Annotated in this window: 42 protein-coding genes and 1 pseudogene (2 of these 43 cut by a window edge); 38 read left to right on the top strand and 5 right to left on the bottom strand. The window is 46.2% G+C overall.

Translation table 11 applies throughout. The annotated features are described in order from the left end of the window. From ACWA2B_RS04525 to ACWA2B_RS04475, 11 genes are all read left to right on the top strand, one after another. Positions 1-742, top strand: partial view of a flagellin N-terminal helical domain-containing protein gene (locus ACWA2B_RS04525; protein ID WP_069009986.1) — the 3' portion only. 29 nt of this gene lie to the left of the window's left edge; only the last 742 of its 771 coding nucleotides appear in the window; the start codon falls outside the window, past its left edge; the stop codon is at positions 740-742. Positions 743-886: 144 nt separating this feature from the next. Then, positions 887-1,249, top strand: coding sequence for a flagellar protein FlaG (locus tag ACWA2B_RS04520; RefSeq protein ID WP_449291750.1), 363 nt, complete (start codon positions 887-889; stop codon positions 1,247-1,249). Between the two features lie 18 nt (positions 1,250-1,267). Beyond that, positions 1,268-2,746, top strand: a complete 1,479-nt coding sequence (gene fliD, locus ACWA2B_RS04515; RefSeq protein WP_449291749.1) for a flagellar filament capping protein FliD — start codon at positions 1,268-1,270, stop codon at positions 2,744-2,746. A gap of 31 nt (positions 2,747-2,777) precedes the next feature. Continuing rightward, positions 2,778-3,149 carry a flagellar export chaperone FliS gene (gene fliS / locus ACWA2B_RS04510; protein ID WP_449291748.1) on the top strand — a complete coding sequence of 124 codons (372 nt, stop codon included), beginning with the start codon at positions 2,778-2,780 and terminating at the stop codon, positions 3,147-3,149. Positions 3,150-3,164: 15 nt separating this feature from the next. Beyond that, the gene (locus ACWA2B_RS04505) at positions 3,165-3,503 is read left to right on the top strand and encodes a hypothetical protein (protein WP_069009983.1); all 339 of its coding nucleotides are present in this window, start codon (positions 3,165-3,167) and stop codon (positions 3,501-3,503) included. Between the two features lie 30 nt (positions 3,504-3,533). After that, the gene (locus ACWA2B_RS04500) at positions 3,534-5,489 is read left to right on the top strand and encodes a glycosyltransferase (protein ID WP_449291747.1); all 1,956 of its coding nucleotides are present in this window, start codon (positions 3,534-3,536) and stop codon (positions 5,487-5,489) included. Positions 5,490-5,510: 21 nt separating this feature from the next. Further along, on the top strand, positions 5,511-7,238 hold the full coding sequence (locus ACWA2B_RS04495) for a glycosyltransferase (protein ID WP_449291746.1): 1,728 nt from the start codon (positions 5,511-5,513) through the stop codon (positions 7,236-7,238). A 26-nt stretch (positions 7,239-7,264) separates the two neighbouring features. Then, positions 7,265-8,335 (top strand): tetratricopeptide repeat-containing glycosyltransferase family 2 protein, encoded by a 1,071-nt coding sequence (locus ACWA2B_RS04490; RefSeq protein WP_449291745.1) that lies wholly within the window; start codon positions 7,265-7,267, stop codon positions 8,333-8,335. A gap of 60 nt (positions 8,336-8,395) precedes the next feature. Beyond that, on the top strand, positions 8,396-8,938 hold the full coding sequence (locus ACWA2B_RS04485; protein WP_449291854.1) for a CatB-related O-acetyltransferase: 543 nt from the start codon (positions 8,396-8,398) through the stop codon (positions 8,936-8,938). 170 nt (positions 8,939-9,108) lie between these two features. After that, positions 9,109-9,357, top strand: coding sequence for a hypothetical protein (locus ACWA2B_RS04480; protein ID WP_449291744.1), 249 nt, complete (start codon positions 9,109-9,111; stop codon positions 9,355-9,357). A 280-nt stretch (positions 9,358-9,637) separates the two neighbouring features. Beyond that, positions 9,638-9,835, top strand: a complete 198-nt coding sequence (locus tag ACWA2B_RS04475) for a cold shock domain-containing protein (protein ID WP_013312263.1) — start codon at positions 9,638-9,640, stop codon at positions 9,833-9,835. Between the two features lie 158 nt (positions 9,836-9,993). On the opposite strand, the gene ACWA2B_RS04470 is transcribed toward ACWA2B_RS04475, so the two are convergent. Continuing rightward, a complete protein-coding gene (locus ACWA2B_RS04470; protein WP_449291743.1) occupies positions 9,994-21,069 on the bottom strand; it encodes a DUF7507 domain-containing protein in 11,076 nt (3,691 codons plus the stop codon). Positions 21,070-21,502: 433 nt separating this feature from the next. On the opposite strand from ACWA2B_RS04470, the gene hpf reads away from it, so the two are divergent. The 4 genes from hpf to prfB all read left to right on the top strand — a co-directional run bounded on the left by hpf (position 21,503) and on the right by prfB (position 26,546). Further along, positions 21,503-22,057 carry a ribosome hibernation-promoting factor, HPF/YfiA family gene (hpf, locus tag ACWA2B_RS04465; protein WP_029514571.1) on the top strand — a complete coding sequence of 185 codons (555 nt, stop codon included), beginning with the start codon at positions 21,503-21,505 and terminating at the stop codon, positions 22,055-22,057. Between the two features lie 412 nt (positions 22,058-22,469). Next, positions 22,470-24,920 (top strand): preprotein translocase subunit SecA, encoded by a 2,451-nt coding sequence (secA, locus tag ACWA2B_RS04460; RefSeq protein ID WP_039271459.1) that lies wholly within the window; start codon positions 22,470-22,472, stop codon positions 24,918-24,920. A 225-nt stretch (positions 24,921-25,145) separates the two neighbouring features. Next, the gene (locus ACWA2B_RS04455; RefSeq protein ID WP_280921432.1) at positions 25,146-25,280 is read left to right on the top strand and encodes a hypothetical protein; all 135 of its coding nucleotides are present in this window, start codon (positions 25,146-25,148) and stop codon (positions 25,278-25,280) included. A gap of 152 nt (positions 25,281-25,432) precedes the next feature. Further along, positions 25,433-26,546 (top strand): peptide chain release factor 2 gene (gene prfB / locus ACWA2B_RS04450; protein ID WP_141695457.1). Its coding sequence is split into 2 segments (ribosomal slippage): positions 25,433-25,504 and positions 25,506-26,546, totalling 1,113 coding nucleotides; the frame shifts between segments, so codons are not numbered across the junction. Positions 26,547-26,648: 102 nt separating this feature from the next. On the opposite strand, the gene ACWA2B_RS04445 is transcribed toward prfB, so the two are convergent. Next, entirely contained in the window at positions 26,649-26,780 is a 132-nt protein-coding gene (locus ACWA2B_RS04445) for a hypothetical protein (RefSeq protein WP_449291859.1), read from the bottom strand. Between ACWA2B_RS04445 and ACWA2B_RS04440 the strand changes: the two are divergent. After that, a pseudogene (locus ACWA2B_RS04440) lies at positions 26,722-27,544 on the top strand (YitT family protein). The gene ACWA2B_RS04445 and the pseudogene ACWA2B_RS04440 sit on opposite strands and share 59 nt — an antisense overlap. A gap of 99 nt (positions 27,545-27,643) precedes the next feature. Here ACWA2B_RS04440 and ACWA2B_RS04435 read toward each other — a convergent pair. Next, positions 27,644-28,558, bottom strand: coding sequence for an SMP-30/gluconolactonase/LRE family protein (locus ACWA2B_RS04435; RefSeq protein ID WP_165146250.1), 915 nt, complete (start codon positions 28,556-28,558; stop codon positions 27,644-27,646). Between the two features lie 417 nt (positions 28,559-28,975). Between ACWA2B_RS04435 and argC the strand changes: the two genes are divergently transcribed. From argC to ACWA2B_RS04370, 13 genes are all read left to right on the top strand, one after another. Then, positions 28,976-30,025: an N-acetyl-gamma-glutamyl-phosphate reductase gene (gene argC, locus ACWA2B_RS04430; RefSeq protein ID WP_449291742.1), complete on the top strand. Its 1,050-nt coding sequence runs from the start codon at positions 28,976-28,978 to the stop codon at positions 30,023-30,025. 105 nt (positions 30,026-30,130) lie between these two features. Beyond that, positions 30,131-31,357, top strand: a complete 1,227-nt coding sequence (gene argJ, locus ACWA2B_RS04425; protein ID WP_449291741.1) for a bifunctional glutamate N-acetyltransferase/amino-acid acetyltransferase ArgJ — start codon at positions 30,131-30,133, stop codon at positions 31,355-31,357. A gap of 118 nt (positions 31,358-31,475) precedes the next feature. Continuing rightward, the gene (argB, locus tag ACWA2B_RS04420) at positions 31,476-32,315 is read left to right on the top strand and encodes an acetylglutamate kinase (protein ID WP_449291740.1); all 840 of its coding nucleotides are present in this window, start codon (positions 31,476-31,478) and stop codon (positions 32,313-32,315) included. Positions 32,316-32,370: 55 nt separating this feature from the next. Beyond that, positions 32,371-33,633, top strand: coding sequence for an acetylornithine transaminase (locus ACWA2B_RS04415; protein WP_449291739.1), 1,263 nt, complete (start codon positions 32,371-32,373; stop codon positions 33,631-33,633). 48 nt (positions 33,634-33,681) lie between these two features. Next, complete coding sequence (gene argF / locus ACWA2B_RS04410) at positions 33,682-34,638, top strand: ornithine carbamoyltransferase (protein ID WP_039271452.1); 957 nt, start codon at positions 33,682-33,684, stop codon at positions 34,636-34,638. A gap of 63 nt (positions 34,639-34,701) precedes the next feature. Next, positions 34,702-35,937, top strand: coding sequence for an argininosuccinate synthase (locus ACWA2B_RS04405; RefSeq protein ID WP_069010680.1), 1,236 nt, complete (start codon positions 34,702-34,704; stop codon positions 35,935-35,937). Between the two features lie 86 nt (positions 35,938-36,023). Next, positions 36,024-37,436, top strand: coding sequence for an argininosuccinate lyase (gene argH / locus ACWA2B_RS04400; protein WP_069010681.1), 1,413 nt, complete (start codon positions 36,024-36,026; stop codon positions 37,434-37,436). Between the two features lie 447 nt (positions 37,437-37,883). Further along, on the top strand, positions 37,884-38,135 hold the full coding sequence (locus ACWA2B_RS04395; protein WP_029514559.1) for a hypothetical protein: 252 nt from the start codon (positions 37,884-37,886) through the stop codon (positions 38,133-38,135). Then, positions 38,128-40,587 (top strand): glycosyltransferase family 2 protein, encoded by a 2,460-nt coding sequence (locus ACWA2B_RS04390; RefSeq protein ID WP_069010682.1) that lies wholly within the window; start codon positions 38,128-38,130, stop codon positions 40,585-40,587. The genes ACWA2B_RS04395 and ACWA2B_RS04390 overlap by 8 nt, the downstream gene beginning before the upstream one ends. A 23-nt stretch (positions 40,588-40,610) precedes the next feature. Next, a complete protein-coding gene (locus ACWA2B_RS04385; RefSeq protein WP_029514557.1) occupies positions 40,611-41,618 on the top strand; it encodes a glycosyltransferase family 2 protein in 1,008 nt (335 codons plus the stop codon). Beyond that, positions 41,581-42,000 carry a GtrA family protein gene (locus tag ACWA2B_RS04380; RefSeq protein ID WP_342434549.1) on the top strand — a complete coding sequence of 140 codons (420 nt, stop codon included), beginning with the start codon at positions 41,581-41,583 and terminating at the stop codon, positions 41,998-42,000. Before ACWA2B_RS04385 ends, ACWA2B_RS04380 begins: the two co-directional genes overlap by 38 nt. Next, on the top strand, positions 41,997-43,598 hold the full coding sequence (locus tag ACWA2B_RS04375) for an ArnT family glycosyltransferase (protein WP_069010683.1): 1,602 nt from the start codon (positions 41,997-41,999) through the stop codon (positions 43,596-43,598). The genes ACWA2B_RS04380 and ACWA2B_RS04375 overlap by 4 nt, the downstream gene beginning before the upstream one ends. Before the next feature lie 103 nt (positions 43,599-43,701). Beyond that, entirely contained in the window at positions 43,702-45,336 is a 1,635-nt protein-coding gene (locus tag ACWA2B_RS04370; RefSeq protein ID WP_449291738.1) for a glycosyltransferase family 39 protein, read from the top strand. Positions 45,337-45,413: 77 nt separating this feature from the next. Here ACWA2B_RS04370 and ACWA2B_RS04365 read toward each other — a convergent pair whose 3' ends face one another. After that, a complete protein-coding gene (locus tag ACWA2B_RS04365; protein WP_449291737.1) occupies positions 45,414-46,202 on the bottom strand; it encodes an alpha/beta hydrolase in 789 nt (262 codons plus the stop codon). Between the two features lie 265 nt (positions 46,203-46,467). On the opposite strand from ACWA2B_RS04365, the gene ACWA2B_RS04360 reads away from it, so the two are divergent. Next, positions 46,468-47,619: an S-layer homology domain-containing protein gene (locus tag ACWA2B_RS04360; protein ID WP_069010686.1), complete on the top strand. Its 1,152-nt coding sequence runs from the start codon at positions 46,468-46,470 to the stop codon at positions 47,617-47,619. A 71-nt stretch (positions 47,620-47,690) separates the two neighbouring features. Here ACWA2B_RS04360 and ACWA2B_RS04355 read toward each other — a convergent pair whose 3' ends face one another. Beyond that, a complete protein-coding gene (locus ACWA2B_RS04355) occupies positions 47,691-49,109 on the bottom strand; it encodes a VanW family protein (protein ID WP_029514551.1) in 1,419 nt (472 codons plus the stop codon). Positions 49,110-49,333: 224 nt separating this feature from the next. Here ACWA2B_RS04355 and ftsE point away from each other — a divergent pair, with 224 nt between their 5' ends. The 8 genes from ftsE to ACWA2B_RS04315 form a co-directional block, all read left to right on the top strand. Then, on the top strand, positions 49,334-50,020 hold the full coding sequence (gene ftsE / locus ACWA2B_RS04350) for a cell division ATP-binding protein FtsE (protein WP_023990620.1): 687 nt from the start codon (positions 49,334-49,336) through the stop codon (positions 50,018-50,020). Continuing rightward, positions 50,010-50,927, top strand: coding sequence for a permease-like cell division protein FtsX (gene ftsX / locus ACWA2B_RS04345; protein WP_013312238.1), 918 nt, complete (start codon positions 50,010-50,012; stop codon positions 50,925-50,927). Before ftsE ends, ftsX begins: the two co-directional genes overlap by 11 nt. An 83-nt stretch (positions 50,928-51,010) precedes the next feature. After that, entirely contained in the window at positions 51,011-52,294 is a 1,284-nt protein-coding gene (locus ACWA2B_RS04340; RefSeq protein WP_029514550.1) for a M23 family metallopeptidase, read from the top strand. A 206-nt stretch (positions 52,295-52,500) separates the two neighbouring features. Then, positions 52,501-53,967 carry a S41 family peptidase gene (locus ACWA2B_RS04335; protein WP_029514549.1) on the top strand — a complete coding sequence of 489 codons (1,467 nt, stop codon included), beginning with the start codon at positions 52,501-52,503 and terminating at the stop codon, positions 53,965-53,967. Positions 53,968-54,132: 165 nt separating this feature from the next. Then, on the top strand, positions 54,133-55,449 hold the full coding sequence (locus tag ACWA2B_RS04330; protein WP_069010688.1) for a PDZ domain-containing protein: 1,317 nt from the start codon (positions 54,133-54,135) through the stop codon (positions 55,447-55,449). A gap of 177 nt (positions 55,450-55,626) precedes the next feature. After that, positions 55,627-56,184, top strand: coding sequence for a class I SAM-dependent methyltransferase (locus ACWA2B_RS04325; protein WP_029514547.1), 558 nt, complete (start codon positions 55,627-55,629; stop codon positions 56,182-56,184). 273 nt (positions 56,185-56,457) lie between these two features. Further along, positions 56,458-56,841, top strand: a complete 384-nt coding sequence (locus ACWA2B_RS04320; protein ID WP_029514546.1) for a hypothetical protein — start codon at positions 56,458-56,460, stop codon at positions 56,839-56,841. A 297-nt stretch (positions 56,842-57,138) separates the two neighbouring features. Next, positions 57,139-57,671 carry the 5' portion of a glycosyl hydrolase gene (locus ACWA2B_RS04315; protein WP_449291736.1) on the top strand. 3,532 nt of this gene lie beyond the right edge of the window, so only the first 533 of its 4,065 coding nucleotides appear in the window; the start codon lies at positions 57,139-57,141; its stop codon lies off the right edge, out of view.

Here is a 57,671-nt window from a genome sequence, read left to right as displayed (position 1 = left end):
GAATACACACCGCAACATGGGTCTTAACACAAATGCAGCAAGCAAAAACATGGAGAAACTGTCTTCCGGTCTGCGCATCAATCGTGCTGCAGATGACGCTGCTGGTTTGTCCATCTCCGAATCCATGCGCGGTCAAATCCGTGGTCTGGAACAATCCCAACGTAATGCTCAAGACGGTATTTCCTTCGTACAAACAGCTGAGGGAGCAATGAATGAAGTATCCTCCATGCTGACTCGTATGAAAGAACTGAACGTTCAGAAAGCGAGCGGAACTTACAGCACTAACGATAAAGATAATATTGGTCAAGAGTTGGATCAACTGGGTGCCCAAATTGATGAAATTATGACTAAAACCACCTTCAACGGTATCACTATTACTGCTGGAGCAAGTATTACAGTTAATGATAAAGCTTCCAGTACTATCGTTATTGCTTCTATTACAACTACATCTTTCTCTGGTTTGAACTCCACAACAGTACTCGCTAGTGTGGAAGATTCGATCAAAGCTGTTTCGACAGAACGCGCTAAACTGGGTGCTGTACAAAATAGATTGGAGTATACCTCCAACAACATTGGTACTACAGTAGAAAACCTGACTGCTGCTGAATCCCGTATTCGTGATACGGATATGGCAAAAGAAATGGTTTCCTTGTCCAAAAACAACATCTTGCTGCAAGCTTCCCAATCGATGCTGGCACAAGCAAACTCCGCTCCACAAGGTATTTTGTCTGTACTTCGTTAATCTATACTTTTCCTTAGAAGAGACCTTGATTTTCAAGGTCTCTTTTTTGTTATTCACTTCATAAACAACTCTTATTTTCCGATATAAAGAGTATAAAACTAAAAACGTTCTTGATGATGCTTCAACACGATAAGGGGGTAAGTTGTGGATAATAGTATTTCTGGTCTTGGCCCAATACCAGGGCAGGCGAAATCTATCTCGCCCAAGGGTGTCGCAGATGAACCATCGATTATAGCTATAAATCAGCAATATGTTAACCAATCAGTCGAAAAGTTGTCTGGTGAAGAAGAAAATGCACTTCAGCAATTAGAAAAGGCGATTAGGGCTGTACAGGGACCTGAAAAAAAAATTGAAATTTCCGTTCACAAGGAGACCCACGCAATTATGATTAAGGTCTTTGATAAACAGACGGGTGACTTAATTCGGGAAGTGCCTCGCGAAAAACTTCTTGATGTAGCGGCGAATTTTATGGAGATGAGTGGGCTTATTATTGATAAGAAGGCTTAATATTCAGGAGGATTAGTTATGACTATGAGAATTAGCGGTTTGGCATCAGGTATGGATATTGATTCAATGGTCAAAAAGTTAATGACTACAGAAAGTATTCCATTGAACAAACTGAACCAGCAAAAGCAACTGACCGAGTGGAAACGTGATGGATATCGTCAAGTAAGTACAAAATTAGTTACTTTTAATGAAAAATTAACAAATTTTAGTTTGAGTAGCGCTATTGATTCAAAAAAAGCAACCGTTACAGGAACTTCTAATGTGCTCACTGCAACAGCAACAGGAGCATCTGTGAATTCTGTATTAAATATTAAAGTCACTAATTTGGCATCTGCTTCTAATGTTGTATCTTCTGGAGGGACGATAGGAGCCTCTCCTGGTACAACAAAGCTATCAGATATCTATACAGGTACTGAAACCAGTATTAGTGTAGGAGCAGATACTATAAATTTTACTGCAGACGATACAATCGACTCACTGATTTCAAAAATAAACGGAAGTACAAAAGCGGGGGTGACCGCTGTATATGATGCCTCTTCTGGTAAGATTTCGTTGACTAACAAGGAGACGGGGAATAAAGATATTACATTAAGTGGAGAACTCCTTGAACAAAGCTTCGGACTTAAAACAGCTAATGTAGCAAAAGGGGTAAATGCAATTGTTGAAATTAATGGCCTGACAACAGAGCAGACATCCAATCGTTTTACAGTTAATGGTGTGGAAATCAGTTTGAATGGAACCACTCCGACAGGACAGTCAACACAAATTGAAGTTTCACAGGACGTTGATGCATTGGTAAACACAATAAAATCATTTGTTGAGGCGTATAATGATACACTTTCGACATTAAACCAAAAAACAAGTGAAGAACGTTATCGTAAATATTTACCGTTGACCAGTGATCAGAGAAAGGATATGAAGGAAGATGAGATTACACTCTGGGAAAGTAAAGCTAAGAGTGGTATGCTCAAAAATGATTCCATCGTAGATAAAACGCTTAGTGATATGAGGTCAGCGATTATTACTGACGTAGTCCTACCGAATGGTGAGAAAATAAATTTGACTCAGATCGGAATTACAACTGGTAGCTATAGTGAAAAAGGAAAACTTTACGTAGATGAGAAGAAGTTGCGTGCGGCTTTGGAAACCACTCCTGAAAAGGTAACTGCTTTATTCGGGCAGACGGATAATTCCTCTTCAACGAGCTATACAAGTTCCGATGGTATATTCAGCCGACTGAAGAAGACCAACCAAGGAGCTCTACAAAGTCTGGCAGATAAGGCTGGAACGTCGAAAGTCAGTTCTGATCTTACGGCAGCTTTCCAGCCAAAGAGTCAAATAGGAGACCAGTTATCAGATTATGATAAGCGGATTGATGCTCTACAAGATAGGCTTACAATGATAGAAACGCGTTATTACCAACAATTCACTGCTATGGAAACGGCTATGAATAAATACAATAGCACATCCTCCAGTCTTTCAAGTATGTTTAGTTAAAACCAAACTTTTTTTGAGGAGAGATCCAAGATTGATTAATTCACCCTACCAAAAGTATCAACAAGCCCAATTGCAAACAGCCTCACCAGGACAATTGTTGCTAATGCTGTATGATGGAGCGATCCGTTTTATACGGGCGGGAATTAAGGGTATAGAGGAAACAAATCATGAAAAGGCCAATACGAACTTGTGTAAAGCACAGGCTGTTATCAATGAACTTATTGCCGCTCTAAATCATGATTTTCCGATTTCCTCCACTCTTTATCAAGTATATGAATACATGCTTCACCAGCTCATCAATGCAAACTTGAAAAAAAAATGTAGTACCTGCGGAAGAAGTCATTTCTCATTTAACAGAATTAAGGGGTGCTTGGGATACAGCTATAAAATCACTAAATCATAATATAGAGTCGATTGAATGATTGCTGTTCAGGAATATGTAACCCAACTAGAAAGTGTCACGAAAGAGCTTATAGAGCGAATTCATCAAGTTAGTTACACAGAATTAAGCCAGTATGCAGAGCAAAGAGAAAAAATTTCCCGAAAAATCATTTCTAATCAACAAAAACTTACTGAAGCAGACAAAAAACGAATTAAGCAACTTAGTGTTTTCGACGAAGTTATTCTTTCCAAGATGGAGAGTTTTAAAACGGAAGCTAGTGAGTGGCTTACAAAAAAAGGGACTATTCAAGGTCAACAGGCAGCATACAATGCCAAATATACCCCTGATAGTTTATTTTTTGACAGAAGGAATTAATAATGGGGAAAGAATAGGGTTGGTAAAAAGATGAAGCAGCTTAGTGTGTGTATGATTGTAAAGGACGAGGAAGCCTTGCTTCCTCGATGTCTTGACAGTGTGCGAAATATTGCTGATGAGATCATTATTGTGGATACAGGCTCGTCGGATCGGACAAAAGAGATAGCTCAAGAATATACAGATCTCATTTTCGATTATGAATGGTGTGATGATTTTGCAGCCGCGCGTAATGAATCCATTCGTTTTGCTACTGGTAAATGGGTTTTAGTATTAGATGCAGATGAATATCTATCTACTGATGATGAACCCAAATGGTTGAATTTTATAGCCCAACAAACTCCAAAGCCTAGTGTTGGGTATACCCTTACTGTAGTAAATTACTCAGGCTCGTCAGAATGTATGGATGAAGTATCGACTGCTCCCGTAACTCGATTGTTCCCTAACTTTATGGGGATACGGTTTTACCGCCCGATACATGAACAATTGTGTATTGGAGAGGAAAATGCAAAAGTATACACACAAATGACAGATCTTTGTATATACCATACAGGCTATCAGGAGGAGACTGTAGTAAAGAAAAAAAAACATACCCGAAACATGAAAATTTTCGAGGAAATGCAACTCCAAAAGGTCATGAGTGCTTATGACTGGTTTACTCTGGGAAACCAGTACAGGTTCGCAAATGATAGTGTAAACGCAATGGAGGCCTACGAAAAGTCTTTTATAGAGGCAGACGAAACAAGTGCTTGGTACCCATATTGCTTAATGGCGCTTATCTCCCTATACATCGAAAATGACAAACTAAAAAACTCTTGGTCTTTGACGGAGGAAAAACTATCCAAATTCAGATCTTATCCAGAGTACTATACCATAAAAGGAGCACATTACGAGTCCTTTGGTCTATATGAAAAAGCAATTGAGTGTTATAAAAAGGCTATTGAAAAAGCTGATCGTAAGGCTCGGTTTGCGGCAACTGCCTGGCTTGTAAACCCTGCTTACGGGTATGATGTTCCAGTAAATCAATTAATAAAATTAAGTTTTCGGTTATGTCATAATGAAGAGGCTGTATATTGGCTTGGAAAAAAGCTTCTTAGGGATAAGAAGAACGTGAATGTGTTATTTAGCTTGCTTGAATGGTTAAGCTTAAACGACAATGAACATTCCATAAAAAGGTTTCTAGATGCGAATTATGATACTCAGGAAATGTCACATTGTCTTATTCTTTTTAAAGTGTACCTTGCTTTAGGAAATAATCGAATGGTGAACTATTATTTTGACCTACTCAGTGATGAAGTAACACTAACAGATCGAGATCAGCTTAGGTATGCTCTGATAAAAAAGAATAAAGAATTGTGGGCGGAATCTGTTCAGAATTTATCTTCAGATATAAAAAAAGATTCATTTTTACAACGTCAGTTAATAATTGGTTGTATGATTTTTAAACAAAAAGACAGGTTGGAGTTTTTCAAATCATCTGCTGATAGTAGTACTAGTGAGTTATTAAATGCATTGTACAACTTCATCGAAAAAAAAGAAATAGTAAGTGATGATGTTGTTGAAAACTATTCGACTGAGTTGTTTTTATTAGCTAAAGACTTATTCTTGCTTGGCTATTATGAGGAATTTGATAATTTAGTAAATTATACGAATCATCCCAAGCTGATTAATGACGTGGGAAACTATTTCTTTAGCGTAAACCAAATGCAAGACGCAATGAATTACTATTCTTTGTTATTGTCACGTCAACAACTAGATGATAGAAGTTATGAAAATCTTGCTTTTTATCATGAGGCACAAGGTTACAGGGAAGATGCTTTGGAATTTTTTGCTGAAAGTTTAAAGCTATCACCAGAAAAAAAACATCTGTATTATCCAATTATTCGTATATCAGAACCAGAGGAAAAAAAGTCTTACTTTAATAAGTTAGTTGATAACTACCCTTACGTCTCTGATATATCCTTCCTTATGGAGATGTGCAATAACTAAAAAATAGTATTGGAGTAAACTATGAAAACCAGCATAATTATTTTAACATATAACAAGCTAGAGTACACAAAACAATGTATTGAAAGTATACGGAAATACACCCATGAGAATGCTTATGAAATCATTGTAGTTGATAATGCTTCTCAGGATGATACGGCCGAATGGTTAGCACAGCAAACAGATCTTGTAACGATCTTAAATAAGGAAAACCGTGGGTTTCCGGAAGGATGCAATCAAGGAATGGAGGTCGCTACGGGTACTGAAATCCTTCTTCTCAATAACGATACAATAGTAACTCAGAATTGGCTCTCCAATCTTCTAAAGGCATTATATAGCTCGGATGAGATTGGGGCAGTTGGATGTGTCACAAACAATTCTTCCTATTTTCAGGAAATTGATGTTTCATATGAAAATATCGATGACATGCATTTGTTTGCCAAAGATTATAATATCTCCAATCCGTTATCTTGGGAAGAACGCTTGAAATTAGTTGGTTTTTGTATGCTTATCAAAAAAAGTGTCGTTGAGAAAATAGGTTTGCTTGATGAAAGGTTCTCACCGGGGAATTATGAAGATGACGATTATTCCATTCGCATGCGAAAAAATGGGTATAAGTTATTGCTATGCAAGGATACATTTATTCATCATTATGGTAGTACTTCATTTAAAGAGAATGAAGCTTATTTTAATGAGCTTTTGGAAAAAAACGCTAAGGAATTCGAGGAAAAATGGGGATTTGATCCTATTTATTCGCAACATAAGCGAGATATCCTTATTAATCTTATTGATGCCGATGCGTCTTCTCAAATAACTGTACTTGAGGTTGGATGTGCCTGTGGAGGAACTCTGCTCGGAATCAAGAATAAATTTAAAAATAGTGTGCTCTATGGTATAGAGCTTAACGAAAATTCAGCTAGTATAGCTTCTCTAGTTGCTGACGTCATTCCATACAATGTAGAGAACGGAGATCTGCCATACCCACAGAAAAGTTTTGATTACATCATTTTTGGGGATGTGCTGGAACATCTATATGACCCTTGGAAGACACTTGAAAATATGCATCGATTGTTGAAGCCTGGAGGAAAAATATTGGCAAGCATACCAAATATAATGCATTATAGTGTTATAAATGAATTGTTGGATGGGAAATGGAAGTATGCTGATGCTGGGATTTTGGATCGTACACATGTGAGATTTTTTACATTAGCATCTATACAAGAAATGTTTATCGATAGCGGGTTTGTTAATCTGGATTTCTTAGGAGTCACTTTGCCAAGAGATGGTACTGCACTCAAAGGGATCGAAAGACTATCTAAAGTTGCCCCAAATGAAATCTTAAATCAATTTGAAGTTTACCAATATATTATTTCTGCTTGTAACAATCAGCTTCTAGATATTATGACTGATATCAAGAATGGTCATATTAATAAGCAGGAGATATTTGAAGTAACATCTTCCCAGACTAATGATGAAATATTAAGAAATGTTAAATTCCTATCGAGTGTAGAGGATAAAGTAGAGGTTCTGAATACGATCGGAGTCATTCACTTTGAGCAGGGGGAAATTGCAAAAGTCCTTCCTTTATTTGATGAAGCACTGGCGCTTAATGAGACTCATTTAGAGGTTATATATAATATTGCTTATTTCCTTCATCATATAGGAGAAGAAGAATTATCTGAAGAGTACATGCTCAAGCTTAAGAATCTTGATTTTACATGGTATCAGAAACTCATGGAAGTATTAGTTTAAGCTAAATCTGGCATAAGGATAATTTTATGAAACCGACAATCTCTTTGGTTATGATTGTGAAAAATGAGGAAGCAGTGCTCAAACGTTGTTTGGATAGCGCAGTAGAAAATGTTGATGAAATAGTAATTGTAGATACTGGCTCTACGGATCGTACTAAACTAATTGCAGCTGATTATAAAGCGAAAATATTCGATTATCAATGGAATCATAACTTTGCGGATGCTCGTAATTTTGCATTGGAACAGTCTACAACAGACTGGTGTATGGTTTTGGATGCAGATGAGTTCATCATCAATGAATGTAAGGATATTATTAACGCTTTTATAGCGGATGGCCCCCAAATTGGGAGGGTTAAACATACAAGCAAGTTTACTTCTAAAGACGGGCTAAATTATGAACATTGTTATATTTCCAGGATATTTCCATCGTATTGTCGGTATGTTGGGAATGTTCACGAACAAATCCAGTCCGATTTGCCCAGAGTAAAATTAAATGTAGAGATTATGCATGATGGATATATGGAAACTCAGAAGCATGATAGAAATATTCCATTATTACAAAAAGCAATTGAAGAGCATCCTGATATTTCTTATTACTATTATCAAATTGCAAAAGAATATCGTGGGTTGGGAGACGATGAGAAAGAATTCAATAATCTTAAGAAGGCATATAAGTTAATGGATCATAAAGAGACTATTTCGACCAGTATTATAGTCAACTATATGTATTCTATTATATCTTCCGGGAACCTTAAGGAAGGTTTAGCAGTCTTTAATCATGAGGAAAAATTTATGGGCCATTCTTCTGATTTCTATTTTGTCTCTGCCCTATTTTTTTTGGAATTAATGATTAGCGATCCTCGAAAATACCAAACTGTTCTACCTAATATTGAACAATTATATAAAAAAGCATTAGAAATAGGTGATACGGGTGAAGAGGGTAATGTAAGAGGGACTGGAAGCTTCGCAGCCCATCATAATCTGGGGGTTCTTTATGAATCAACAGGTAACATTCAGAGAGCTATTGAGCATTACAAAGCAGCAGTGGTATACAACTATGAACCATCTTTAACTAGATTACACGAACTAAAAGTTTAAAGGGCACTTGAATAAGGATGGGGAGGTAGCTCATTGAATTTGGAACAAATTAAAAGCAATATAGTATTTACAAATCAAAACCCCATATATGCTAATTTTGAAATAGGAGATTGGACCTACGGAAATCCGAGTATCTACTGTCATACAATAAGTGAAGGTCTTAAAATAGGTAAGTTTTGCTCAATTGCCGATAATGTTACTATTATGCTTGGGGGAGAACACAGGGTGGATTGGTTAACTACTTATCCATTTAGTGAGATATTTGCGGAAGCCCAGTATCGTCTAGGGCATCCAGCAACTAAAGGTAATGTCATCATTGGAGATGATGTGTGGATCGGAAATAATGTAATAATTCTGTCCGGTGTTTCTATTGGTGTCGGTGCTGTTATTGGTGCTGGAAGTATAGTTACTAAGGATGTCCCACCATATAGTATTGTAGGAGGCAATCCTGCGCGAGTAATTAGATATAGATTCAAACCAGAGGAAATTGAGCAGTTAGTAAAAATCGCGTGGTGGGATTGGTCTATTTATAAAATTAAAGCTAATTGGGATCTGCTGCTAAATAATGATATTTCGGAATTTATAGAAAGGCATACAATATAGAGGGACGCGAGCGAAATATAATAAAACTAATTCTGAATAGAATGTTTGTTGTTTAGGGCATGTCTCCAAACTCTTTAATTGGTAATACGTGGTTTTTTTATATATTGAATGAGTACACGATTCAAGATTTGTTTCCACCTAAACGAAAACCACAAGGAGGACGTCACGGGGTGGACAGGACAATCGAATCATGTTCAATGCCATGCTATGGGGGGCTCGTTGAGGTGCTCCTTGGCGCGCTTTGCCGGATTCACTTTCCAACTGTAAGTCGGTTTACACTTGCTTTCGACGCTGGCAGAAAAGCGGGGATTTGGGATGAGGGGCTAGAACACGTTTCACTCGATTCGGATGAGGAAAGTGTGATGATTGATGCCACAATCGTGCGTATTCACCAGCAGGATCTGGCGCAAAAGGGGTAAAGCAAGCGATCGGACGTTCCCGTGACGGATCAAGTACCAAAATTTCAATGTTTTTTCCCTAGGGGTTTCAAACATTCAAAAAGAGTTTACTATACTTGTATAGTAAACTCTTTGCTTAATATACCATTTCAATCTATAAAAATAGATTGCTTTGTAAAATTGGAATAACTATGAATGAAAACATTATCAATTCCAATTGACAATGGATAACTTTGGATGGTATAGTCGGAAATGTGGGCGAGAGCTTCACTTCATTTGATGACGAAGGGAATGTTAGTGCATGCAAGGTAAAGTAAAATGGTTTAACGCAGAAAAAGGTTATGGTTTCATTGAAACATCTGACGGCGGCGACGTATTTGTACATTTTTCCGCAATTCAAACAGAAGGCTTCAAAACACTTGAAGAAGGACAAGACGTGGAGTTCGACATTGTCGAAGGCGCACGTGGACCACAAGCCGCTAACGTAACCAAATTATAATCATCCCCGGCATAGCCGACCTACATAATTGGTAAGATGGTTAGCAATGGATAACGCGCTAGCACTGCCCTGGAATTTATTCCAGGGCTTTTTTATGTTTTCTAATTACATAAAAAAGCCCCTTACCCGGTGGTAAGGAGCTCAACGCAACAGAACATTTACTCTAGAGAACCATCAAAGTCAGCCATCTCCACAAAAATGGTATTGGAGGAGGCAGATTGATTCTCTACACTTCCGTCTGGATAGCGGAATTGATAGCGCAGGATGACCTGGGCGATCAGATACGCGCGGAGCGCAGATTCGATGTCGAAAGAAAAGATGATGACGGCTTTGTGGTCTGGGTCAAGCCGACCTAACGGAATACCTTGGAGCAGGTTAGGATGCGGAAGCGGCAAAGAATTCACGGTGACCGTTCGCAGCAAAATGAAATCTTCGGCTGCAAATGGTGCAGTGAGCAAGAGCTCTTCCAGTGGAGTATTGCCGATGTTTTCCACATGGACGGTGAAGGACAGGGTATCTTCTTGGCCGACACGCAGAGCGCTGGAGCTAAGCGTGAGTTTAGGAATGGCTGCCATAACGGTCACGCCAACGGTGTTGGTCTGGGAGGTTTCCTGGATGGTCTCTCCTCCACTACGACGTGAGGTATATTCGATGATGGCCTGGTTGCTGAATGTTCCATCGGCAGGTGCTTCACGAATTTGCGCCTGAAGCGTAAGGGTGAGCTTCTCCCCTGGTGCAATATCCGGGAGCGTGATACCTGCGACGGGATTAGCACCTGGCTGTGCTTTTTCTTGGATAGTTAGGCTGTTGGGTACATAAATGAGTCCATGCGGCAACGGGTCCGTGAACAACGGATATTGTGCAGTGATCCCCCCTTTGTTAGTAATCTGAATGGTGAAGGTGAGTGTGTCGCCTACAGAGGCATCTGTGGTGTTCACCTTTTTAACTAATTCGAGCAGTGGGGATACAATTGGGATCGTAACGGCTTTGGTAGTCAATGTCCCTGATACGACTCTTCCTCCAGGTAGCGTAAACGAGTAGGCAAAGGCAGCTTGATTTACGATGTAGCCGGATGGATGCGTCTCTGATACGGTCACTTGATAAGTCAATGTCAATGACTGACCTGGTTCCACATACCCTAGGCTAACACCGATAGTTGGATCGGCTCCCGACAGTGATTGACCGTTCAACTGTATGCTGTCAGGAATCAACAGAGTCCCGGCAGGAATGAAATTTTGCAGTGTAACTTCGGATGTTACGTTGCCGAAGTTGTTGAGCAGTACCGTATAGGTAAGACCTTCTCCTGCGATGGCCTCCGTATTTTCCGTGGAGATACTTGCGGCAAGCTGTGGATCGAAAACAGCTATAGTCACGGTATTGCTGGTAACCTCGCTAGCCCCGTCACTGCCAGCATATTGAAGCCGCACGCTATTGTTTAGACGTCCTCCGAGAGGCAGAGACTGAACGTTCACGCTGTAGGATACATCAATTGTCTGTCCTGCCTGCAAGCTGCCGATAAATAATGGTTCACCCGGCTTGCTAGAAGCAGGTGGAGAACCGCTAATTCTCAAGCTACTCGGGTTTATGATGGTTCCATTCGGTACGTAATCGGCTAACACTACATCGGTAATGACCGAGCCTCCATCATTAACAAGAGTCAACTGATAAGGCACAGCATCGCCTAATGCGACAGTAGACACTGTTGTGCGTAGCACGGCTGACAAGGCTCCTTTAGCAGTAGGGGCTACTTTAACCGAGACAGAAGGTGAAGCAGTTACCAGATTCGTGCTTCGTCCGTCCGGCAGCTGGTAGGAGTAAGCCAGCGAAGCTTGATTCACCAGTGTGCCAGACTCGGAGGCACGAACGACAAGCGCGGAGAAGACGGTAGTCGTCTTTTCTCCTGGTGCGATAGTGCCTAGGGCAATGCCTTGCCCTGGACTGACGCCATATTGAGGGATTCCATTAACCGAAACAGAGCCAGAAACAAAAGAAAGCTCCGATGGCAGTGAGTCCGTTAACAAGCCAAATGCACCGATATTCCCAGTATTTTCTGCAATGATGGAATAGGTGATGCTTTGACCTGGCTGTACGCTCTCCGTGCTGGCTATTTTCGTCAGTTTCACTACAGGCTGAAGTAAGGCAATGGTGACAGCATTGGACAAAACGGCACTCGCTTCTTCACCATTTGAGAGTAACAAGCGTGCCTGATTCGTACGTGGTCCTGGCTGTTCTGTCGCTGTGATACGGACATCAAAGGATATGACAGTCTTGGAATTCGCTTCTAACGGTGGCAAAGGTATACCGGTGCCGGGATCGCTTTCTGTTACCGTAGATCCATTAATCTGAACTGAACCTGTAATAAACTCGATGTCTTCTGGCAAAGTATCCAGCAAACGGGCATCTTGCACGGTATTTGTATCCTCGTTGAAGATCACGAGTTCATACGTTAAGGTTTCGCCAGTAGTGGCGAAAGGTGAGCTTACGCTTTTACTTAATGTGATGTCTAGCGGTGACACGGCAACCTCAACAATGTTGGATAAACGGAAACCGCCTGCCTCTCGCCCATTTGGTGCATTAAAGCGATAGTCTACCTCGGCCTGATCAACCAGCAGTACGGTTGCAGGGATGGAAGATACCAGCACTTGGAAAGTGACAGTTGCCGATTGTCCTGGTGGTATGGCTGGAGTCGGGATGCCGGAAACCGGGCTTGCACCGGGAGCTGCAATGCCATTAATCGAGACGGTGTTGGGAAGGAATACAGAGCCGTCTGGAATATTGTCGCTTACTGTAGTTGAGGCTGCAATGTTACCCGTGTTGGATACGACAATCGTATAAGTGATGATGTCTCCGACGGTGGCATTATTAGTATTGCTTGTTTTGACTGCTGTCAGAATCGGCTGGAAGACTGGAATAGTTACCACATTAGATGTTGAACTGCCAGTAAATGCCCCGCTGGTAAAGCTAACGGATGCCTGATTGGTTAATTGTGCCGATGTGGGCAAGAAATCAACTCGAGCCTGGAACGTAACGGTAGTAACAGCTCCTGGAGCGAGCGTACCGATGGCAATACCAAATCCAGGATTTCCATCAGGGAAGGAGGTTCCATTTACAGTAACACTGCCATTCACAAAGGAGCTTCCTGCTGCAATGATATCTGAAACCACTATATTATTGGCGGTACTGATTCCATTGTTGGAAACGGCCAAGGTATAGGTGATGATATCGCCGACAATGGCGTCTGTAGCTGCTGTTCCTTTGACAATGCTCACATCTGGCGAAGATACAGAGATACTAACTGTGTTGGATACCGCAGATCCGGATACTGTTCTGCCATCTGGTGGTTGGAAAGTGAATGAGCCTGATGCCTGATCGACCAGTACCTGTGGATTAGGCAGAGTATTGATAACGGTTTGGAACGTTACGGATACCGTTCCGCCTGGCAACACGGATCCAACGGGAACGCCCGTTTCGATGGACAATCCAGGTTGCGGACTGCCAGCAATGCTGACACTGTTGGCAAGGAAAGTCGATCCGATCGGGATGTTATCGCTGATGGTAAGCGCTGCTGCAATATTGCCGCTATTTACGGCCGTAATCGTGTACGTCAGTGTATCGCCGACGGAGGCGTTAAGAGTGCTGGATGCTTTAGTAATTGCAATTAGCGGTTGGAACACAGGTACGATGAGTGGATCGGAAAAGGCAGTGCCAGTGAACGTTCCGCTAGTAAACGTGACGGCTGCAATATCTGTGAGCAGGGGTGGTTGCGGCAAAGACTGGACAGTCGTTTGGAAACTGACGACGAATGTATTTCCAGGTGCGACGTTTCCAATGGCAATTCCAGCAATCGGAGAGGCATTAGGGAAGGCTACTCCGTCAATGAGGACACTGCCCGGAACGAAGGAGGTACCTGCAGGAATTGTATCGGTCACGACAGTATCTGTGACTGAATCCACACCGCTATTCGTGATGCTCAGTGTATATCTGATCGTATCTCCGATTACAGCGGCTGCCAGACTGGATGTTTTCGTCACCTGAATATTAGGTGCAGACACAGCAACATTGACTGTATTGGATGTGACGGAACCACTCAGCACCCTACCATCTGGTGGTGAGTACGTAAAATTCGCTTGCCCTTGGTCGGTTAATATAGGCGGAACTGGCAGAGACGAGACGATGGTTTGGAAGCTCACTGTAATACTGCCTGAAGGGGCCAGTGATCCGAACGTTATGCCTGTAACTGGCGAAGCTCCTGGTACAAGGATGCCATTAACGACTACGCTGTTAGGCAGTAGCTCAGAGCCAGTAGGAATGTTATCCGACAGCACAGGTATAACGGCAATATTTCCGGTATTGGTGAGTGTCAGGGTATAGACCAATGTTGATCCGATCTGTGTATTGACGGTATTGACGGTTTTGGTCAGGCCGATGATTGGCTGATAAACAGGCAAGGTCACCGGATCGGATTGCGAAGACGAGGTCAACGCGCCCGAAGTAAAGCTGACGGTTGCTTGATTAGTTATTTGCGGCGGCTGCGGCAGACTAACGACGGAGACCTGGAATGTAACGGCTGCCGAGCCACCTACTGCAATGGTGCCAACAGGGATACCTGAGCTTGGTGATGCAGTAGGTACAGATGTGCCATTCACGGTTACACTGCCAGAAACAAAGCTGGTGCCGGGCGGCAGCTGATCAGATACAACGGCATTGACGACTTGACTGATTCCGTTATTCGTAGCGACGACAGTATACGTAATGGTATCTCCGACTACAGCATCTGTAGCGGAGGCTGTTTTGATAACGTCCACATCTGGCGAAGAGACCGAGACGGTCACGGACGGAGATACTGCACTTCCAGTCAGGACACGACCATCTGGTGGTTGATAGCTGTAAGCTGCGGTCGCCTGATTGACCAATGTACCTGATGCGGGCAGTGAGGTAATGACTGTCTGAAAGGTCAGAGTGACGGTCGTAGCTGCACCTATGATACCTAATGGGATCCCAACACTTGGATCTGAACCAGGTGCTGCGGTGCCATTGATCACTACACTATTAGGTATAAAAGCTGCCCCTGCTGGAATGGGATCACTAAGTACGGTATCTGCACCGATGTTTCCAGAGTTCGTAACGGAGAATGTATAGGTTACAGTATCTCCAACTGTAGCTCTTCCCGCTCCCGCGCTTTTAGTTACAGTGACGATCGGTTGATACACAGGGATGGTAACGGGATTGGATACCGAAAATCCATTAAATGCACCTGAAGTAAAGCTGACGGTTGCTTCATTAGTGATGGACGCCAGTGTCGGCAGGGATTGTACGTTAAGCAAAAAGCGAATCGTGGCTCCGCCACCAGCTCCAAGCGTTCCGACAGGAATGCCATTTTGTGGGTTGGCTGTAACAACAGGAGTACCATTAATTGTAACGCTGCCCGGGACAAAGGCGGTTCCGAAAGGAATGGTGTCCGTAACGATTACGCTAGTAACCGGATCGAGTCCGTTATTGAACGCAGTTATGACATAGGGAACAGAATCGCCCACGACAGCGACAGCCACCTCGGCTGCCTTCGTGACTGTTACATTCGGTGACGAGATTGGAATGGATACAGGTAGGGCCGCTCCGCTTCCAGTCAACGTTCGTCCATCTGGCAATTGGAACGTGTAGTTCACAGTGGCCTGGTTGGTCAGTATAGAGCCAGGTGGTACTGATATGACCACGGCGCTAAACGAGACGGTTACCGTCTCGCCTGGGGCGATTGAACCGATATTAATGCCTGTAATAGGGTCTGCTCCGGGAATGGGCGCACCGTTGACCAATACGCTATTTTGATTCAGGCTAAGCGAGCTGGATAACAGATCAAGCACGACCGTTTCTGCAGGCGCGTTGCCGGTATTGGTTACAGTGATGAAAAAACCTAGTGTGTTCCCTACGGTAGCACGATCCGCACTGAGGGTATTGGTCACATTCAAGATCGGCTGTAATACAGGCAGGCTGACTTGATTCGAGACGGATTGACCTACAAAAGCCCCGGAATTAAAGGATACCGTTGCCTGATCTGTTGACAAACCTGATGCTGGCAAGGATGTTACTGTGGCCTGGAAGGTAACCGTTGCTGAGCTGCCAGCTGGAACAGTGCCTACGGACACACCTGTAGCAATGTTGGCTCCTGGTATAGTGATACCGTTGACTTGTACGGAGTTAGGTATAAAAGTAGTGCCATCAGCTATCGGGTCGATAAAGACCGTCCCTGTTACAGGTTCAATGCCTCCGTTTGCTGCGGTAATGGTGTACGTAATGGTGTCTCCAAAGGCTACAGAAGTCTGATTGACTGTTTTGGTCACGGTGACATCTGGATTGGATACAGGAATGAACACCGGATTGGATTGGACGCTTCCGTTTAATGTGCGACCGTCAGGTGGCTGGAAAGTGAATGTGGCCGAACCTTGATTTAACAGGCCCAGGCCAGTGGGGACAGCGTTAATGACCACTTGAAAGGTAAGAGAAACAGAAGCCCCCGCTGCAATGTTTCCGACTATTACCCCTGATTGGGGATTGGCTCCAGCAACAGGCAGACCGTTCACGGTGACGCTATTCGGTATAAAGGAGGAACCAGATGGAATGGCATCGGTGAAGGTGGCGGTTGCTGCTAGATTACCTGTATTTTGGGCAGTGAGTGTATAGACTACGGTGTCGCCTACCGTTGCTTGACTCGTATTTGCGGTTTTAACAAGACTGATAATAGGCTGGTAAACAGGGACGACAACGGTGTTGGAGAGTGATGTGAAGTTCAGTGTACCACTGGTAAAAGAAACTGTAGCCTGATCACTCAGCTGAGGTGGGTCAGGCAGGCTGTTGACAGACACGGAAAAGGTAACGGTTGTTGACGCTCCAGCAGCGATGGAGCCAATTGGAATCCCCGTTAAGGGGCTGGCTGACGGCAGCGTTGTTCCATTTACGATAACGGAGCCAGGAACAAAAGAGGAGCCTGTCGGAATGGTATCGGTCACACGAACATCTGTTATGATTTCGATGCCACTATTGGTAGCTGTAATAGTATAGGTTATCGTATCACCAGGAACGGCATCAGTTGCCGAGGTGCTTTTACTGACCTGCACATTGGGTGACGATACAGGAATTGTGACAATATTGGACGAAACATTGCCGTTAACAATTCGGCCATCCGGCGGTTGAAAGGAAAAGCTGATATTCGCCTGGTCGGTGAGTTGGGGAGGTAAAGGCACGGAAGTAATCACCACCTGAAAAGTTGTTTGAGTTACGGCTCCAGGTGCAATGGAGCCAATAGACAGACCTGCTTCGGGACTGGTACCAGGAATAGGAACACCGCTGACGACCACACTGTTCGGTACTAGTGCTGAGCCTGCGGGAATATTGTCTGTCAATGTGGCAGCAGCAGCTATGTTACCATGGTTGGTTACCGCCACGGAATACGTTACGATATCGCCAACCGTTGCCCGTAGGAGGTCAGCAGTTTTACTTACAGTTAGCACTGGAGCATTGACGGCTACTGTCACCGGGTTAGATACTGACACGCCGGAAAAAGCACCGCTCGTGTAGCTGACACGCGATTGATTGGTGAGCTGCGGTGGACTTGGTAATGGAGAGGATACCGTTACCCTGAAGGTGATCGTAGCTCCCCCTCCAGCGGCAATGCTCCCAATTACGATACCTAAAGAAGGATCTCCACTGGCTATTGTGGAGCCATTCAGCGTTACGCTACCCGCAGTGAATTGAGAGCCGGCCGGGATAGGATCGGAAACGACCACATTGTTCACGGTCTGGATTCCGTTGTTAAGTACGGTCAGGGTGTATAATACCGAATCACCTGGAATGGCGGTGAAACGGTTTGCAGTCTTCGAAATGGACACATTCGGCGCAGACACAGGAATGGATAGCACGTTGGACGATGTGCTATCTGTTCGCACCCGCCCATCAGGCAACGTAAAGGAAATGGCGGCGGTGGCCTGGTCTGTCAGTTGAGATGGTGTTGGAAGAGAGGCTACTACGGTTTGAAATGTCAGTGTGATAGGGCTTTGCGGCGACACGGTTCCGATGAAAATGCCTGCTGCTGGACTGGCTCCAGGCTGACTAACACCATTGATTACTACGCTGTTCTCCATAAATGTGGAACCGGCAGGAATAACATCTGTCAGCGTTACAGAAGCATTATAGTTACCGTTGTTCGCGACCAACAATGTATACAGAATTGTGTCGCCTATCGTAGCTACTGTTGTATTTGCAGATTTGACCACACTGATACGAGGCTGATAAACCGGCACAGAGACGGTATTCGTCTGGGATGTTCCGGTAAAAGCACCGCTGGTGAAGCTGACACTGGCTGTGTTTTGCAGCGGCTGTACGGACGGAACGGCGTTGACTAGCACGGCATAGGACACCTGCACGGATGCGCCTGCGCCAATGGTACCGACTGGAATGCCACTTCTTGGATCGACTGTGCTCACAGGTGAACCACCAACGGTTACGCTTCCGGGTACAAATGACACGCTGCCGGGGAGTGGATCGGTAATCACGGTGTTTGTGATGGGGTCAATTCCGTTATTAACGGTGTTCACGCTGTAGGTCAGCGTTTCGCCAACACTAACGGATGTGAATCCCGCAGATTTGGTTACGGCTACGTTGGGAAGCGAAATCGATACGGAAACAATATTGGAGAGAAGCGAGCCTGACAGGGTTCTCCCGTCTTGCAACTGATATGAATATTGGAGCAGGCCCTGATCGTTTAACCCACCCTCGGGTGGTAGGGAATCCACTGTCGTCCGGAATGAGACTGTAATTTGTGCACCAGGGCTTACGGTGCCCACTGAAATTCCCGTATTAGGATTGGCACCCGGCACTGAGGACCCGCCGACAATGACGCTTCCGGGAATAAAGGTGGAGCCTGTCGGTACGGTTTCCGTCAAGGTCGTGTTTAATACGGCTGTTCCGGTATTAGCGATGAGAAATGAATAAGTAATCGTCCCGCCAACGCTGGCGCGGTTGGAGCTTGCACTTTTGGTAATCGTCGGCGCTGCAATAACGACAGGTATGGTTACAAGATTGGACAAAGATGATCCGGTAAAGGCCCCGGAAGTAAAGCTGACAGTTGCACGATTGTTAATCTGTGCAGGAGAAGGCAGAGAATTAATGGTTGCCCGAAATACAACCGTAACCGATGCGCCTGGAGCTAAAGTGCCGATCGGAATACCGTTCACAGGTGTAGCACTCGCAGAAGCAGTTCCGTTCACGGTGACGCTACCAGGTACAAAGGCAACTCCGCTTGGGAGCGGATCGGTAACGACTACATTGGTCACATTGGCGATTCCGTTGTTTGTGGCGGTTATGGTAAATTGGACAGTCTCTCCGACTGCGGCTGCCGCCAGAGAAGATGCCTTTGTCACGGTCACATTTGGTGAGGAGACGGGAATGGTGAGCGTGTTGGACGTCCCGCTTCCGTTCAATACACGTCCGTCAGGCGGTGTGAAAGTATACGTGTAAGCCGCCTGATCGGTCAAATTACCAGAGGCGGGAACCGCGTTGACGAGGGTCTGGAAGGTCACGGGTATAGTAGCACCTGTATTAATCGTTCCTACTGTGAAGCTAGTAGCGGGATTGGCAGCAGGCACGGAAGAACCGCCAATGGTCACACTACCCGGTATGAAGGATGATCCTGCGGGAATGCTCTCCGAAAAGCTGAGATTTGCAGCAATGCTGCCCGTGTTGGATATCTGAAACGTGTACGTAATCGTATCTCCGACTGTAGCAGCCGTTGTATTGGCACTTTTAACAATCCCGATGACGGGCTGGTAGATCGGTGTACTGGCAGTGTTGGACGGAACGTTGCCAGAAATGACAGGCCCTCCAGGTACAGTTTGGAAGGAAAAGGATGCGGATGCCTGATTGCCCAGTTGGGTGTTTGCTGGCAATGAAGTGACGGTTGCACGGAATGTAATGGTCACCGTGGAAGCAGGAGCTACACTGCCCACTGTGATACCTGTTGCGGGATTGGCCGTTGGCTGGGCTGTGCCCGCGACAACAACACTGCCGGGTACGAAGGTAGCCCCGGCTGGTATGGTATCGGTAAGTACTGTGTTGGAAGCACTGACGAGTCCCGTATTCGAAATGTTAACCGTATAGGTCACTGTATCGCCAATAACCAAGCCTGTAGAGCTGGCCGTTTTGGTCAGAGTCACCAGCGGAGCATTGATATCAATTTGTATGGCATTGGCATTTACAGTGTAAATGTCGCCATTGGTTGTCAGCTGGAGGACACCTGTGGTTTGGCTGTTGAGCAGCGTGGAGGAAATATCGACATTGGTAATGTCCCAACCTTGCCTTCCGCCCGTCACCTGTGTGCCAGGTGCTCCATTTACGGCATTAGTTGTACCGAAGGTCCCGGTCGTGACCAATGTACCGTCGTCTCCGTTTATTTGGGAAGCGAAAAAATTAGTCGAAAAATTATTAGGCCCGGACAGTGCAGTCAAACTGGATGTGGTAGGTCCAAACAACGCACGGTCACCAGTGATGTCCACGTCACCCTCTTGCGCGCTAATCAGCGCCCTGCCACGCAGAGTTCCCTGTACAGGAGTGGCAAAGCCACTCACTATAACGTTGACCGAGCCAGTAGCACTGCTGACCCCCTCACCGCCTACACGCAGCGACAGGTTACGGAAGGGCAGAGACGGGTTATTGTACACCACAGCCAGCGTCCAGCCGGCATGGTTGGTGTTGGTGGAATCGGGAACCGTGATGGTGCCCGTCACATTTCCGACCGTGTATGCCCCTGCACCGCCTTGAATGACCAGATTTGTGACATTCGCTGTTCTTACATAGGTACTGAGACTGGTGACGTTGACTGATGTTGCAGATTCAGGGCTGACCGTAGTAGATAAAGCAGGTGTCTGAAATGTGACCGGGTTGCTGGCGCTGGACAATACATTGGTACTGCCGTTGGCATAACTTCCTCCCCAAATAAGCTCAGCATACAGCACCGTACTGCCCGCAGGGAGCACAAGGAATGCTGTCGATGAGTTACTGGTAAAGGTAGAAGTCGTGCCGAATGGATACGTGCCGAAGCGAGAGGCTGTATTGGTTGTGATGAACGCGCCAATGCTGGTCGCTGTTCCCGGCACTCCTATCGAATTAGAGCGTGCCAGCCCAAGTGTATTCCCTATAAAGGTGACAGCCCCCGTCTGGTTCGTTACGTAGCGCTGAATAAAAGCCATGGATTAGCTTCCTACTTTCCATCTCTTCCAAACCCGTTATCTTGGGATCTCCGTATAGGAAGAGCCAGCTAGGCTGGGTGTAATAATCCTTTCGTATAAATTGCCTGCATTGTAACCAGGCGTTACATACCGCACAAGCCCATGTACTGATCCAGCGGGAAAAGGACACCCCCTTTTTCGATAAAATCACTTAGTATGAAGCCCAAAATAGTTGTTTGTCATGACGTCAGCGGAGCAATATGCGTATATGCACTCATTATTCACATATGTATGCAAGTCGGTTTTAAACATACCTGTTTTCAAAGAATGACGTTATGGGAAGCGTTTTAGCGAAAAAAGAGGAATTTTGTAAAATAGCTTCGAAATGTTGCTCTCTTTTTTTACTTGGCGTTAACATATGTGCTATACTGAAGGGGCAAAGGAGGCGTGCCCTATGAACTTAACAGTACGAGGTCAACAGATTGAGGTTACCGACGCTTTGAAGGACTACGTTGATAAGAAATTCAGCAGACTTGAAAAGTATTTCGATGCACCCCCGACGTCTGATGGAAGTGTAACGTTAAGCACAACCAGAGATTTGCACACTGTAGAAGTAACCATTCCTTTGCCGGGGCTTGTACTCCGTGCCGAAGACGAGAGCGATGACATGTATGCATCCATTGATGCCGTGGTTGACAAGCTTGAACGGCAAATTCGCAAGCACAAAACCAAGCTAAACCGAAAATTCCGTCAAGAAGGCAGTTTGAAAACCCTTTTTGTGGAAGATCCGGCAGGTGGCGTGGCTGTTGCTGAAGATGCAGAACTGGATGAGCTGGAAGTTGTCCGCACCAAGCGTTTCTTATTGAAACCTATGGATGTGGAAGAAGCTATTCTTCAAATGAACATGGTTGGACATAATTTCTTTGTGTTTTCCAATATTGACAACGAAGAAGTTAACGTAGTTTACAAGCGCAATGATGGTAAATACGGTCTGATCGAACGGCAATAGCCTGTGAAGTAGGAACTTTTCACATTTTAAAATGAATAGAACGATTTCGATTGAAGCATGCTTCATGGATATTAGGAAAATGAAAACAACACGAGCCTTATCCTTGCGAACCTGGCGGGATAAGGCTCTTTTATATGTTTTTTTGTGAAAGTAAGGAAATTTAAACTTGGATAAGTGTAATCAAGTTGTGTATTTCGTGCGTCAATTGTTTTGGTATCTTTAACCGGATGCAAATCTGGAGGCTGCTTGTGTTGCGGCATGTCCTACAAACTGTTACAATTTATGCAAAGAACATCGCACGATGGGCTGGTACAGCCGGGCCTGTCAAACATATCGGGAATCAATTTCATCATGGACCCTTTCTTATTGTGAAATTGATTCTATTAATTGTTTTGCGCGAAAGGGGTAAACCATGCTAGGAATTGTTAAGAAAATCTTCGGAGATACCAATGAACGTGATGTCAAGCGTTTAATGAAGACGGTTGAACTGATCAATAAGATAGAGCCGGATTTCGAAAAGCTCTCGGATGAGGAGTTGCAAGCGAAGACGGTGGAATTTAAAGCTCGGGTCGAACAAGGGACTACGGCTGAAGAAATTTTGCCAGAAGCTTTTGCTACTGTTCGCGAAGCGTCCAAACGGGTGCTGGGTAAACGTCATTATGACGTACAGATGCTCGGCGGTATTGCGCTGCATGAAGGTAAAATTGCCGAAATGAAAACCGGTGAAGGTAAAACACTGGTAGGAACACTGCCGGTTTATTTGAATGCTCTGTTGGGCAAAGGCGTGCACGTGGTTACGGTCAATGACTATTTGGCGCAACGTGACAGCGGAGAAATGGGACAAATTTATAACTTCCTAGGAATGTCCGTAGGGCTTAATTTGGCCAACATGGATCATGCCGCCAAGCAGGCAGCATATGCTTGTGACATCACATACGGTACAAACAACGAGTTCGGATTCGATTATCTGCGTGATAATATGGTGCTTTACAAAGAGCAGATGGTACAACGTCCGTTGTACTTCTGTATCATTGATGAAGTGGATTCCATTCTCGTCGATGAAGCTCGTACACCATTGATTATTTCAGGACAAGCTCAGAAATCGACCGAGCTGTATTTTGCGGCTGACCGTTTTGTGAAGAGCCTGAATGTTGAAGAAGATTACACGCTGGATATTAAGGTGAAGTCGGTTGCTTTGACCGAAAACGGCGTATCCAAAGCTGAAAATTTCTTTGGTCTTGAAAACTTGTACGATCAGGAAAGTGTTACAATCAATCACCACATTGTACAGGCATTGAAAGCTAATGCTATTATGCGTTTGGATGTGGACTATGTCGTGGCTGACGGTGAAGTCCTAATTGTCGATGAGTTTACAGGTCGTTTGATGGCTGGACGTCGTTACAGTGATGGTTTGCACCAAGCTATTGAAGCAAAGGAAAACATCATTGTACAAAATGAAAGCATGACATTGGCGACAATTACATTCCAAAACTATTTCCGTATGTACCGCAAATTGGCGGGTATGACGGGTACAGCTAAAACAGAAGAAGAAGAATTCAAAAAAATATATGGTCTGGAAGTGCTCCAAATTCCGACGAATAAGCCTAACCAGCGTGTAGATATGCCTGACATAGTGTACAAGAGCGTGAAAGGCAAATTCCATGCTGTGGTAGATGAAATCCTGGAGCGTAACAAAAAGAACCAGCCGATATTAGTAGGTACGGTTTCTATTGAAAACTCGGAGCTTCTTTCTGAAATGCTGAAACGCAAAGGCGTTCGTCACAAAGTGCTTAACGCCAAGTATCATGCTGAGGAAGCTGAGATTATTTCCCGTGCAGGTGAAGCAGGCGCAGTTACCATCGCTACCAACATGGCCGGACGTGGTACTGACATCGTACTGGGTGAAGGCGTATCAGAACTTGGTGGTTTGCACATCATCGGTACAGAACGTCATGAATCCCGTCGTATTGATAATCAGCTTCGCGGACGTGCAGGACGTCAGGGTGATCCGGGCTCCACACAGTTTTACTTATCGCTGGGCGATGAGTTAATGAAGCGTTTTGGTGCGGACAACGTACTGAATATGATGGAGCGTTTGGGCTTCGAGGAAGACCAACCTATCGAGAGCCGTATGATTACACGTGCTATCGAATCAGCTCAAAAACGCGTCGAAGGCAACAACTTTGATCAGCGTAAAGTCGTTCTCCAGTATGATGATGTAATGAACCAGCAGCGTGCTATTATTTACAAACAACGCCGTGAGGTGCTGGAATCAGAGAACATCAAGGAAATTGTGTTTGACATGATCAAGCCTGTCATTGAGCGTGTAGTGGAAGCTCATTGCGGGGATGACATTCCTGAAAACTGGGAACTTGAAGAAGTAGCAGAGTATGTGAATAACAACCTGCTTGAGGAAAATACACTTACACGTGACGACCTGTGGGGCAAGGAAAAAGAGGAGATCGTGGATATGATCTTCGAAAAAGTTACCAACAGATACCACAGCCGTGAAGAAATGATTGGCGAAGATATGGTACGCGAGTTCGAGAAAGTTATCGTACTGCGTGCGGTCGATAGCAAATGGATGGACCATATTGATGCTATGGATCAATTGCGTCAAGGTATTCACTTGCGTGCTTACGGCGGTACCGATCCTCTGCGCGAGTATCAATTTGAAGGCTTCGAAATGTTCCATGCTATGATTGCTAGCATCCAAGAGGAAGTAGCGACATACATCATGAAAGCACAAATTGAATCCAATCAAGAGCGTCAGGCTGTCATCGACGAAGACAAAATCTCGACGAGTGGTGAACCAGCTGCTCCTAAAAAGAAATCCGCTCCTTCGCGTCCGCGTAGAAAATAACGGATTGAAATTAAGGGAGAGTCTTGAGATACACTATTCCCTGCAGTGCATATAATGGCAGGCGGCAGTTCAACCACTGACCGTCGGCCATTTTGTGCCATACAGGGGATGCACTGATGTTTTCAGCTTATAGTGTTTTTGTTGGAGGATCAGTTTGAATATTTTTTTCTTGAGAAGATTGTCCCTATTTCTATAATTATGACAAGCAAGCGGGTCTTAGCTTGCTTGTCAGTTAATTCAGCTCTTGACTCGGCTCACATACCTGAGCCGATTATCTATAAGTCGTTTGACTTTACGGCGGTCGGTAGCGAAGTGAAGGATTTGAATCTGGAGAAGCGTCAGCGTTCGCCTTTGCAGTGAGATGCCCACCTTTGAATGTGTTAATCCAATCAAGGGCATCTCGCTGCAACAGCGATCGTAAGATCAAATCATTCGCGCAGCGTCTCTTCACCCAGCCGTAACTCACAACGCTTTTACTTCCCCTAACCATATATTAAAAGGAGAATGACAGCATGATTGATCCAAGTGTAAAGCATGATTTGCGAGAAATAGGCAAGAAACTAACAAACCTTAGGGGGTCTCTTTGACTTAGATCTCAAACAGGAAATGATCGCAAACTTTGAAGTAAAGATGGCTGCACCTGACTTTTGGGATGATAATGATAAAGCCCAAGGTGTAATTGCAGAAATGAACGCTGTTAAGTCTTCAGTAGACAGCTATGAACAGCTTCGTCAGGAATACGAAGATGCCGGCATGATGGCTGAGCTGGCTGATGAGGAAGGCGATGAAACACTGGCTGGAGAAATCGAGAATAGTGTCAGTTCTCTGCTGAGCAAGCTTCAGGAGTTTGAGTTGCAATTGCTTTTGAATCAGCCGTATGACAAACTTAATGCCATCCTGGAGTTGCATCCGGGAGCAGGCGGAACGGAGTCCCAAGACTGGGGACAAATGTTGCTACGGATGTATACTCGCTGGGCTGAAAAACGGGGCTTTAAGGTAGAGACCCTGGATTATCTAGCGGGTGATGAAGCAGGAATTAAGAGTGTAACACTTTTGATCAAAGGTTATAATGCCTATGGCTATTTGAAAGCGGAGAAAGGCGTGCATCGGCTTGTTCGTATCTCTCCATTTGATTCCTCCGGCCGTCGGCATACATCGTTCGTATCCTGTGATGTGGTGCCTGAAATTGCGGATGATGTGGACGTTGAGATCCGCACGGAAGATCTTAAAATTGATACGTACCGGGCCAGTGGTGCGGGCGGTCAGCATATTAATACGACCGATTCAGCCGTTCGGATTACGCATTTACCTTCCGGTATTGTCGTGACCTGTCAAAATGAACGCTCCCAGATCAAGAACCGAGAGCGTGCCATGACGATGCTCCGTTCCAAGCTCTACGAGCGTAAGATCGAAGAGCAGCGTCAGCATTTGGATGAAATCCGCGGAGAACAGTCCGATATTGCATGGGGCAGCCAAATTCGCTCCTACGTGTTCCATCCATACAGCATGGTTAAGGATCACCGTACTAGCGTGGAAACTGGCAACGTAGGGGCTGTCATGGATGGCGATCTCGATCCCTTCATCGATGGTTACCTGCGCAGCCAAATTAAGCTGGACGCAGAATAATAGCCTGTACGTTTTCCTACAGTCCGCAGACCATGTGCCTGCAGACTGTAGGAATTTTTGTGTAACGGTATTTTTTAATTAAAGGAGAACACGAATGATGCCTCAATTGAATCCTCCCGCTGCTCGCCGAAGACGACGCAAGCCTCTGATTGCCGCCAGCGGACCCGCACGCAACGTGACCGATATTTTGCTGATTATACTCGGCTCTTTCATTACAGCGCTGACCTTTAACATGTTCTTGCTCCCAAACCGGATTGCATCCGGGGGGGGTATCGGGCTTGTCTATCTTGGGCGAGGAGCTGTTTGGCCTGGAACCAGCCTATACGCAGTGGGGAATGAATATTCCGTTATTTATAGCAGGGGTCCTGCTGTTAGGGAAAAAATACGGTTTGCGTTCTTTGCTGGGAAGTATTATGCTGCCGCTATTCGTTTATGTTACGAAGGACTGGGCAGTTCCGACAACCAATCCGTTGCTGGCTTCGCTATATGGTGGAATCGGAGTAGGGTTGGGTTTGGGTACCGTGTTTCGGGGCAGGGGCTCGACGGGTGGACTGGCTATTTTGGCGCAGATTATTCAAAAATATACGGGTTTTAGTCTTTCTCTCTGTGTTATGTTGATGGATGGCACGGTGATTACACTGGCTGGTTTCGCCCTCTCGCCGGAACGGGCGTTGTACGCGTTGATCGGCTTGTTTGTAACGGGTAAGGTCATTGATGCCGTGGAAATGGGATTGGGCTACTCCAAAGTGGCTTACATCATATCCAATCAGAAAGAAACGATCACGCAGGCTATTTTGCAGGATTTGGACCGAGGATTGACAGAGCTGGCAGGACGGGGCGGTTACACGAACGAAGAACGTCCTGTGCTTATGGTTGTAGTCGGACAAAACGAGGTAACTCGCCTTAAAACGCTCGTCCGCTTGGTAGACCCGGAAGCTTTTGTGATAATAAGTAATACTCGTGAGGTATTGGGTGAAGGGTTTAAGAAGGAAAGCTGAAACAAAGAGGGCCTTCTGGAGGTATGCTCTTAACTGAATCCATGCAGGAGAGCCCACTAATATAGTAGGCTCTTCTCTCTTCAGCATGCTTTACTAGATTCATTTTACCAATCGTTCAAGCCAATTTGCCGTTTGTCCTTGATTAAAATACGAGGTAGGCGTTCCTTTTACCCCTGTCTTGACCATAAATAGGCCGCCTGCTAAGGGTTGATCGGCACTATCATCATCTTGAGCAGTCGTAATATATAACTCATCCAGCTGTTCACCGCCAAAAGCGCACGAAGTCACACAATTGACGGGAAGTGATACCTCAGCAATTACTTCTCCATGAGCAGGATGGATACGGGAGACACGTTTACCACCCCATCTCGCGACCCACAACATGCCCTCTGCATCGATTGTCATGCCATCTGGATACCCTTCACTTTCATCCAATCTAGCCACCAGTTGCTTATTCCTAATAGTGCCTTGCACCACATCGTAATCGAAGGAGACCACCTCCAATGTTGGAGTATCAATGTAATACATTGTACGATGATCTGCGCTCCAGGCTAATCCATTAGATATGGAAGCTTTACCAACCAGTAAGGAGACCTTGCCTTTTGTGTTCAGACTATACAATGCTCCTTGCGCATGTTCGCCATTTAGACTCATGGTTCCTGCTAAAAAACGTCCGGCAGGATCGCATTTTCCATCATTAAAACGATTACCTAGTCTACCTTCCTCAGGATCATGAATTAATACTTTGGCCCCTGTCTCAATATCTAAACAATATAGACCGCTAATCAGCGCTACGATCACTTTATTTTTGAGATAAGGTACAACTGCACCAATATGTTCACCAACATTTATTGTACGATCTGTGCATGTAGAAGGATCGTAGATATGCAATTGAAAGCCTTTAATATCGACCCAAAATAAACGTTGAAACCGCTGATCCCAGCTGGGACCCTCGCCTAACTTTGCTTTTGCATCTATAACGATATTCGCTGTATATGTTTCGATGTGTAACACCCCTAACGTATAGGTTTATTTTCGACCCCAATTATCCGCTTCAGCGGTTCCTCTGAGCAGATTCACTAGATGCAGCCCATGTGATTTCCTCTTGTATGTAGTGCTACATGTACTCCCTTCATGTTCAACAAGTCCATAAAGTGCAGCAAATGACCAATCGAGATGAACTCCAATAAGTGAGATCATGTAAAGGGAATATCCCCCTTATTCTTTATGCAAAATGGCAAGCTTTATTCAAAAAGTTCGCTGTCTATTTTTTATTCCCTTTATTATAGCTCGTACAGCTTGTCCGTCAAAAGAATAGACAAGAGCGCATATTTTAAATTAGGGGGAATAACATGACATGAGGTGTTGTATTTATATAAATAGAGTCGTATAATAATACATATTTCATACGAACGGAATGGAGGAAGGTCTGTGAGCAGCAAGTTAAAAGTGGCAATTGTCGGTTCCACCGGGTATGGCGGGGTGGAGCTGATTCGTTTTTTGGTTCATCATCCGCAAGTAGAGATTGTATCTGTTATTTCTTCGTCCAGCGCGGGTGTCCCAATCAGTGACGGATTTCCACATCTGACGGACATTGTGGTGCAGGATTTGGACGGTGTCGAAGTCCACGAAATTGCTGCTAAGGCCGATCTGGTTTTCACTGCTACGCCATCGGGCGTTAGTACCAAGTTAGTGCCGCAGCTTCTTGATGTCGGACTGAAGGTCATTGATCTTTCCGGGGACTTCAGGCTTCGAAGCGGGGAAACGTATGAAGCATGGTATAAAAAGCCTGCAGCTTCACCCGAATATCTCAAGCAAGCGGTATACGGACTCAGTGAGGTGTATGCAGAAAAGCTGGCGGGCGTTTCTTTTATTTCAAATCCAGGCTGTTATCCGACTGCAACATTACTGGGGATTATTCCTGCGCTGAAAGCGGATTGGATCGACCATCGGTCGCTGATTGTGGATGCCAAATCCGGTGTATCCGGCTCGGGTAGGGGAACAAGCCTCGTTTCGCACTATGCGGAAATGAACGAGAATTTTAAGGCTTATAAGGTGAATAAGCACCAGCACATCCCTGAGATCGAACAGGTACTGGGTGATATTGTGGGCGAGGACGTTACGATTACGTTTACAACACAACTTGTTCCTATGACCCGAGGAATTATGAGTACGATTTATGTCACGCTGAAGGGTGACCATACAGATCAAGATCTTATCGGGTTATACCGGGATTATTATAAAGGCCATCCTTTTGTCCGTGTACGTGGCGAAGGTATATGGCCAGCAACGAAGGAAGTAATGGGTTCGAATTACTGTGACATCGGTTTTGCAGCAGATGCCCGAACCGGGCGTCTTACGATTATTTCTGTCATTGATAATGTTGTGAAGGGTGCCGCTGGGCAGGCGATTCAGAATTTAAATTTGATGATGGGATGGGAGGAGAACCTCGGGCTAGGCTTCATACCGGTATATCCGTAAGTAGCAAGTAACTGCAACATGGATACGGATAACGGCAGCAAGCGGGAATTTGGAATACAAACAGCTGTCATTCATCGAATATGTTGCGAACGAGGGCACATAATTATGGGCAAAGTAGAGTTTATAGTAGTAAACGGGGGGAACATCGTAACTCCGCGTGGTTTTACAGCCGGCGGATTACACTGCGGGCTAAAAAATTCGAACCGCAACGATATTGGCGCGATTCGTTGCGAGGTAGAAGCGACAGCTGCTGCGGTGTACACCACCAATGTGTTTCAGGCTGCACCGCTGAAGGTGACCCGCGAGAGCTTGGCAGATGGTCGATTGCAGGCAGTAGTGGTGAACAGCGGAAACGCCAATGCCTGCACGGGACAACAAGGAGAGCAGGATGCTTACGCTATGCGTTCGGCTGCGGCTCATGAACTGGGTGTTGCTGAGAGCAATGTAGCCGTCGCCTCGACAGGCGTGATCGGCGAGCATTTGAAAATGGATTGTGTGCTTGAAGGTATATCATCCTTACCTGACCGTATGAACGGGGCAAACGATGGAGCAGAGCAATTTACCCAAGCCATTCTGACAACGGACTTGGTTAAAAAGGAAGCATGTGTGGCGGTTGAAGTGGACGGTGTGACCGTGCACATCGCCGGGGCGGCCAAGGGATCGGGCATGATACATCCGAATATGGCAACGATGCTCGCTTTTATGACCTGTGATGCAGTAATCGGACAGACGGCGCTTCATCAACTATTAAAGCAGGCAACGGATACCAGCTTTAATATGATTACGGTGGATGGGGATACGAGCACGAACGATATGCTGATTGCTATGGCAAGTGGGCTGGCAGGCAATCGTGAGCTGCACGTAGGGCATCCCGATTGGGACGCTTTTGCCGAGGCGTTTACCTATATCTGCCGAGAACTGGCGAAGGCAATTGCTCGCGATGGAGAGGGTGCTACGAAGCTAGTAGAGGTGTCTGTAAGCGGAGCGGTAAGCGATGCGTCCGCTCAAGCGATAGCTAAGACAGTGGTTGGGTCCAGTCTGGTCAAGTCAGCTGTTTTCGGAGCAGATGCGAATTGGGGACGGATTATTGCGGCCGTAGGTCGTGCCGGAGAGCCGGTTAATCCAGATACGGTAGATATTCGCTTGGGTGATATTGTTGTGCTAAGCCAATCGAGTCCGGTCGTTTTTGACGAAGAAGAGGCGCTAGCCTATTTGCGGGGAGATACGGTGCAAATTATTGTTGATTTGCATCACGGGGACGGAATCGCTACAGCATGGGGCTGTGACCTAACCTATGATTATGTGCGGATTAACGCTGCTTATCGGACATAGATACCCGAATAAAATACGGATTGAATAAGGACAGTAGTTGATAGAAGCAACGAGCGGATGTAAGTCCAGCATCATTTGAAAACTGCACGGATATGCAGAGAAGAAAAGGAGAGATGATATGCAATCGGCAGTGGAACACGCGGATCAAGCGAATCATGCGGGAGTGGCACGTCGTAATTTTGTGATGAAATGCGGAGGAAGTACGCTGGCTGCGTTACCTGATTCCTTTTTTGAAGATTTGGCGCGTTTGCAGTCGGAAGGTCTTCAACCTGTCATTGTACATGGCGGTGGCCCTGCGATCTCCGACAACTTGGCGAAGCTGGGGATTGAAACAGAGTTCATTCATGGATTACGCAAAACGACCGAACCCGTGCTGGATGTCGTGGAAATGGTGCTGGCGGGTAGCATTAACAAGCAGATAGTACGTAGAATAGGGCTGCATGGGGGCCGAGCGTTGGGGTTGTCAGGTAGTGATGGTTATTTAATCGAAGCCAAGCCTGTGTCGAATGCTGCTGAGGTCGGTTGGGTCGGAGAGGTAACATCTGTTCAAGCCTCGATTATTACAGGTGTCCTGGATATGGACTATATGCCTGTTATTGCCCCCATCGGGATTGATCGATCTGGTCAGCGTTACAACATTAATGCGGATACAGCGGCGGGTGCGGTAGCCTCTCATCTGGGGGTCAGTCGGATGATCGTCGTTACAGATGTACCAGGCATATTGAAGAAGTATGGCGGAGAAAAGAAAGTGCTGGACTCTATCACCGTACAGGAAATTGAGGATATGATTAGCACAGGTGAAATATATGGGGGTATGATCCCGAAAGTGAGAGCGGCTATTGCCTGTATCCACGGCAAAGTGAAGGAAGTCGTCATTGTGAACGGTAGCGAACCGCAGGTACTAAGTCGTGTGCTAGGCGGAGAATCGGTTGGAACACGCATCGTGCGTATGCAGTAATTGTAATATATATAGCTCGACCTATATAACCAAACGATAAAGGAGCGTGAACATAATGAGTAAGGAACCGAATACGCTGGTGAGCGAGGAAATGCCAAGTACGGATGGAAGTGGAGTGCAAGCGGAAATGGAGCCGGCAAAAACGCAGACAAATAGCTCTCTTTTTCCAAACTACGCAAGATACCCGCTTACACTGGTGAAAGGGCAAGGAAGCTGGCTGTGGGACGATCAGGGCAAGCGTTATCTGGATTTCATGTCAGGCATCGCCGTTACTAATTTGGGCCATGCGCCTCAAGCAGTAGTTGAACGATTGAAAAAACAGATCGATGAATTGTGGCATGTATCCAATCTGTTTCATATACCGGGACAGGAACGGGCAGCTGCCTTGCTGACAGCCCATAGCAGCGCAGATGCCGTGTTCTTCTGCAACAGCGGGGCCGAAGCGAACGAAGCTGCAATTAAGCTGGCGCGTCGTTACCACCAGAAGGTAAAGCAGACCGGTCGCTACGAAATCATTACGTTCACGCAATCCTTTCACGGACGGACGCTGGCAACCTTGACCGCTACGGGTCAGGACAAAGTGAAAGAAGGCTTTTTACCGCTTCCCGCCGGATTCAAAAGCGTTCCGCTTCATGATCAGACGGCGCTTGAAGCAGCCATCAGTGAGCATACGGCGGCAATTATGCTGGAAATGGTGCAGGCCGAAGGCGGCATGTATCCGGTAGACCCTGCTTTCGTAGACGTGATCACCAAGCTATGCCGCGAGCATGGTTTGCTGCTGATCATTGACGAAGTGCAAACAGGTATGGGACGGACGGGCAAGCTGTTTTCCTTTGAGCATTATGGTATAGAGCCAGATATCTTTACATTGGCGAAAGGACTGGGCAGTGGTTTCTCTGTGGGTGCGATGCTAGGCAAAGGATATTTGCGTGAAGCGTTCACAGCGGGCAGTCATGGTTCTACCTTTGGAGGTACGCCACTTGCTATGGCGGCGGTTCAAGCTACTATTGAAACGATTATTGATGACAAGCTGCCAGAACGTGCAGCAGAGATGGGAGATTACCTCTTCCATAGCCTGCAAAAGCAGCTTGGAGATAGTCCTTTTGTAAAGGATATCCGTGGAAAAGGTTTGATGGTCGGCATTGAGTGTGCAGAGCCGGTAGCGGAGCTTGTTTTGGCAGGACAGAAGAAGGGCATTCTGTTCATTACAGCAGGACCGAATGTGATTCGCCTGTTGCCTAACTTGTATGTAACGAAAAACGAAATAGATCAGGCTGTAACATGGATTGCTGAATTGATTCGGGAGCATGTGGCTTAGTGTAAAGATCAAATCATCCCAGACTAGAGTGTAAAAGGAGACGATAGCATGAGCCAGGGCGGCGCACTGCAGCAGATGAATTTGAAAGGACGGGACTTCCTGGAGCTGGACGATTACTCGCCAGAAGAAATCCAGTATTTAATTGATCTCGCTGTTGAAATTAAGCGTAAGCATAAAAACGGGGAAACCTATCAGCCGCTAAAAGGGAAAACGCTCGGACTGATTTTCGAGAAATCCTCTACACGTACACGGGTATCTTTTGAAGTCGGTATGTATCAATTGGGCGGGCATGCTCTTTTCCTCAGCAAAAATGACATCCAGCTGGGACGCGGCGAACCGATTAGCGACATGGCCCAAGTCATGTCACGGTATCTGGATGGCATTATGATTCGTACCTTTGGGCACGATAATGTGGTAGAGTTGGCACGTTATGCATCCGTTCCTGTGATCAATGGATTGAGTGATTTGGCGCATCCGTGCCAAGTGCTAGCTGATTATCAAACCTTGTATGAGCAAAAGGGCAAGCTAAAAGGGCTCAAATTGGCTTATATCGGAGACGGCAACAATATGGCGCATTCTCTCTTGATTGGTGGAGCGAAGCTCGGAGTGCATGTCTCCATTGCAAGTCCAGCTGGATACGAGCCTAACCCGAGTGTGGTCGCAGCTTCCCGTGAAATTGCCAAACAGACAGGTAGTGAGATCGTTATAACCCAAAGTCCGCAGGAAGCAGTACAAGATGCGGATGCGATCTACACAGATGTGTGGGCGAGCATGGGGTTTGAGGAAGAGCAGAAGGAGCGGGAGCTTGCTTTTGCCGACTTTCAGGTGAATGAAGAGCTGGTCAAGCTGGCAAAGCCGGATTATTTATTCCTGCATTGTCTCCCTGCGCATCGTGGGGAAGAAGTGAGCGCAGGCGTAATTGATGGTCCGAATTCGGTCATCTTTGATGAAGCAGAAAATCGTCTGCATGCGCAAAAAGCGCTGTTAGTTGCTTTAATGGCATAAGATTGATAGGTATTGATAGGTAAAGAAGATAAAGGCTAGAAGCATTCGGGGAGGACTTTAACAATGGCAAAAGAAAAAATCGTACTCGCATATTCCGGCGGTCTGGATACGTCGGTTATTCTGAAATGGCTCAAAGAAACTTATGATGCTGAAATCATCGCTTTCACCGCAGATATTGGTCAAAAAGAAGAACTGGACGGTTTGGAGGAAAAAGCACTCGCTACAGGGGCTTCCAAAGTGTACATTGATGATCTGCGTGATGAATTCGCCAAGGATTTTATCTATCCGATGTTTCAGGCGGGTGCCTTATATGAAGGACAATATTTGCTCGGAACGAGTATTGCACGTCCATTGATCGCTAAGCGGATGGTCGATATTGCGATTGCCGAGGGAGCAACAGCCATTGCTCACGGGGCAACAGGCAAAGGTAACGATCAGGTACGCTTCGAGCTGAACGCGGCGGCGTTGACGCCGGATATCAAGGTGATTGCACCTTGGCGGCTGGAAGAGTTCCGCAATCAGTTCCCGGGCCGTGCAGAAATGATTGCCTATGCGGAAAAACACGACATTCCGGTAACTGCTTCTGCAGCCAAGCCATACTCCATGGACCGTAACCTGCTGCATATCAGCTATGAAAGCGGCGTGCTGGAGGACCCTTGGTTTGATCCAAGTGCTCCTGAAAATAAAGAAATGTTCTTGCTCAGTAACGCGCCTGAGGACGCTCCTGATGAAGCAGAATATTTGGAGTTGGAATTTGAAGCAGGTAACTGCATCGCTTTGAACGGAGAACAGCTTAGTCCATTGCAAGTGATGGAAAAACTGAATGAGCTCGGCGGCAAGCATGGTATCGGACGCGTGGATATGGTGGAAAACCGTTTTGTTGGTATGAAAAGTCGGGGAGTCTATGAGACGCCGGGCGGTACGATCCTGTTCACAGCTCACCGCAAAATGGAATCCATCACGATGGATCGCGAGGTTATGAATCTGCGTGATAGTCTGATTACCCGTTATGCTACCTTGGTTTACAACGGTTTTTGGTTCGCACCGGAACGTGTCGCTTTGCAGGCTCTGGTTCATGAGAGTCAGAAAAATGTCAGTGGTACCGTGCGCGTGAAGCTGTACAAAGGCAACATTATCGGCGCAGGCGTTAAAAGTCCGGTTAGCTTGTACAATCCGGACATTGCGACCATGGAAGCCGATCCGACACAAGCCTACGATCAAGGCGATGCAACAGGCTTTATCCGCTTGAATGCTCTGCGTTTGAAGGTTAACGCGGGTGTAACACAAAATCATAAATAATGATGTAACCTAAAAAATGTACGGGATGCGGGCCGTTCTTGTCCAAACGACGAGGGCGGCTTGTATTGCAGAGAGGGGATCATACAATGAGTAAGCTATGGGGCGGACGGTTTACGAAGCAAACGAACAAGCTGGTAGAGGAATATACGGCTTCTATCGGGTTTGATCAGGCGTTGGCGGAAGAAGATATTCAAGGCAGTTTGGCTCATGTGGCCATGCTAGGAAAATGTGGAATTATTCCGCAGGAGGATGCAGACACGATCAAGGAAGGACTGCACACCGTTCTGGAGCGTATCCGCCGTGGGGAAATTGAATTTTCCGTTTCGGATGAGGATATTCACATGAATATCGAAAAAAATCTAATCGAGGCTATTGGTCCAGTGGGGGGTAAACTACACACTGGGCGTAGCCGTAACGATCAGGTAGCAACGGATATGCACTTGTATTTGCGTGGACGTGTGGTATCGCTGGTGGGTATGCTGCATGATGTACAATCTGCATTAATCGGCCAAGCAAAGGATAATCTGGACACGATTGTACCTGGATACACACACTTGCAGCGTGCGCAGCCTATTTTATTTGCACATCATCTGCTGGCGTATGTGTCTATGCTGGAGCGTGATATTGACCGACTCAAAGACAGCTACAAGCGGATTAACGTGTTGCCGCTTGGCGCGGGTGCTTTGGCCGGGACCACTTTTCCGATCGACCGTCATTTTGTAGCCGAGCAACTGGGATTTGATGGCGTATATGAAAATAGCCTCGATGCCGTCAGCGATCGGGATTTTATCGTAGAGTTCCTGGCTGGCGCCTCGCTGATTATGACGCATTTGTCTCGTCTGAGCGAAGAATTGGTGCTATGGAGCAGCACGGAGTTTGGTTTTGTCGAGCTGGATGATGCTTTTTGTACAGGCAGCAGCATTATGCCGCAGAAGAAAAATCCGGACGTACCGGAGTTGGTACGTGGTAAAACCGGACGTGTCTATGGAAACCTCGTGGGCTTGTTGACTGTATTGAAATCCTTGCCGCTGGCATACAACAAGGACATGCAGGAAGACAAGGAAGGGATGTTCGATACCGTTGCCACGCTGGAAGGAGCCTTGCAACTGTTCGCACCGATGATCGCCACGATGAAGGTGAACAAGGATCGCATGCGTCAAGCGGTCAACCAGGACTTCTCCAATGCAACGGATATTGCGGACTTCTTGGTCGGCAAAGGGCTTCCGTTCCGTCAGGCGCATGAGGTCATTGGCAAAACCGTACTGTATTGCATCCAGCATGGAAAATATTTGCTTGATCTGACACTGGACGAATTTCAGCAGTTTTCGGATCTGTTTGATGAGCGTATCTATGAGGTACTTCAACCGGAAGCGGTAGTGAATGCACGGAATGTATATGGTGGAACCGCTACCGGTCAGGTACAGGCAGCCATTGGGCGCAGTGAACAGCTCCTGGCGAATACATCAACATGGTTTGAAGGGCACAAGCCGAAAAATTAATCAGTAAAGAAAGATATTATTCTCTTGCACAGTAGCCGTATACTGTGTAAAATCAAATTTTAAGGAATTAGCAATCAAAGATTCTAAGGCACCGTTCGCGGTGTCTTTTGTGCTTTTTGGGGCATTAATTCATAGTTCCAAATACCTATTACTACACTAGTGTGAAAGTTTCTAGAATTTACATTTTTGTATACTACGTCTACGGTGATTATGGTAGAATAGCACTAAGTTTTTCATTGAATTACCAATTCAATAGGACAAGAACTATATTCAATAAATAAATGTCAAGTTACTAGGGGCTCTTTTGGTCAAGTGAATTTCATAAATGTGTAAATGAAGGGCTTGAATGAGAATAGAGGTATGTCCTGGTTTTGGGAGAACGGCATGTATATGCTTTAAAGTAGTGACGTAGCAAAAGGCAGAGTCGGGATGATTCAGGGAGGTATTATGAGAACTAAAAGGACGGCGCGTCAGTTAAAGAGCGCTTGGATCGGTTATCGCGCTTCTGAAGCCGATCAACTGATATCTTCATTGCATGAGGAACGGATACAAGCGGAGGAGTTACTGCGCGAGGAGCGGGAACTTTTTCACGCGGCGCTGGAACGGAAAAAGCAGCGGGATGCGGAGTTAAAGCAGCTGCTTGCAGATGCGCTTGCGGAAGAGCGGCGCTGGATTGAAAGGGCGGGAATTCATGGGTGACAAGCTTAGGTGGCAGGTTGGAGGAGTTTCAATTCGCCAAACCAAGAGAAGAATAAAAGAAGAGCGTCAGCGAATCGAACAACTGCAACAACAGCTAGAGGCTCAGCGGGCAGAGCAGGCTCCGGTGCTGTACAAGCTTGATTTTCATATCGAAGAGTTGGAACGGCGACTTCAGGATACAGAACTTCGTATCGAGGCTATACGGAACGCCAATGATACAGCAGCAGCTGTGGAACAATTGCTGGATGAAGGGATACAGGATGGACAGGCGCAGGAGGCTCAAGTCCAATATGCATCTGGCCAGGAACAGACAGCAGCAGGAGCTGCTATGGTCACTGCTTCCAGTATCCCTGGTACGGAAGGCGAAGAGGCAGCAACAGGAACGCGGAGCGGCCGAAACGGCAAGGCCCGTCTGGGGGATCAACTGGTGGAGAACGGGATGATCACCCGCGATCAGCTGACAGATGCCATCCGCAACCAGAAGCGCTACGGTGGTAGGCTGGGCGATATTCTTGTAGAAATGGGCTTCATTACAGCCGAGCAGCTACAGGAACAGGTTGGCGGCGACGAGTCCAAGGAGCGCCTAGGCGATATGCTGGTTCGTTCCGGTTATATATTGCCGGAACAACTGGAACGCGCACTGGAGTTCCAGGCGAAGAGCGGCGGGCTGCTGGGCGACATCTTGCTGTCATTGCAAATGCTGGAACCTGCGGATTTGTACCGCGCGATTGCTACACAGAACCGGATCGGGCGTATTGGTGAGGAACTCGCGCTGGATGCGGCGTACAAACTACCCGAGCAAGTGGCAATGGCTTATGGCGTGGTCGTTATCCATCAATATATGAACCGATATATTGTGGCGGTCAGCGATCCGCTGCCAGAAGAGCGACGCTTGAAGCTGGAGGAAATTCTGGGTATGCCGGTAGAGCAGGTGCTTGCTACGAAGGAAGAGATGGAGCAGCTCTGGGGTAAAATCTACGGTGAAGAAATGATGCAGGAGAGCACGACCGGGCTGTTGGAAAAAGAACCGCACAATTCGGCGCGGACGACTTTTACAAAGGGACAACTTTGGGTGTTCGCAGCCATGGGTATGATTACACTGCTCGGTCTCTTCTGGAACAGTTGGAAAACGGTGTTGATCATCAATATGATGATTCAGCTGTTTTATTTTGCGATGACGCTATTTAAATTTGGCATTATTTATCTTGGTTCCCGGCGTGGGGCGCAGCTTCGTTTTACGAAGGAAGAGGTTGACGCCATGGATGAAAAGAAACTGCCGATCTATACCATTCTTGTACCTATGTATAAGGAAGCGGGCGTGCTTCCGATGTTGTTGCGAAATTTGGAGCAGCTGGATTATCCCAAGTCCAAGCTGGACGTGCGGCTGCTGATTGAAGAGGATGACATTGAGACGATCGAGCTACTTCGGGAAATGAAGCTGCCGGCCTATTACACGACACTGGTCGTTCCAGACGGTTTGCCGAAAACCAAGCCGAAGGCATGTAATTATGGACTTATTCGGGCACGTGGCGAGTTTGTCGTGATTTACGATGCTGAGGATCGTCCCGACGCTGATCAGCTTAAAAAGGTCATTGCAGCGTTCGATTCACTCCCTGAGCATTATGCGTGTATTCAGGCGAAGCTCAACTACTTTAATAGTACACAAAATTTGCTGACCCGCTGGTTCACTCAAGAATACAGTATGTGGTTCGAGCTACTGCTGCCGGGTATTATGCAGTTAGATACCCCAATTCCTTTAGGTGGCACATCCAATCATTTTCGGGTATCTGTATTGAAAGATATTAATGCGTGGGACCCCTATAATGTAACCGAGGATGCCGATCTGGGCATACGTCTGTATAAAGGCGGCTACAAAACTGCTATTGTCGATTCCCGTACATGGGAGGAAGCTAACAGCCGCGTGGGCAACTGGATTCGTCAGCGGTCACGCTGGATCAAGGGGTATATGCAGACGTGGCTGGTTCATATGCGCAATCCGGTGAAGCTGGTGCGCGAAGTGGGCTGGAAAGGTTTTTTCGGCTTTCAGGTGATGATTTTGGCAACTCCAATGTTGCCGTTGCTGAATCCGATTTTTTGGGGCTTGCTTATTTTATGGTTTGGCTGGGAATTGTCCTTTATTCCCAAGCTGTTCCCGGGATATGTGTATTACCTGGCCAGCGCGGAATTTTATATCGGTAACTTTCTGTTCGTATTCAGTAACGTGGCCGGAATGTATTGGGTCATCGGGGAACTGGAAGAGCGCGGTGAACGAACATTTTCATACGCGATGGTCAAATATGGGCTACTCTCGCCGTTATATTGGGTACTAATGAGTATAGCTGCGGTGAAAGCAGCTTGGCAGCTCATTACCAAGCCGTTCTATTGGGAAAAGACGACACATGGTCTGACCGATATGCACGACTTGGATGATACCCCGGCACAGTCCTCCTGAATATGAAGAAAGAAGGAGCAAGAATGGAGACAAAAACACCTTTTTTATCCGTCGTCATTCCCATGTACAATGAAAGCTCGCATCTTGAGCGTTCGCTTAAGGTGATTGATGGGGTACTGTCTGTTGTCACCTCACGCTATGAACTCATCATTGTAGATGATGGTTCCAAGGACGATACGTGGCTTAAATTGTCTGAATTATCCCATCGAATGCCCTCTTTGCTCGCGCTCCGGTTGAGTCGGAACTTCGGTAAGGAACTGGCGTTGTGCGCAGGTCTGGAAAATGCCTCTGGCGATGCAATCATTGTCATGGACGGTGATTTGCAGCACCCTCCTGAGATGATTGGAGAAATGGTGCGTTTATGGCAAAATGAAGGTTATGATTTGGTCGAATGTGTGAAAGAATTCCGGGGAGAAGAGTCGGTGGGCAAAAAGCTTGGAGCTTCTTTGTTCTACGCGACCTTGAACCGCTTGACGGGCTTTAATCTCAAGGATGCCTCCGATTATAAGCTACTGGATCGACGAGTGGTGGATGCCTGGATGGCGATGCCAGAGCGGATGCCGTTTTTTCGCGGAATGACGGCCTGGCTCGGTTTCCGTAAAACCCAGATTTCTTTCCGAGTGGCTCCACGCGAAGAGGGTCCAAGCCGCTGGAGTCCGTTAGGGCTGACTCGACTGGCAGCAGAAGCGATCGTTTCGTTTTCGACAGTACCATTGCGGGTTGTAAGTCTAATGGGCCTCATTTTTATGCTGATTTCAGTCGTATTGGGGATTCAGACCTTAATGCGTAAATTAATGGGTGACGCTGTGACCGGTTTTACCACTGTCATTTTGCTGCTCTTGATTATCGGCAGTGTACTCATGCTGTCGATCGGAGTAGTAGGAGAATATATTGCCGCCATATATCACGAAGTCAAAGCTAGACCTCGCTATCTGATAGCAGATAAACGGGCGAATGCTGACCGATTGTGGGTGGACAGGGAGTTTAATCAACATGATCAGACGTTCATATCTAAAGTATCCAATCATTAAATACGGTATTGTAGGACTGCTGGGTACAGGTATCCATGTTGGTGTACTTGTGCTGCTGGTGGAGCTGTTTACGGTACCTGCAGTAATGGCTACTACAATAGGATTCGTGGTTACGCTGCTCGTTTCCTATGTGCTGAACCGAAACTGGACGTTCGAGCCTACCGGTGAGGGAAGCCGCACCCAGTTTCTTAAATATTTATTGGTCTGTACCTGTGGCTTACTCTTAAATGCCGCCCTGATGTACGCGACCATTCACTGGATCGGTTGGTCGTATCTGATCGGTGAAGTACTAACTACCATCATCGTGCCTGTTCATAATTATTTCTGGAACCGCTACTGGATCTTCTCCGTTCCGCAACAGCGTCAGAAAGAGGTTTCATGATTTTAAGAAAACACGGAAAATTGCTGTCATTGTTTGCTTTTATTGCTGCTCTTGAACTGGCGGTGGGTGTGTATTTTGCATGGCATCTTGGCTATATGCATACCGATGCGCTCAGTCGAGTGGCTAATGCATTTTATGTGCTATACAGTCGTGATCCACACTTGGGTGCTATCGGGTTTGTATGGAATCCGCTGCCCAGTTTGATGGAACTGATCGTGCTGTTGTTTTATCCTTTATTTCCAGTACTCGCTTCCCACGGGCTGGCGGCAGTGATTGTGAGCAGCCTGTTTGCAGGGGCGAGCGCGGCATTATTGTATGCGACGGGCAAACAGTTGGGGCTTCACGGTGCAACCAGCTTGCTGATTGCGCTATTATTTTCACTGAATCCATTTATGTTTCTGTTTGGCTTCAACGGCTTAAGTGACTCGCCATATATCTTTTTCATCCTGTTGACAGTGAGTCGATTTTGTATGTGGTTGAAGGATCGCAAGGCGGCGAATTTGATCGTATCCGGTTTTGCACTTGCACTCGCTTTTTGGGTGCGCTATGAAGCGGTTCCGCTTGGCGTTGCGATGGCTTTGGGTGTATTGCTGACGATCTTTTTTCTGCATCGGTGGCGTACAAACAGAGAGAGCGTTAGAACGCAATTGTCTTTAAAAGAGCGCCTGTACAAGGTAGAAGCGACATGGCTTCTATTGTTGCTGCCGCTTGTCTTTTCCGGTTTGCTGTGGCTCTTTTTTAACTGGATTATCATGGGCGACCCGCTTTACTTTTTACGCTCGCAATATTCCAATTCCACACAATCAGCGGCTTTGTTAGAGGATCAGCGCTTTGTAGAAATGTTTGCTCACCCTGTGCTGATGCTAAAGTTTGTCGGGCAACGAACCTTATGGTATGCGGCTCCGTTAATTTCCATTTTGCTTATACGCCTATTGGACAAACGTCTGTGGAGTTGGAGCACGCTTACGCTATTAGCAATCTTTTTATCGGTACCCGGGCTTCAGCTTTTACTGATGTTTAAGCATTCTTCGTTTGGCTGGTTCCGATATTTTATGTATGTATTCCCGATTACGGTTGCTTGGCTGCCGTATGAGCTTAGTCTGTTGAAGGGGAAAATGCGGGGGATCGGAATCTCACTGGTAACGGCAGGGATGTTGGTAACAGCAGGCTTGTTATCCTACGCACTGACGAACCCCGCGATTGCAGCAGATGAACACAGCTATTTGACGCATAGTGGTAATGAAAGCTACGAACGTCAAATTATTGAGCGGAAAATAGCGCCGTGGCTGGATGAGTATTATGGTTCATCTCTTATTTTGACAGATTCTTATGCCGCCTATCCGATCATTTTGAGCAGCAAAATTCCGAAGAAGTTTATGATTACGAGTGATTATGATTTTGGGGAATCTTTAATAGATCTGCCTGCTTCCAAGGTGGATTATGTCTTGGTCACGCGCTTGGTGGATGGGGTACCGCTGGATCAGGTAAACCGGAGCTATCCTGATTTATTCGAAAAGGGAGCGCCGTGGGCCTCGTTGGTACATGACTTTGACGGGCAGTGGCGACTGTACAAAATAGAGCATGAAGAATCGAAATAATTATTATATTTTAGTGCATCGTAGCGGAGGGAAGAATACAGCTGTAGGGTGTGAGTGGGCTACAGCTGTATCACCGCAAGAAGTTTGAGGGGGAACGAGAGGAATGTCCTTTCGCAAATGGTCTGCAAGCAGATGGATGGCTATAGGTCTGTTTGTATTTATACTTGCATTGGAACTTTCTGCGGGCATCTATTTCAGCTATGTTCTGGGATATATGCACACAGACGCGCTCAGTCGCGTAGCTAACGCATTTTACGTGCTGTACAGCCGCGACCCGCATCTGGGCGCCATCGGATTTATCTGGAATCCACTACCCAGTCTTCTGGAAATGGTGATTCTACTGCTGTATCCAATCTTTCCGGCATTAGCCACCTATGGATTGGCTGCTGTTATTTTGAGTGCTACCTTTTCTGCTTTGACCGCTATGTTGCTATATCGGGCGGGTGTCAGAACAGGGCTCAGCTCTAGTATGAGCTTGCTGCTGGCTTTGTTGTATGCACTGAATCCGTTTATTTTACTGTTTGGTGCCAATGGGCTGAGTGATTCGCTATACATATATTTCATTATGATGACGGTGATTGAGTTTGCATTGTGGCTCAAGGATCGCATGACGGCAAGTCTGATTGTTTCTGGATTAGCGCTTGCCATGGCGTTCTGGACTCGTTATGAAGCGGTTCCTCTGGGCGTGGCAATGGCAGGTGGCGTGGTCTTGGCGGTTTTGTTTCTCCATCGAAACATGGGCAGACGCGAGCTGGCCTTGCGAGAAAAACTGCACAAGGTCGAGGCAACGTGGTTACTGCTTCTGCTCCCCGTGGTCTTTTCCGGGCTGTTGTGGATTTTCTTTAACTATCTCATTATGGGGAATGCTTTTTACTTCCTGAATTCGGAGTATTCGAACACGGCCCAATCGGCAGAGCTGCTGAATGATGATAAGTTTGTAGAGATTTTCTCCAATCCGCTGGTGGCCTTGAAATTTATTGCTTCCAAAACACTTTGGTATTCGGTACCGTTGTTTGCTATTCTGTTCATTCGTCTGTTGAGTGGACGCTTGTTCCGATGGGGAACACTGATTATTTTGCTGCTGTTCCTATCAGTGCCGGGATTGCAGTTTTTACTTATGATGAAGCAATCCTCGTATGGATGGTTTCGTTATTTTATGTATGTATTCCCAATTACCGTAGCCTGGTTGCCTTATGAGTTGAGCCAGCTTCAGGGACGATGGCGGAGGGCAGCCTTTGGCCTGGTATCCGTCAGTCTGCTGCTTACCGCTGGATTACTTTCCTATGCGTTGACTCGCCCGGATATTGCACCGGATGAGAACAGCTTTCTCACACGGACAGGTAATGTGAACTATGTGAGACAGGAGTCAGATCGTAGGATTGCCGTTTGGTTGGATGAGCATCTGCCGAAGTCTACCATTATGACCGATTCGGCTTCAGCCTACACGATGATTGTTTACAGCCAACATCCTAAACGCTTCCTGATCACCAGCGATTATTCGTTCAATAAGGCATTAAGTTATCCGCAGGATCACCATGTGGATTATATCCTTGTACCTAAGATCATGTCAGGCATGCCACTGAGTAAGATCAATATGGTATATCCGAACTTATATGAACATGGTGCCCCATGGGTTCAGCTTGAACGTGAGTTTAATGGCGAGTGGCGCCTGTATAAAGTACTGCCTAAGTCACTAACTAAAGAATCTCCATCAACGGAGACCACGACAAATCCCTAATGTGCATATAATAAATCCCCGAGCCTATCCCTTCGCCATGGTGCGATGAGGGAAGCTGCGGGGATTTTTTAACCTGTTTAGTGCTCTTTGAGCGGTAGCCATGCCAGAACATCCTGAATTTTCGCGTCCCAGTACCCCCATTCATGCGCTCCAGGACCTTCTTCGTAGGTCAGCGGAACTCCGACGGTACTACATGTTTCACGAAAAGCCTGATTTCCCTTATAGAGGAAATCCTCTGTGCCGCAGCATTGGTAGAGTCGGGGGAGTGAGGTCCCCAAGGCAGCATGACGTTTTAGCAACTCTAGCAAGTCGTGATCTGTTCCGCGTATTTCATCTGGCCCAAAAATGTTAAGCCATTCCGCTGGACTCATCGCATTTTGCATAGGATCGGTGCGTGATGCGTGTAAATCCATGACTCCCGAAAGACTGGCAGCGGCTGCAAACCGCTCTGGATGCTGGAGTGCCAGTTTGAAAGCACCATATCCACCCATAGAAAGTCCGGCTACAAAATTATCCTCACGCTTGTCGGATAGAGGAAAGAATGAACGTGCCAAAGCCGGCAATTCTTCACTGATAAAGGTCCAATAAGCCGCTCCTTGCTCCATATTTGTATAGAAACTCCGATGTACTTGGGGCATAACGACAGCCAGGCCCAATGAGGCCACATAGCGTTCAATGGAGGTTCGACGCAACCAGGTTGAATCATCGTCCGATAGGCCATGCAGCAAATACAGCGTCGGATGTGGCCCGGTTCCTTGCTTGCCCTCTAGTCCAATTTGTGAACGGGTTGCCTGAGGAAGAATAACATTCATGGATGTGCTCAGACCAAGAACTTCCGAATAAAATTGACATTGAATAAGAGCCATAAGAAGACCTCTTTTCCTAGGGGTTTGTGACCTCATTGCGGTGTTCAGCATATGACTGAGTATTCATTCAGTATACCTTAGCCTGTCTAAATATACATATCCAAGCGAGTGACTAGGTATTAAGTCCCGTTTCTTATTTATCCTACATTAGGAGGGGGTATGGTTATATGGGACGATTTTTTTAATTTGGGGGTTATTTGGGTTTGATTTCTGGTAAAGTGTTTAAAAAAGAATGATGAATCCAATCAGAGGAGGAATTTATAGCATGGGAAAAAAGTTAAGAAATACAGTTACAGGTGTATTGAGTACAGGTCTTATTCTTAGCGCATTCAGCGCAGCGGCAGCTGCTCCTCAAACTACAAATGGACATTGGGCAGGAGATCAGGTGCAACGCTGGTCAGCCACAGGACAATTGGACGGCGCGGTAAAACCGGATGCGGCAATCACACGTGCAGAATTTATTGTTCTTCTGAACCGCAGCTTGGGTACGTTCACGCAGGATACTCCAGCTGTGACAGACGTAACGTATGCGGACAGTGTAAAAGTAAACGGTAATGGAGGCAGAACGTTCACAGATGTACCAGCTTCTCACTGGGCATACAACGAGCTGACAAGTGCCGTGAATGCAGGTTACATAAGCGGCTATGCAGGTAACAAGCTCAAACCAAATGGTAAGGTAACACGTCAAGAGGCTGCGGCTATCGTAGGCAAAGCTATTGGACTCACTGCGGGTAACGCAGCAGATGTTACTAAATTTATTGACTCCGACAAAATTGGATCTTGGGCAAAGAAAAGTGTAGCGGCAGCTGCGGAGCAAAAAATCATCAACGGTTATCCGGATGGTAAATTTCAGCCACTGAAGTCGCTGACTCGTGCAGAGGCAATTGCTATTCTGGACGCTGCTTCCGGCTACAACCTGAGCCCTGTTGATAATCTGACGACGACTCCTGGTGGAACGGTAACGGATTCCACATACAGCAACGTGACAGATTCCACTTATGGTAACACGTCGACTACTTCTGGCAGCGAAACAGAAGATAGCAGCACAAATACCAGCACAGATAGCACGACTACGAACAACTCTACAACAATAGATACCAACACAGATGCAGACACAACTACGGATACGACTACAGATAGCACTACAGACACAGTTGCAACTACGGGAGTACTGAAAGTCAACGATGTGTATGACGGAGAAAGTACAATTACGGGGACAGCTAAAGCAGGTTCCACAGTAACCGCCTATTCCAACGAACTGCCTATCGGTAGTGCAGTAGCCAAAGATGATGGCACATTTAGTATCAGTGTGCTTACTCAAAAAGCAACGGTTAGACTGGTAATCAAAGCTAAAGATGCAGACGGTAACGAAAGTGAGCCTGTAGAAATTTCTGTTTTGGGTAAACGCAGCGAGTAATTTATAGCTAAAATCCCCCTTTCATTCTGTCTGGAACAAGTCCAGCCGACAATGGAAGGGGGATTTTTCGTTTATTCGCTTATACCATCCTCGACAATAGACTTCTCGGGTTCACGTGTTTGTGGCTCAGACGATGTGCCACCGCCATAACTAGCTATAATGCGTTGCTGCGCTCGATACGTATCGCGGCTGATTCGGGTGCGATCTACGGCTTTTCCGTCTACCTTTTTTACTCGAAATGTTTCTACCACATACCCTTCTTTGCCCTGCCGAAGTACTTGATAGAAGCCGGGGGAAAGTGAGTCATTACGGAGTCTTTTCTCCGGTATGGGAAGTACGCGAACCGTATGGGATTCCAGTTCATACGAAATATTGGACGGAAATGTACCAAAAAATTTAACAGTAAGTGTTCGGTTTTGGACAGCCGCACGAAGTAACAAATGCTTGCCTGTATTGTTTTTAAAACGGAAATTAATGGACCCCGTAGCGAAAGTCGCATCCTGACCTTTGGGCAGATAGCTGACCGGCAAGGAATGGTTGCGGCGCTCAACAATGTCCAAACCGACTCGCAGCGCTGCATTATACACCGTGCTGGATACCTGACAAATCCCGCCGCCTATACCGGACTCCAACTGACCGTTCACGATCACTGGAGCTTCACGAAAGCCATGAGTGCGCTCAGCCTTGGCAATCAATTGGCCGTAGTCGAATATGTCGCCAGGCTTGAGAATTAAACCATCAACGGTGCTTGCCGCTGAGTTAACGTTGTACACGCGTCCTTCCGAGCTGCTGCCTAGACTGGTGGAGAACTGGACGATTTTGCGCTCAATCCCTTCGTTACGCAGACTGTCTACTGAAATTTTCGGCTCCAGCTGACGGAAAGGTAATTCCACTCGTACGGGCTCTTCCGAAGCGGTAAAATCCTTGGGCAGCGCCTTATCTAGTGCGGCGTCCAATCTGGGCCAATCTAGGCGTCGGGCAGAGCGCCCCGGAATATAACGAACCTGATCATTCCCGTCAATCTGTCGCACAGCATTGATAGGCATGCCATATCGTTGCTCCTCCCAATCGGCTCCGAATTGGGCCCTTAATATCTCCTCCTGTCGGAAAGATGTGATAGACCATTCCTTCTCGAAGCTAAAACGTGTCTGCACACGAGTCCATAGATGCTCCGAGCTGAGTGCCGTCACGGCATTCCGAAATGCCTCCGCTTTATAATGAATTCCTGCTTCCCCGAGTGTAATTTTTATATCCTGTGCACTGCTGTCACTGTCCGTCAGAAGTAGTGGACGTTGCTTCAATGCATCCAATTTTTTATCCACCAGCCGAAGAGCGGCTGTGTGATCCATGCTTCCTACGTTAATTCCTCCGACCCTCACTCCCTCCGGCAGTGTTTGTCTGTCGGCGTACAGATGAAGTCCTCCCCACAACATGGCTAGCGCCAGAACACCAGACCATATCCAAATGACAGATAAATGAATTTTTTTCATAATGCAGATGTCTCCTGTCTGATAAGCTTGATAGCGTACTCGTGTGCCATAATATTCATATATATGTGCCAAAAGCAGAAAACTTTCGGTACTATTTAGGTAACAAATTTGTTACAATGATAAACGGTATGATGAAATAGAGAAGTTTTTAAAGGAAATGCATGGAATATGTCGAATGGATATTAGGTTATGCGTAATATGATTAAGCAACGGGAAGTGATCGAGTGATTGAAATGCAGGATGTGTGGAAGACCTATACTAACGGAACCCACGCACTTCAAGGAGTATCGGTCAGAATTGACCGCAATGAGTTTGTATACGTAGTCGGCCCGTCTGGAGCGGGGAAATCGACTTTTATGAAGCTTATTTATAGAGAAGAAGTACCTACCAAGGGGCAAATTTCAGTCAATGGTTTTAATATCGGGAAGCTCAAGCAGCGTAAAATTCCCTACGTTCGTCGTAACATCGGAGTCATTTTTCAGGATTTCCGGCTTTTGCCGCGTTTGACGGCTTATGAGAATGTGGCTTTTGCTATGGAAGTTATTGAAGCTCCCAAGAAGCTGATTCGCAAACGGGTACCCGAAGTGCTTGAACTGGTTGGCTTGAAAACAAAAATGAATCGTGAGCCTGCCCAGCTTTCCGGTGGGGAGCAACAGCGTGTAGCGATTGCACGGGCCATCGTAAACAATCCTTCCGTGATCATTGCCGATGAACCTACGGGAAATCTGGACCCGGAAACATCGTGGGAGATCATGCAGTTGCTGGACGAAATTAATTTTCGAGGCACGACCATTGTGATGGCGACCCACAATAAGGACATCGTGAACTCTATGCGTAAACGCGTGATTGCCATTGAAAATGGCAACATCGTAAGGGATCAGGTAAGAGGGGAGTACGGATATGACTTTTAACACCTTCTTACGTCATGTGCGGGAAGGTTTCAAAAACATATTCCGCAATGGCTGGATGTCCGTGGCATCCGTCACCTCGATTATTGTGTCACTGCTCATATTGGGCGTATTTATCATGCTGGTGCTCAACGTCAATTCCCTGGCTGATCAGGCAGATAGTCAGGTGGAGGTTAACGTATTTCTGGAGCTGAATGTAGAGCAAAACATGCGTGAAACACTGCAAAAGGAAATCGCGGCGATGCCAGAAATCAGCAAAACGACCTTTGTGACTAAAGCTCAGGGTTTGGAAGAGCTGCGCAAAGATTTGGGTGACAGCGGCAAGGAGCTGCTGGAGGGTTTTGACAAGGACAGCAATCCACTGCCGGACAAAATTGTGGTAGAGGTTATTGAACCAACAACGGTTCCATTTGTGGCCGAAAAGATTGAGAAGCTGAATACGTTGCATCCAGAGAAACCGATTTTAAAGGTTCGTTATGGAAAAGGCACCGTAGAGACGCTCTTTACGATTACGAAGCTCATTCGTAATGTAGGCTTTATATTCGTCGCTGGACTGGCGATCATGTCCATGTTCCTCATCTCGAATACGATTCGCGTGACCATATTGGCACGACGAAGAGAGATTGGCATTATGAAGCTGGTCGGTGCGACCAACTTTTTTATACGCTGGCCGTTTTTTATTGAAGGAGCGCTTATCGGTCTCATTGGTTCCTTGATTACCGTAGGTATTTTATTTACTGGCTATCAGCGTTTGCTCACAGCCGTTCAGGGCGATATAGCTCTGAATATGTTGAAGCTTATGCCACTTGAAGGCATTTGGATTCAGTTGAGTGCATTGCTGATTATTTTGGGGATGCTGGTCGGAATTGTTGGCAGTACCCTGTCCATGCGCAAGTTCTTAAAAGTATAAGAAGCGCTGGTTGGACGTCGTGGTCGATTTAATAGAACGGGGAAGCCCGGTGTTATTTTGCGATAAAGGATGGGGAGTGCAAGTTGAAAAAAACAGGATCTGTGTTGGCCGCTACCTTGGTAGCCGCATTGCTAATCCAGCCTTCTGACGGATATGCCAAAAGCATGAGTGAGATCAATTCGCAGCTGAACAAATTGGAAAAGCAGGCCCAATCTGCCAAGCAACAACAGGAAAAGGCTGCTCAAGATAAACAGTATGCCCAACATTACAAAAATAAAACCGTGCAAAACCTAAAAATTGTGCTTGCTCAGATTAACAGTGTCAGTGATCAGCTGACTCGTGTTGCGGTTCAGATTGATCAAACGGAAGATAATCTGCGTGCGACTAAAAAAGATTTAGCTGAGGCCATTGATCGTATCCAGTCACGGGAAAAAATGCTGGAAACTCGTGTGCGTTTGATGTATACGGATGGAACCGTCTCATATATGGACGTGCTGATGTCTTCGTCCAGTTTTAGTGACTTTCTTAGCCGGGTAGATTCCCTGAAAACGATCGTGGAGCAGGATCAAATCCTGTTGGACGAGCATAAAAAGGACAAGGCTCTGGTCGTAAGTAAGAAGAAGCAGCTGGATACGGAATATAAAAATGCCAAGAAGCTGTATGCGCTCAAGCAGGGCGCCAAAGCAGAACTGAATTCGAAGGAGAAAGAGAAGCAAAGACTGATTTCCAATTATGATCATGATATTGCGGAGTCAGATGAAATCAGCGAAGAGCAAAATGACATGCTGGTAGCCCTCGCGAACAAACGTGTGGGTCTGGTGCAGGAGAAGAACAAGCTCAGAGCGGAGCAGGCTGCCAAAGCAGCACGCGCCAGAGCGGCTGCACGTGCGGCTGAAGCCAAACGATATGCATCTTCTTCCTCAGGCGCTGCCTCGAATTCCAGCCATGCGGCAGCCAGTACGTATACGGGTGGATCAGGTACGTTGGCTTTACCTGTATCTCATTACAGACTCTCATCTACTTTTGGCATGCGGGTACATCCGATTACTGGCAAGCTTAAAGGCCACACAGGTATTGATATGGCGGCTCCGCAGGGAACTGATATTCATGCAGCTGAAGACGGTGTTGTCATTGTTGCCGAGTGGTGGAGTGGTTATGGAAACACAGTTGTAATTGACCATGGAGACGGACTGTGGACCCTATACGGACACATTCGCAATGGCGGTACGGTGGTTCATACGGGGCAGACTGTGAAACGTGGTCAAAAAATTGCAGAAGTTGGTTCGACGGGCAATTCCACGGGACCTCACTGTCATTTTGAGGTGCGCGAAAATAACAAACCTGTAAATCCGATGAACTATTTATAGTAAATAAGGTAAGCCCTATTTATAGCCATTACGGTTGTAGATAGGGCTTTGCTGTAATGGTTAATATCCGATGAAGAACATGTGCATTGAGACACGGAGTAGGATACAATTAACATATTCCGTACAAGCTAGACGTATACTTCGTGGATGGATATGCGTTGTAAGGCAATAGGATACAAGATAACGAGAAGGCGGTGGACGATTAGATGTTGAAAAAAAGTACAGCGATACTCTTGATGGTGATCGGGCTGCTTGGCGGCAGTCTGCTCACTTTTGCCTATACTGGAACGACTACAGTAGGGAACAGCGCTCTGGGCGAAGGACTGCTGGCGAGTGTGACAGGTAGCAGTTCTACCTCCAGAAGTGATATCCGCAAAATCGAGACGGCGATGGACCTGATTCAGGGACAATATTATCAGGATGTGGATCGTACCAAGCTGGTGGATGGCGCCATCAATGGTATGATGGAGTCGCTCGGCGACCCGTATTCCTCTTATATGGGTAAAGAAACTGCACAACAGTTCGAGCAATCTATAGAAGGCTCTTTTACCGGGATCGGAGCTGAAGTAGCGGCTGAAAACGGAAAAGTAGTTGTAGTCACGCCAATTAAAGGCTCGCCGGCTGAAAAGGCAGGGCTACGCTCTAAGGATATTATTTTGTCTGTTAATGGTGAAACACTGGACGGATTGGATCTGAACAAGGCCGTTTCCAAAATCCGTGGACCTAAAGGCAGTCAGGCGAAAGTCAAAATTCAGCGCAGTGGCTCTCCTGATCCGCTCGAATACACGATTACCCGTGACAATATTGATATGGAAACTGTAACAGCTCATATGGAAAGCGACGGTGTAGGCGTCATCACGATCACCCAGTTCTCCTTGAATACAGCAGAACGATTCAAGGAAGAGTTGGCGAAGCTCGAGAAGCAAGGGCTAAAAGGGCTCGTCATTGACGTGCGTAATAACCCGGGCGGCGTGCTTTCCGTTGTCATTGAGATTGCGCAGCAATTTGTACCTTCCGGCAAAACGATTGTACAAGTGGAAGACAAGAATCAGAAGCGTGAAGAAGAGAAATCCAAAGGTTCACGTAAAAATTACCCTGTGACTTTGCTAATGAATAAAGGTAGCGCAAGTGCGTCCGAAATTCTGGCAGGTGCTCTCCAGCAATCAGCAGGTGCTGTGTTGATCGGGGAAAACTCCTTTGGTAAAGGTACTGTACAAACCAGCTATGACAAGCAAATGGGTGACGGTAGCCTGCTCAAAATCACGATTGCCAAATGGTTAACGCCAAATGGAACGTGGATTCATAAAAAAGGGATTAAGCCGAACATCGCGGTGGAACAGCCTGAATACTTCACAGCAGCACCGCTGAACAAGGAAAAGTCCTTGAAATACAATATGAATAGCAGTGATGTGAAAAATGCACAAATCATTCTGCAAGGTTTGGGTTACAAACCAGGTCGCGAGGATGGCTATTTTGACAAAGTAACTGAAAGCTCTGTTATTGCTTTTCAAAAACAAGCGAAGCTGACGGCTAGTGGCATCATTGATGCGAAGACAGCAGCAGCGATGGAAGCCAAGCTGATTGAGAAAATTCGTGATCCGAAAAATGATAATCAACTCAAGCAGGGGATTGAAGAGATTCGGAAGGAAATGAAGACAAGCGTAGCGAAATAATAGTGAGGCTACAACAAGGGGGCTGGAAACAGCCTCCTTTTATATTGGGATTTATTTGCAGTCTGTCGGTTTGTCTTCCCTACGTTGGCAATTTCATATAGAATAAATGGATATGAAGTGTACGTGATCCGCTATACAGCGGGCCAGGGGCATAAGGGAGTGTGAATGGACTTGGAATGGGCATTACAATGGGGATGGAGCGTCTTGAATGCTTGCTTATACCTGCTTATGCAGCCGTTTTATTATATCTCAATACTCATTGTCGCACTTGGTTATCGTCGGCAAATGCTGCTGGAGCGCAAGCTATTTCATACTAAAATGCATAGCTGGGCCTCAGAGACCTGGCGTGTCGTATGGAGTGGTTTGCTTGCTGGAATGGCGCTATCCGCTCTGGGAATGTTCGTCAGCGTGCATCTGAACCCGGCTTCCATCGTGTGCCTGTGGGTAGCAACATTACTGCTCATGCTGGTACGCGTCCGTTACCTGTGTCTCGCTTATTCGGTAGGTCTGCTAGGTGTGGTTCAATTTTTCCTAAATGTGGCCAGTGGCTGGCAACCTGTGGGAGCGCTTGGAACTTCAGTAACGGCTATCCGCGGATTGGATATTCCAGCACTGTTGGTGTTGGTCGCCGTGCTGCATGTGGCTGAGGCGCTGTTGGTTCGCTGGCAAGGGGGGAAAGCTGCCACTCCACTGTTTGTCGAGGGCAAACGGGGGAGATTGGTTGGCGGCTATCGGATGGAAGATCTCTGGCCCATTCCGTTGTTATTGCTGGTACCCACTCAGGGAGGATTCATGCTTCCCTGGACACCGTTATTCGGCGGCGATGCCGGAACCGGGTATATGCTGGCAGCCTTACCAGTCCTGATGGGCTTCAGCAGCGTGACGCTAGGCCAGCTACCACGACAGAAGGCGGTACTCACTTCGAACCGCTTGCTTCTGTACAGTGTGGCTTTACTTCTGCTGAGCTTGCTGGCTGCATGGTGGAGTCCGCTGATATTGTTAGCAGCGTTATTCTCTTTTCTGGCTCATGAGGCACTGATCTGGTATGGTAATATGGAGGAAAGTCGTCTTAGCCCGATGTTTGTCCATCCGGAGCAAGGGATGCGTGTGCTCGCTGTGCTGCCAGACAGTCCGGCGACAGCCATGGGCATACTGCCGGGCGAGGCCATTTACCGCGTGAATGGAGTTATTGTGAATACCCGTGCCGAGTTACACCAGGCCTTGCGGATCAATTCTGCCTTTTGCAAGCTGGAAGTACGCAATCTGCAAGGCGAGAGCAAGTTTGTGCAGCGAGGCATGTACGATGGCGATCATCACCAGCTAGGGGTCGTGCTTGCACCAGATGCAGACGCGAGCTGGGCCGTATCCCTACAGCCGGCCTCCATCTATCGGATTGTTGCCATGCATATAGGCGCACGGCGACGTAAAGCTGGACAGGCATCGCAGGCAGAGGGTACACAGTTGGATACCATGAACAAATAGATGTTACACTAAGAGGGTAGTCATTATTTGATTAGAGTCGAATAAGGCTACGCTCTTTTTATATGCCGACAGTAGCCTGCTTGAAATCAATATTCTGATCGGTATACAATGAATATGTAATAAGAAGCGTCGATGAACCGAATGTCTATCATGTGTGTCAAGCAGGGAGAGGAAAAGATGAACGCGATTCACTTTATTCGAGAGTACATCAGGCATCCACGCAGCGTAGGCGCTGTTATACCCAGCTCAAGACAGTTGGCCAAACAAATTGCCACACCGATTTACTTTGACAAAGCATCGTGCATTATTGAATATGGTGCAGGGACCGGTGTGTTTACGCAAGAGCTGATTTTGAACAAGCGTCCAGAAACGCTACTTTTAGTGATTGAAGCTAATGAATCGTTTTACAAAACGCTACAAAGCAAGTACGGACACTTGGAGAAGGTACACATCATTCATGGATCGGCTGAGCATGTAGCGCAGTATATACGACAGTATGAGGTTCCAAAAGTGGATTATGTCGTATCAGGGCTCCCTTTCACCAGCCTGCCAGGCGCGTTATCTAGCCTTATTTTGGGACAAACGGCTGAGGTTTTGGGCCAGGAAGGCAAATTTATTACGTTCCAGTACAGCAAGGTCAAACACAATTTTTTCCGCACCTTTTTTGCTGACATTCAGATTAAAAAGGTAAACTGCAATGTCCCGCCCGCTTATGTGTTCACGTGCAGCCTGTAACCTTGCAGCTATGTAGAAGATTAGAATAAATACGAATGCGATTATACGGATGATTATGAGAAGACTTGGTCAGCGTCATTAAGATACTGAAACGGTCTTTTTTTGTTGTCCACTTTCATAGATATATAAGAAGGGGATATGTTAAAAAGCAAAATTCATTTAAGGAATCATATTTTAAAATGGGGCTTAACCTATATATTACATAAGATGGAACCCACTAGATTTTTGTAAGATTCATGATAAATCTGAACTTTTGTTAAAGGAGATTTATATATGGTAAAACCACTGATATTCATGCGTTGGTGTGAGTACTATAAGTTAAGTGATCGTGAGACGGACTTTGTATCTTTTTTTATGATGAATTTCTCGGCTGCCCGTTCAGGCAATCAACCGAAGCTTAGGGAGCAATTTGTTGAAATTCAGAAAAAAACCTTTCCTGAGTACCCGTTTGATATTACCCCGGAAGAACTGGATTACTCCAAATTCGAAGGTTTGATGAAGCAGGTGTTGAAAATTCATTTTGACACGGCCGAGCTACTATACTCCTTTTACCTCCAAAAGCTGTGCGCACCTTTGGCAGAATACATTTTATCCACTGGAGAATCAGAGCCTGCGCGCATCTATTATAAGCTTATTCAAAAGGATAAAGTACGGTAGGAAGGACGAGTGTGGATAAGCAAGAGCTATTGGGATACTCAAGCAATATGGTTATTTAAGAAATTAATACTAGCTAATTAAAACAATAGTTAAAAATGTCAATATACCTTTGTGTTAAGGTAATATTATAAATCCAGTTTCAAAGAAAGAGGGTGTTGTCTTCGGCTGGAACATTTCAAGCAGGGATATGACGCTGTACCAGAACGATAAACTCGTTTGGAATCAGGAGCCTTAAAGCCTTGTAGAGCGGCACTCGTATGGGTGCCGCTCTTTTCAAACTTAAAGGAGGAAAGCGGCATGAAGGAGAAAAATAGTAGTGGTATTTGGTCCAAACGTTCCAAATGGCTGCCGGTCGTCATGGCATGCACGATTATAGTAGGGGGGGCTCTACCGACTCCAACTGTAGTTCACGGTCAAACGGCAAAGACCGTTACCATTAAAGTCGATACATCCAAGGATCGTAAGCCGATTAGCCCTTATATTTACGGTACGAATCAGGAATTGGCAGGCGATGAGAATCTGACTGCCAGACGACTTGGTGGCAATCGAATGACCGGATATAACTGGGAAAACAATATGTCCAATGCAGGAAGTGACTGGATGCAGTCCAGCGATAGCTATTTATGCGACAACGCCGGATTGACAAAAGCCGAATGTGAAAAGCCAGGTGCGGTGGCAACCTCGTTTCACGATCAATCGCTGAAGCAGGGCACATATTCTTTAGTCACGCTGCCGATGGCTGGTTATGTGGCCAAGGATGGAAACGGAAGTGTGCAGGAAAGTGAAAAGGCCCCTTCTGCTCGTTGGAATCAGGTCGTAAACGCTAAAAA

Source organism: Paenibacillus sp. CMM36, from assembly GCF_053570945.1.
The sequence above is the reverse complement of the archived record's forward strand: the minus strand, read 5'-3'. Positions and strand labels throughout refer to the sequence as shown.

Bases quoted from the DNA above. Each gene is read 5' to 3' on its own strand.
- argH (WP_069010681.1), top strand. From the start codon at position 36,024: ATGAGTAAGCTATGGGGCGGACGGTTTACGAAGCAAACGAACAAGCTG.
- ACWA2B_RS04475 (WP_013312263.1), top strand. From the start codon at position 9,638: ATGCAAGGTAAAGTAAAATGGTTTAACGCAGAAAAAGGTTATGGTTTC.
- ACWA2B_RS04415 (WP_449291739.1), top strand. From the start codon at position 32,371: ATGAGTAAGGAACCGAATACGCTGGTGAGCGAGGAAATGCCAAGTACG.
- ACWA2B_RS04330 (WP_069010688.1), top strand. From the start codon at position 54,133: ATGGACTTGGAATGGGCATTACAATGGGGATGGAGCGTCTTGAATGCT.
- ACWA2B_RS04495 (WP_449291746.1), top strand. From the start codon at position 5,511: ATGAAAACCAGCATAATTATTTTAACATATAACAAGCTAGAGTACACA.
- ACWA2B_RS04490 (WP_449291745.1), top strand. From the start codon at position 7,265: ATGAAACCGACAATCTCTTTGGTTATGATTGTGAAAAATGAGGAAGCA.
- secA (WP_039271459.1), top strand. From the start codon at position 22,470: ATGCTAGGAATTGTTAAGAAAATCTTCGGAGATACCAATGAACGTGAT.
- ACWA2B_RS04395 (WP_029514559.1), top strand. From the start codon at position 37,884: ATGAGAACTAAAAGGACGGCGCGTCAGTTAAAGAGCGCTTGGATCGGT.
- ACWA2B_RS04325 (WP_029514547.1), top strand. From the start codon at position 55,627: ATGAACGCGATTCACTTTATTCGAGAGTACATCAGGCATCCACGCAGC.
- hpf (WP_029514571.1), top strand. From the start codon at position 21,503: ATGAACTTAACAGTACGAGGTCAACAGATTGAGGTTACCGACGCTTTG.
- argF (WP_039271452.1), top strand. From the start codon at position 33,682: ATGAGCCAGGGCGGCGCACTGCAGCAGATGAATTTGAAAGGACGGGAC.
- ACWA2B_RS04505 (WP_069009983.1), top strand. From the start codon at position 3,165: ATGATTGCTGTTCAGGAATATGTAACCCAACTAGAAAGTGTCACGAAA.
- ACWA2B_RS04390 (WP_069010682.1), top strand. From the start codon at position 38,128: ATGGGTGACAAGCTTAGGTGGCAGGTTGGAGGAGTTTCAATTCGCCAA.
- ACWA2B_RS04375 (WP_069010683.1), top strand. From the start codon at position 41,997: ATGATTTTAAGAAAACACGGAAAATTGCTGTCATTGTTTGCTTTTATT.
- ACWA2B_RS04335 (WP_029514549.1), top strand. From the start codon at position 52,501: ATGTTGAAAAAAAGTACAGCGATACTCTTGATGGTGATCGGGCTGCTT.
- ACWA2B_RS04470 (WP_449291743.1), bottom strand. From the start codon at position 21,069: ATGGCTTTTATTCAGCGCTACGTAACGAACCAGACGGGGGCTGTCACC.
- ACWA2B_RS04320 (WP_029514546.1), top strand. From the start codon at position 56,458: ATGGTAAAACCACTGATATTCATGCGTTGGTGTGAGTACTATAAGTTA.
- ACWA2B_RS04355 (WP_029514551.1), bottom strand. From the start codon at position 49,109: ATGAAAAAAATTCATTTATCTGTCATTTGGATATGGTCTGGTGTTCTG.
- ACWA2B_RS04360 (WP_069010686.1), top strand. From the start codon at position 46,468: ATGGGAAAAAAGTTAAGAAATACAGTTACAGGTGTATTGAGTACAGGT.
- ACWA2B_RS04385 (WP_029514557.1), top strand. From the start codon at position 40,611: ATGGAGACAAAAACACCTTTTTTATCCGTCGTCATTCCCATGTACAAT.
- ACWA2B_RS04370 (WP_449291738.1), top strand. From the start codon at position 43,702: ATGTCCTTTCGCAAATGGTCTGCAAGCAGATGGATGGCTATAGGTCTG.
- ACWA2B_RS04445 (WP_449291859.1), bottom strand. From the start codon at position 26,780: ATGTTAAAGGTCAGCGCTGTAATGAAAGAGCCGAGTATAATCAGCAAA.
- ACWA2B_RS04500 (WP_449291747.1), top strand. From the start codon at position 3,534: ATGAAGCAGCTTAGTGTGTGTATGATTGTAAAGGACGAGGAAGCCTTG.
- argJ (WP_449291741.1), top strand. From the start codon at position 30,131: ATGGGCAAAGTAGAGTTTATAGTAGTAAACGGGGGGAACATCGTAACT.
- fliD (WP_449291749.1), top strand. From the start codon at position 1,268: ATGACTATGAGAATTAGCGGTTTGGCATCAGGTATGGATATTGATTCA.
- ftsX (WP_013312238.1), top strand. From the start codon at position 50,010: ATGACTTTTAACACCTTCTTACGTCATGTGCGGGAAGGTTTCAAAAAC.
- ACWA2B_RS04365 (WP_449291737.1), bottom strand. From the start codon at position 46,202: ATGGCTCTTATTCAATGTCAATTTTATTCGGAAGTTCTTGGTCTGAGC.
- ACWA2B_RS04405 (WP_069010680.1), top strand. From the start codon at position 34,702: ATGGCAAAAGAAAAAATCGTACTCGCATATTCCGGCGGTCTGGATACG.
- ACWA2B_RS04380 (WP_342434549.1), top strand. From the start codon at position 41,581: ATGATCAGACGTTCATATCTAAAGTATCCAATCATTAAATACGGTATT.
- argB (WP_449291740.1), top strand. From the start codon at position 31,476: ATGCAATCGGCAGTGGAACACGCGGATCAAGCGAATCATGCGGGAGTG.